The organism is Acetobacter sp. P5B1 (genome assembly GCF_018811985.1).
GTDB classification, from domain to species: domain Bacteria; phylum Pseudomonadota; class Alphaproteobacteria; order Acetobacterales; family Acetobacteraceae; genus Acetobacter; species Acetobacter cerevisiae.
Genome location: NZ_JACRVS010000016.1, coordinates 1 through 56,313, shown reverse-complemented (window position 1 = coordinate 56,313; position 56,313 = coordinate 1). Strand labels below are relative to the sequence as shown.

The window sequence follows — 56,313 nt, the reverse complement described above, 5'->3', positions numbered from 1 at the left end:
AATATACTCAGCCTATGCAAATCCAAAACTGGTTAACAAAAACAAGAAAGATGGCCAGATGACTGTAAGTAGACAAGACATGAAAATCGTGGAAATCGACTAAACGCAAAGGCCGTTTGGTCGGTAGATACTGAAAGGCTGCAACTGCCTTTTTCCAGAAATAACGCAAAGAGATACATGCAGGCCAGCGCAAAAACAGTGCGGCCTGCAGTAGAACTGCGTTCCTGATTGGTGTTCGTTATGAAGGCCATCTTTGCATCTAAGGCAGCGTTTATGCTGCTTTTGACTGTGTTACACATAAGTTTTGCATCCTGGGCGTTTGCGCAGGCGCCTTCTGCAGAGTATGAAACGGCAAGCAGAAGAACTGAGACGGTAACGGTTAAGCCCGCTTCTAAAAGTTTATGGGATGAAAGCCGCCTTCCTGCTTTTTTGCAGGATAATGTGTCAGCATCACTGCGGCAGAAAGAGCAGACAGGTATGGCCGCCAGTCCCCTGGGGGCTGCATGGCCCGAAGTTCGGATTGTTCCAAAAGACGACCGTATTCTGGGCATTCTGGGTGGACTGCGTACGAAAATGGAACAACATGGTCTTGCTTTTACTTTGACCTACCTGACTGAAACCCTGGGAGATGTTGCCGGGGGCAGAAAACGGGGTGTCACATATACCCATCAGGTTGTCATGGGAACGGATCTGGATTTTGAGAAAATGTTAGGTTGGAAAGGAACTTCTTTCCATATGCTTGGCATACAACGCGCCGGCCGTAATATCGCAACCGATTATATGGGCGTAACCCCCCTGACGCAGCCGCAGGAAGATTACGGGGCAGGGGGAAATGTTCTGTATAAGCTTGTCTATATGTATATGGAGCAGTCTTTTTTTGGTAAAAAACTGGTTATTGATTTTGGGCGGATGCCTGCCAACATGAAATTTGGGACGTCCTACCTTGGCTGTTATGCTCTGAACATGATTACCTGCGCCCACCCATCAGGGCTTTCAAATGTTACGAAATGGCGTTCATGGCCTTTTTCACAATGGGGTATTATGGCACGCGTCAATCCGGGTGACCATTTGTACGCACAGGCAGGTTTCTATGAAGTCTCTCCCACGGAAGGCGGACGGGCAGGGTTCAATTTCTCCTTTGCACAAAACGGTTTTGTTATTCCTGTAGAACTTGGATGGGAGCCTGTTTTGGGACGCAATAAATTGAGCGGTCACTATAAAATAGGTGGATATATTGATACCTCAAACCATCCGGACCCGTTTACATCCACAGATGGCAGCCCAAAGCTGGTGTCTCATTTGCCGGGGAAAACCGAACGACAAAGGGGGGCGTGGTATATTGGTGCAGACCAGATGGTGTATCGCTACGGTCCGGCTGCTAATCAGGGAATTTTTCTTTACGGTCTGGCAGGATGGAATATGGGGGCGTCACTTCCTAATCAAAGCCAGTATACGCTGGGGATTATTTCACAGGGTATGTTTCCGGGCAGAATAACCGATGCCATATCATTTTTCTGGACGTGCCAGACAGTAAACAGAAAAATTACCCGTCAGCAGGAAATGCAGGCAGATATGGGCTTGCCTTTGCTCAATGGTGTTGCAGCGCCGCAGTCTGATTTTCAGGTTCTTGAACTGACTTACACAGCGTTTATTGCGCGCGGGATCAAGCTTTTGCCGGACCTGCAATATATTATCAATCCCGATGCAAACAAAGTTTACCCTAACGCGTTACTTGCTGGATTCCGGTTTGTCGCGCAGTTCTAGGGCCTGTTAGATCTTAAAATACTTCCTATATTGTATGGATTGAAGAAGGAGACGGAACAGGCACTTTCACTGATGAGACATGGGCGATCTGGGAACCGCTGATTGAGGCGGTTCGGCCAAGGGGCAAGACACCGCCCCATGATCTGCGGCGTACGATAGCAGCGATCTTCTGGCGTCATGAGAATGGTGCGAAATGGCGAAGTATCCCCGCTGAGCTGGGTCCGTGGTGGCGGGCGGCGCAGCTTTCTCCCCTCTGTTCCCCTGTGGGTCGTGGCGGACAAAGGCTACGCGTCAGACGCCTTTCGTGAACGGATATGGGACATGGGAGCCCGACCGGCCATTCCCGCGAAACGACGCGATGCGCCGGTCGCCTGTCCCAAATGGGCCTATCGATGCCGACATCTTGTGGAGAACCTCTGGGCTCGTCTCAAGGAATGGCGCGCTGTCGCAACCAGATACGAAAAAACAGCAACCTCGTTCCTCGCGGTCATCCACATCGCTGCCGCCGCAGACTGGATCAAGTGCTAACAGGCCCTANGTCAGACGCCTTTCGTGAACGGATATGGGACATGGGAGCCCGACCGGCCATTCCCGCGAAACGACGCGATGCGCCGGTCGCCTGTCCCAAATGGGCCTATCGATGCCGACATCTTGTGGAGAACCTCTGGGCTCGTCTCAAGGAATGGCGCGCTGTCGCAACCAGATACGAAAAAACAGCAACCTCGTTCCTCGCGGTCATCCACATCGCTGCCGCCGCAGACTGGATCAAGTGCTAACAGGCCCTAAAAGTCTTACTGACCGCTTCAAGGCGCGCCTTAAGAGAAGGCATAGGAAATGATCACGTTATTATAGGTTATTAAAGAAATCCGTAATAAGAAAATACCACGATTATTATTCTAAATAATAATAACAATAAAATCCATAAAATATCAAACTAATCTTCAAGTTATTCTCTCATTCACACGCGATGAGGAGAATGATTTGAATATTTCTTGGATAGGAATACAAAAAATGAGTGGGACGCAAATTTATTCCAATGAGAATAATGTCACCGTCACAAGTGGAAACACGCTTCAAATCATGGCTGGAACTGTTTCTGGCTTAACAGTCAATAATGGTGGGAAAGCCTATAACTACTCAACCGTTAACAACGCGACTCTTCAGGGTGGTGCTGTTTTCGAAAATGATTATGGCAAACTGTCTGCCGTCACCGCACAAAGCGGTGCGCAACTCACTTTTCTGGGCGGAACAGCTTCCAATCTGACCCTGCAAAATGGCGCACAGGGATCAGCTGTTCAGAAAACAGTCCTGAGCGGTGTGACTATTAATGACGCAGCCAAGCTGACCATTCTGAACGGAACAGTCGCATCCGCCGTAACAGTATCAGCGTCTGGTGACTTTACCTGTCAGCCTGCTTTTGAGGTCGGAAATAGCGCTTCGGCCTATAATGTCAGTATTATTAATAACACCACATTCGTCGATTCCAGCGCCGTTATTTCCAATACGACGCTTGATAACTTTGGTGCGCTGATCGTTAAGGCCGGAGGCTCCGCCAACGTCACAACGGTTGGCAGCAACGGGCAGTTTGCTGTTGCCGGTTCAGTCACAAACACAACAGTTAACAGCACCGGCATGCTGGAAATTGTAGGAGGCGGCGTCGCAACACAGACAACCGTTCTCAGCGGTCAGGTTGTTGTTGATAATGGTGGCACGCTGAATTCCGCCACGGTGAGCGGTGCCAGCATCAATGGCAACGGAACATCTGTTTACAGCGTGATCGTTTCCGGCGGTGCAACCATGTCTGCGGTTACGGTCGGAGACTGGGGAAGGTTGCAGATCAGTGCCGGTGGGTCTGCCATCAACACCACCGTCAATAGCCGTGGCGGGATGGCTCTGGCGGGTTCTGCAACAGGGACCACCATCAACACAAGCGGTGTGCTTGATATTGCTGCAGGTGGCCGTGCGGATAACAACACAGTCACCCCCGGTGGTGAAATCTATGTCGAACCCAGCGCAACCCTTGGGGACACAAGCATTGCCAGCACCGGCATTCTCAGTGTGGCCAGCGGCGGGACAATCTCCGGCGTTGTGACCCTACAGGCCGGTGGCTCTGCAACCATCTGGAACAATGCAGGCGGGTCTGTCGTTCTGCCGACGGATGCCAACCACGGGCTGACCATTTCCGGGCTGGAAAACGGTGGCACCGTCAGCACTGTTATCAGCGGGTTCACCGGAACTGCGCCCGGGAATTCTGACAGTATTGATCTGGCCGGCGTCTCTGCCGATGGCGTGTCCTACGCCTATCCGTCAGACGATCAGGTTGTGGTAACCCTCGCCAACAAGGCCACAATTACCCTCAACATCCCGGGCGTTAAAAATACCGGGTTTGAGCTTATCAGCGATGGAAATGGCGGTGCGTTTGGTGAAGTCTGCTTCCTGGCTGGCAGCATGATCCAGACCCCGGACGGGGACGTTGCGGTTGAAGAGCTGCGTCAGGGTGACACGGTCATCTCCTACGTTCAGGGCGTCGCACATCCTGCCTCTGTCAAATGGACGGGGAAAGCCCACACAACTGTGCGTGCAGGCCTGCATGCGGATGAAGCAGGCTACCCTGTGCGTATTCGCAAAGATGCCCTTTCTGACGGCGTTCCCTACAAGGACCTGCTGGTGACCCCTGAACACAGCCTGTTCCTGAAAGGCTGTTTTGTACCGGCCCGTATGCTGGTAAATGGGACATCCATTGTTTATGACACCAGCATCAGCAGCTACGACTACTATCATGTGGAGACGGAACAGCACGCGGTCATCTGCGCAGATGGCGCACTCACAGAAAGCTATCTGGACACCGGCAACCGCAGCACGTTCCGTCAGGAAAGCACCGTCGTGACCCTGCATGGCACGCGCCAGAGCTGGGAGCATGATGCTGCGGCTCCGCTGTGTGTTGAGCGCAGTTTTGTGGAGCTGATTTTCCGGGAGCTTGAAGCCCGTGGGACCGTGCTGTTCGGGCATGCCTCTTCAACGGGTCCTGTTCAGGTCACGCATGATCCTGATCTCCACCTCGTCACCGACAAGGCACAGGTTCTCCGCCCGGTGCGTCATGAAGGCGGACAGTATACCTTCATGCTGCCCCCCAGCACCGAGCATGTGCGCCTTATCTCCCGCACCAGCCGCCCTTCCGATGTCATTGGCCCGTTTGTTGATGATCGTCGGGAACTGGGTGTGGCTGTTGGAAGCATGACGCTTGTGGCTGGTCAGCAAACGGAAAATCTCGTGGCCCATCTTCAGTCCGTGCCCCCTCAGGGCTGGTACGCACGCCATGAAGACGCCAGCGCCGTGTGGACAAATGGCTGTGCCACATTGCCTGTTTCTGACAGCACACGCGGCAAAGTTTGCCTGCTGTCCCTGACTGTTTGCGCTGCTGGCCCCTATGTCGTGGCAGAAGACAACACGGCCAAAGAAAGCCTTTCTGCTTAATTAAACAGAAGAGGGATGCATTCGTGAAAAATGCATCCCTCTTTTTAACTTATTTAAAAATATAGTTTCTCGGGACAGACGACTCCGACCAAACAGAACGTGTCATTTCAGCCCTTGGGCTTTTTCGAAACTGGACGCGCGGAGACGGGACGTTTGACGTTATAGCCTTCGCACTGGTCCATTATCTTCAGTAATGCCTGCCCCAGCTCTTCATCTGCCACAGACAGCGGGACATCCAGAAATTTCTGGGGAAACTTGACCCGTGGCCAGCCAACGTGGCCACCACCACCTGCACGACGCGAGGCGTATAAAGTCATAAAATCATCAATACGATAATGCCAGTCGGAAGCAACAATATCATCTTTCCGCCACATCGTATCAATAGTTTTAAACCCATAGGCTTGGCGCATCTCCTCGAAAAAAGCCAGACGCCGGGTGTTTGACGCCTTCTCCATTGGAATGATATTTTCCAGCCCCAGCTCTTTCGCCCCCGGCTTGTTGAAATATTCACTACTCAAAAGAGCCTTACGAAAATTTTCCCCCAGCCAAAGAGGCGTGGCCTCCTCCACCAGTGCATGCGCACACCAGCCCGTGCGGGAAAAATAGCTTCCTCTCCAAATTTCTTTTGAAATAATGGCGACAAATTTTGGTGTCCGGCAAAAATCGGCGCTTTTACGATACTGCGCTTTAATCTGCTCAGGCGTTAAAGGGGGTGGTCTAAACATCAGGAAACCTCGTCAAGCATTATCGTCAACCGTAGCAATCCTTACTGTGTGGGGAGTACCACCATCGCAACAGAGCAGGCCTGGAAAGCTGCATAAACGACCGGCTGCATCTCACGCATAATTAGGCTGACACGCATCAAGTGCCTGAAGAGCCACACTCGCGATCTCTTCATCAGAAGCGTGACTTGAAACGTAGAAGACCTTGCCCTCGTTTTCTCCCAAATACCAGGCAGAATGCCCCGCACCTCGCCCTCGGGTGGCCAGAAAACAGATCTGATCTGTCTGCTCATACTCCCAACTGACAAAGACAGCAGCCGATTTTGACACCGCGACAAGATGGTCCTTGAAGCCAAACCTGTCCCTGATTCCAAACCAGAACGCTCTCCCCTTAGACAGGGACAACTCTAAAATTTTTTCACGCTCAGAGTCATTCCCCGACCCATTATTAAATTGCAAAGAATAATCATGACTCTCCATAAGAGATTTTCTTAAATTTTCCCCTATCCATTGAATGGTCACTTCTTTTCTCGGAAGAACTACTGAAGAGCCGGTCTGGGAAAAAATAATACCTCCCAAAGTATCCTCAGAATATATTGCATAATATTTTTTTGTTCTCATTATAGTGGATTTTTTTTTCAATACCTTTTTCATACGATATCCTTAATTTGAAAATTAATTTTCTTCGTTGCAATATTGGGGCGAGCCACCACTTTTTTTATTTTTTTGCTGTTCTAAAAAGAAAAATTAAAAAGAACGCTTTGGTAATTTGATAGCAATTGATCGATTATCACCATAAAATCAAAATCATACCTATCGCTCTATCCCAAACGCATTACCAAAGAAATTATCACAGATTTTCGCGCTTCATTTCCCATAAACACATTATTGACTTCACAAACTCAGCACATAAAACAATCCAGCCGCCATCAGGATTGTCACCGGCAGCGTGGCAATCCACGCCAGTGCAATACGCCCCACCATGCCATTCTGCACACCGCTGCCTGCACCCAGCATGCTGCCTGCAATGCCTGCGGTAATAATGTGCGTGGTGCTGACCGGCAGGCCGGTATAACCCGCCGTCAAAATCAGTCCTGCCCCGACCAGTTCAGCTGATGCCCCTTGGGCGGGGGTTAAATGCGTGCGGCCAATCTTTTCACCTAATGTGCGGACAATCCGCTTATAGCCAATCATGGTGCCAAGGCTGAGGCACAGGGCACTGAGCAGCCGCACCCACCAGGGCGCAAATTCCACCACCGGCTGTAACCCCTGCCGCAGCTTTTTAGCCTGCGCACGCTCTGCACCCGGCACGCTGGAAACATGCTCAACCTGCTTTAGCCCGGCCAGCACTTCAAACACATCGGCCCGCTGCGCCACAACGGTCCGCGGGCCATCCTGCGGAGTAGTCCCGGCATGCTGTGCGGCGGCCTCGCCCTCCGCTTTCAGGCGCGCCGCCGCAGCCAGAGCCTCGGCGCGCAGGCCGTTATGGTCATACTGGGTCAGCAGGGTTTCAATCTGCGTCGCCTGCACAACGGGCAGCGGCAGGCGGTGGGCTTCAAGCGGGTTGAGCGCATACAGGGCAGGCATCAGCCCCACCACCGCCAGCATAATCAGGCCGATGCTCTTCTGCCCGTCATTATTACCATGAGAAAAGCTAACGCCACTGCAACTGGCCACCAGCAGCCAGCGCACCCAGCCGCGTGGCGGGGCGTCGCCTGTGGGGGGCTGATACAATGCCGGGTCCTTCACCACAGCACGCATCGCCAGATAGAACAGCGCGGCCCCTACCAGCCCCAGCAGGGGCGAGACAGCCAGCGCTTCCAGCACCTTGGTAACCTGATGCCAGTCCACCCCTTCGCTCAGGCTGCGCGCATGCACCAGAGCGTCACCAATAGCCACGCCCACAATCGCGCCAATCACACAATGGGAGCTGGAGTTGGGGATGCCCGCCCGCCATGTGAGCAGGTTCCACACCAGCGCCGTGCCAAACAGGGAGAGCAGCATGGGCACCGCAGGCGTGCCATCAGGCGGGGACAGCACATCCGGCGGCAGCAGTTCCACCATGGCGTAAGCCACACTCAGGCCGCCCGTCAGCACGCCCAGAAAATTCATGATGCCCGAAAGCACCACCGCCGTACCCGCCCGGAGCGAGCGCGTGTAGATGACCGTCGCCACAGCATTGGCGGTGTCATGAAACCCGTTCACAAACTCAAACACGCAAACCAGAAGGCCGCAGACCAGCAGCGCGATAATGGAAGACGGTGAGTCTGGCGTGAAATGCAACATGAGAAAACGGACAGCCCTTCTTTTGTGCCGCCCGTTGATAGAGGAAGGCGCTCCGGTTTTTAATCCGTTAAATCGATTTTAAAAGGCCAAGTTGCATTCCATGGGAGAATTGAGGGCGGGAAAGGCCGTTATTCAGCCTTTTTTCCGGTGCCGGGCGCTATGTCGCGCAGCGTCTTTACCTCATAGGGGCGCAGAAGCTCCGCCAGTGTGCGGCCATCCAGCACAGCCATGAAGGCCCCCAGCGCCTCCCCCAGCAGCCCCCGCAAAGTGCAGCCCGGAGCCAGAACACACCCCTCCCCGGCACGGGTCCCTTCCTTGCCGGGGGGAGCCATGCACCCGACCAGCACCATATCATCCTCGGTATGGCGCACCACGTCGCCAAGATTGATCTGCTCGGGCGGGCGGGAGAGCATCAGGCCGCCATTGCGCCCACGCAAAGTATCCACAAACCCACCTTTGCCCAGATGGTGAATGACCTTGACCAGATGATTTTCTGAAATGCCATAGGCCAGCGCCACCTCGCGAATGGAGACGCGACGATCTGCGTGCACTCCCAGATAGAGGAGCGTTCGCAGGGCGTAATCTGTGTACAGAGTCAGGCGCATGGCGCCAAGTGTAGTCCAGTTGACAGCATTTTTTCCAGCGCTCTATAAGGTGTATGAAATATACACCTTCAAAAACAGGAGACCACCCCATGGTCACCCCCCTCGACGACAAGACCCGCGCCACCGTCACCGCCTGCGTTCCGGCACTGGAAGCCCACGGTGTCGCTATCACTACGGAGATGTACAAACGCCTGCTGGCAGACCCCGCCATCAGCGCCCTGTTCAACAGCGCGCATCAGAAAAATGGCAGCCAGCCCACCGCTCTGGCACTCGCCGTGCTGGCTTATGCCCGCAACATCAACAGTCTTGATCAGCTGGGCGGCATGGTGGAACGGATTGCGGAAAAACATGTGGGGCTGAACATCCTGCCCGAGCATTACCCCGCTGTCGGCCGCGCGCTGCTGGGTGCCATTGCGCAGGTGCTGGGGGATGCTGCCACGCCGGAAATTATGGACGCATGGGCCAAAGCCTATGGCTTTCTGGCGGATGTGCTGATCAACCGGGAAAGCCAGATTTACAAAGCGCATAAGACCGCCCCCGGTGGCTGGGCAGGCTGGCGGCCCTTTACCATCCAGAGCCGCACGCCAGAGAGCGCGCTGGTCACCTCCTTCGATCTGGTGCCCACAGACGGCAAACCCGTTATGGCCCACAAACCCGGCCAGTATCTCAGCTTCTCCCTGACCGTGCCCGGCCACGGCAACCAGCGGCGCAATTACAGCATTTCCTCAGCACCCAATGGCCGCAGCTATCGCATCAGCGTGCGTCGGGCCGAAAAAGGACTGGTTTCAGGCTGGCTGCATGACAGCGCACAGGCCGGCACGGACGTGCTGGTCTCCGCCCCTGCCGGGTCCTTCACCCTGCCCTCACCGCAGTCTGCCCCCATTGTCTTGCTGAGTGCTGGCGTCGGGCTGACCCCGTTCATCGCCATGCTGGAAGCCCGCGCCGCCGCCGCTGCACATGGCTGCCCGGCCAGTGCCCACGCGCCCTTGCAGTACATCCACGGCACGGACACCCCGCAGACGGAAGCCTTTGGCGCACTGGTGCGGGATCTGTCTGCTAAAGGGGCGATTAAGGCGGATGTTTTCTACACGCACAGCACGGCAGATACCCAGGCCGATCAGGCGGCCCCTGGCACCACGGCCCATGCCGGACGCATCACGCCGGACTGGGTCAAAGCCAACACACCGGCAGACGCCATTTATTACCTGTGCGGCCCGGAGTGTTTTATGCAGGAGATGATTACCGGCCTGCGCGCTGCCGGGGTGCCGGAAGAACGCCTGCGGCGTGAAGTCTTCGGCCCGGCTACCACGCTGGACGATGCCCTGAACGCCGCCTGAAACGCTTCACACATTGCACCAGTGGATCGGGATTAACCCGACCCACTGGAACAGCTTTTGCACTCAAAAAAAATCGACTTCTAAGAGATTACCCAGTTTTCCTCTGATTGACTTCCCTATCGTCAGAATTCTGCAAATACGGTCCAGCCGCTGTAATAGTCAGAGAAAGAATCCCTATTTTTTCCTGCAACAGGTGGTCACCAAGGGGCAGGACAGCATTGCCGTTAGTCCATGCGCATTCAGTTGACTCGGTTTCATACCAACCTTCTGGTTTTTCTGCCTGAAGATGCACGCTGATATCATGCTGACGCTTACCAAGAAGCAGACGAATATCCGCCACGGCAACCCCCAGAGAACGACGATCATCCACAAAGGGTCCAATCACGTCAGAAGGGCGGTAGGTGCGGGACACGATGCGAACGGATTCGGTGCCGAATGGCAGCATGAAGCTATAGTGCTGACCATTCGTGCGTATTGGACGAATTCTGCCGCCCGTTGCTGTTACCAGATGCACATCGGGATATGGTGTCAGCTCAACGGTCTCAGTGGGAATATGTCCTGCATGAACACGATTCCCCCGCAGCTCAATTTTACGGAATAACGGTTCAACAAAATCACGGTCTACGCACAAAGGCGCAGCAGCATCGTCTTCCCAGCTCGCATTTCTTCCAAAAAGCCTGACGACCTTCCCTTCCACCCGGAAAGAAGAGCGATTTCCTGTATCCAGATAGCTTTCTGTTAGCATCCCATCAGCGATGATAACGGAGTGCTGCTCCGTTTCCACATGATAGTACTCATACGACGTGAAGGACTTATCGTAGAAGACAGATACCCCGTTGACCAGCATCCGTGCCGGGACAAAATTACCTTCAAAGAACAGGCAATGCTCAGAGGTCACCAGCATATCCTTGTAGGGCACGCCCTCGGCAATGGCATCCTTGAGGATGCGGACAGGCCAGCCCGCTTCATCATCCGGGAGGTGAGAACGCACAGTAGCGCTTGCCTTCCCGACCCAGGCAACAGAACGGCTGACATACTGATCTTTTTTCCAGTCGAACGTAACGACCTCATCCCCCACCTGGAGGTTTTCTACACTCACCTCTCCCTGGCTCGTTCGAATCATTGAACCCGCAAGGAAACAAGGAGTGCTGCCAGAGTAAGTCACCACTCCCCCTACAGTATTGGCAAACGACCCTGTGTAACCAGCACCAATATCATACGTATAAACTTTTCCACCACTCGTGGTGATTGTAAGAATACCAGTTGTGGAATCGTATGAGGGATTACCGGCAATATTCAGATCAAGCTGATCGCCTTGACTAAAGCCACGAATAACACCGGTAAAAGTTGTACCATTTGTTACATTCAGCGTATTGTCACTGCCAGAAAAATTGAAAGTCTGCCCGGCTCCACTGCTATTACCGCCCAATGTGACATCAGCACCATTGGAAAGATTTACAGTACCATTTGTGCCTGTCAGAGCATTTGCAATATTCAGGTTAGCGTCATTAACATTGATGGTACCGGTATTCGTGTAGGCGGAGGTTCCACCGATAATTTGAATATTTCCTCCGCTGGCTGAATTGATGGACCATGTTCCCGAATTGGTAAATCCACCACTTCCAACCGTTGTAATAGCAGTCGATGCAGCAGGAATAGCTAACGTCAACGCTCCGCTATTATTGATTCCTAAAAAATTTAAATTGGTTGTTGACCCCGATGTGGCGGCAGAATCATCAATGGAAAATGTGCCGTTATTATTGAATGTTCCGGTTCCATTCCCCCAATTAGATGTCATACCTGTTCCGCTGGTATCGACAACTTTGATAGTACCATCATTCGTCAGATTTGCGACATAAGCTGCCGAGATGGTTGAAGCGCCGGCACTTTCCAAGTCAATTGTTGCAGAAGAGGCATTCTCAATTGTTTTATAGTATAAATTAACAGTGGATCCTGATGTTGCATCCAGCTGCTTAAACGTCAGTGTTCCAGTGTTTTTGAAGGTGTTATTGCCCCCAAGACTTCCTATATTAAAGGTGCTTCCTGTCCCCGGTGATGATGGGATATCGGATATAATTCCGTTATTAACAAGATTCCCATAGATATTATTGATATACCCGCCACCGGGAGGCGTGAACAGCAACTGACCACCGGACGCATTCGTCAGCGTATAAGTCGCTCCCGACAGGTTGCTCGCTGTTAGATAAGTCTGAATTGACGAATTTGTTCCGCCGGTAGAAAAGCTGCCGCCCATTTCCAAAATCCTATAAATAATAAGGAGTTTCCTCCTTAAAACTCAGATTCATCAGACCGTAATCAGCCTGTGCAGCATTACCCGTAGATCATAATATTAAATATATTGTTAAATTCCTGAAATTGTTAGCATCATCAAAACACAGAAATGACCGCATTTTGTGTGAAAACCATTCCCTGAAATTTACATAGCTGCACTTACGGCACACTCCCTTTGCTCTTCGCAGTCCCGCAGAACAGAACAAACCGGGAAACGTGAAAAGAATGCACTGTCTGTCAGCCTTACACAAAACTATCCACAGAGTTTTCCCACAGTCTTTCCCCGTCTTCTGTGGATAAACAGACTCTCTTCTTCAAGAACATAGCTGGTATAAATGGCTGTTTTCTGCGTCTCAGAGCTTTTTTGACATTTTTGTGATTGACTCATCTGCCGGATCGACAGTCTTAACGATTCGATAAAGAGGCGAGTCATCCACATCATAGGCTTTCCGCCCGCGTTCTCTGGCGAGTCCGGCGGCTGGTTGCCGTATGGCCCGGCCCTTGGCACACTCCACGCCCTCTTACGCCCCGCTCCCTTGCTGCGGGGCTGGCCGACACAAGGACCGCTAACGCGCCATGCACTTTACCCTGACGTTTTCCTGCCCGGACAAACCGGGCATTGTTGCTGCTGTTTCCACCGCTCTGGCAGACAAGGGCGCAGACATTCTGGAAACCCACCAGTTTAGTGACCGGACTGCCCACCGCCTGTTCATGCGGCTGGCCTTTACCACCCCTGCCTCCATGGAAGACATTCGCGCCTGTCTGGAACCGGTCAGAACCGAATTCAACATGACCATGCGCCTGCATGATGCAGCAGTCCTGCCGCGCCTGATTATCATGGTGTCAAAGTTTGACCATGCGCTGCTCAACCTGCTGTATCAGGTGCGCGTCAACTGGCTGCGGGCCGAGATTGTGGCCATTGTCTCCAACCATCAGGACAGCGCGGCCACTGCCGCACAGGCTGGCATCCCTTATTATTACTGGCCGGTGAACAAGGACAACAAAGCCGAGCAGGAAGACCGCCTGCGCGCCCTTGTGAGCGAAACCAAAGCCGATCTGATTGTGCTGGCCCGCTATATGCAGGTGCTCTCCGATGCGTTCTCCACGGAAATGAGCGGGCGCATCATCAACATCCACCACTCCTTCCTGCCCTCCTTCAAGGGTGCGCGGCCTTACCATCAGGCCTTTGCACGGGGCGTGAAGCTGATTGGCGCAACCGCGCATTACGTCACGCCGGATCTGGATGAAGGTCCGATTATCGAGCAGGAAACCGCCCGCGTCACCCACAGCCTGTCTGCTGAGGATTACGTCGCGGCTGGCCGTTCCATTGAATCTCAGGTGCTGGCCCGTGCGGTTAAACTGCATGTGGAACAGCGCGTGATGCTCAACGGCCACCGCACCATCATCTTTTCCTGAAGAAAAAGCCCGCGCCATGCTCTTCCCGGACCAGACGACAGAGGCCGCCCCGCCCAACGCTGGCAACGCTGGCAACGCTGGCAACGCTGGCAACGCTGCGCGGGCGGGAGGCCAGTTTGCTGTCAACTGGCGCTATTGCCTGCGCTGCCTGCTGGCTCAGGCCATTCTGTGTCCGCTGGGGCTGATGCTTTTGTGGCTCTGCGGGGCCGTGGATAATGGTCCCTCTCCGGCATCGCTCCCGCTTCTGGCCGTGTTAGCCATGCTGGTTGCACCAGTTATGGAGACCTTTATCTTCTTCTATCTGCCGCACCAGTTTTTTCGGCTGTTCATCAAAAATCAAAGCTGGCTTTGGGGGCTTTCTTTTGCTGCCACCACGCTGTTCTTTACGTGGGACCACCATACCAGCGGTAATACGGCTATTCCGCACCGCAACTGGCCCATGGCTCTGGATGTCGGGCTAAGCGGCTCTTTCTGCTTCTTTGCCTGTTTTTACCTGACCGCAAAATCCCGGCGCGGCAGCCCCTTCTGGACCACCGCCGCCTGCCACGCACTCTATAATACCGGCGTCACCGCTTTTGTGGCGGCGCAGATGGCATTGACGGCCACCCACTAAGAGAAACATTAAAAAGACTGGGATTTTGGAGCATCGTTCTCAAGGTCATTCAGACAGTAGTTGATATAAAGACCGCTTCCCCTAAATCTCCCGCGTATGCTTCGCCGCACTGGCGAACAGGAACACACTCAGCAGAGCAGCCATAAGGGCCACACCCAGCCCTTCCGGCGTGCGCAACAGGCGCGCCCCGTGCAGGCAGAGCATGAGCGGCACACAGGCTGTCACCACACCCGCTGCCGCCAGCAAAAGCCGGATGCCGCGCTGGCCGGGCAGGCAGAAGGCAGCCACCACAAACACACAAAACACGCTGTAATATACAGCAGAAACTGCGCCATACGTCCCGCCATAGGGCAACAGAGGCACCGCGCAGAACACGGCGGAAATCCCTGCCACACACCCCGTGGTGCAGCCTGATGTCAAAGCGGCCAGCAGTTTTGTGCCGCGTGTTTCCACAACCAGACCGCTTTCCCGCTCACGCCGCCTGCGGCTGACAATCCAGAGTTGATTACCCGTATAGAACAGAAATGCCCCGGCCAGCCCCAGCACCACATACCCCCAGCGCACGGGTGTGCCACCAAAGCTGCCAAAGTGCAGGGCAAAAAACGTCGTTACAATCGCAAATTTTGCAGGCTGATGCCCCGGCATATACTCGCCGGACTGCACCGCGCCCGTGTGAGAGTTCAGCACTACAAAGCCACCCGTCGGGCCGCGTGTGGGGTAGCGCACATCATGCCCGAACACCCGCACCACATCCTTGCCGTGCCCAAGCTGCATGTAATTCAGCACTTCCGGCACAAACCCCGGAGCCTGCCGCGCCATAATGGAGAGGATCTCGGTCGGGGCCAGCACGGGCACCGATACGGGCACAGGCGCGGGTGAGGAAACCGGTGCGGAAGACGCACTGGCCGCCCCGGTTACCGAGGGTGCCCCCACGCCAGAAGCCCCGCCATGCCCTCCGGCATGTCCGCCGCCACCGTGCCCACCGCCATGCATGCCGCCATGCTGACCACCGTGCTGACCGGCAGAGGAACCGGGAAACAGCATGTGCTCCACAGCAAAAATCTGTCCGTGGAAGGCAAACACGACGGAGGAAATGGCCATGACCAGATGGAACGGCAGTGAGAACAGGCCCAGCAGATTATGCACATCCAGCCACCGCTTGCGCACACTCTGGCCAAAGCGCACCGCAAACAGCGTTTTCATCAGGGCCGGAAGATAGGCAATCACGCCGGAAACAAGGGCAACGGCATAGAGGAGCGCGACGGCCCCCATCAGCACCATAGCCTGCGTATGCGGCAAAGGCAGACCAACCTGCTGGTGCAGCACATCCACAAAATGCGCGGCCTCCGAGGGCGTTTTGGGCACCACAACAAGATTTCCCTGCGCATCCAGCCCCGCCGCCATGCTTTGCGTAGGGCCATGATGCACCTGCCCGCCGCTGCCATCCCATGTCAGGCGGCCGCGTTGGGCATCGTCCGGGGTGACGGCAATCGTGTAGTCATCCCGTGCTTCCGGGTAAGCAGCCAGAGCCTTTTCCAAAAGTAAGGGTGTCTGCTCAAGGCTGACCGGCGGCGGCAAAGCAACGGGGGCAGAGGCCCAGCTTTGCAGCGGTTCCTCAAACATGGTGACGGCCCCGGCGTAAAACGCCACAAACAGGAAAAGCCCGGCGACAATGCCGACCCAGCTATGAACATCGCGGTAAAGCTGCACAAGGTCTGCACGTAATTTCATGACAGAACACTCCGCAGCACAACAAACAGGCCCCAGACCACGCCATTCGCCACAATCAGAACGCCCCATGCCTGCAAACCGGAACGGAACAGGAAGCACACGCTGAGCAGCGCGCTCCACAAAAGGGCCGCCATCCACATCAGATACTGGCCGGAGGCTGAGCGCGGGCTGCCATCCGTGTGGCACAGCACGCCTACAACCCCCATCAGGCCACCCACCAGCAACGCGCCCGGCAAGACTGCCGCAAGCACTTTGAAAAACCAGTTTTTGCTACTGAACGTCCGCACAGTCCAGCTCATGATCGGTCCTGCCCCCGGCGCGCCAGCGCCACACAGAGCGGCAGGAGGGACCAGACGCTCATCAGCACCACCGCCAGAGCAAACACGGCGGTAAACACTCCCACTACCTGGCAGAACAGCCGCAGGGCAGCCAGAGCCAGAGCCACCGCAACCCCCAGTCCGGTTTTAACAGGGAGTGCCTTACGCAGCAGCATCTGCCGCGGCGCTGTCAGATAGACACACACACCCGCTTCCACGCTGCACATGACCGCCAGAGCGCATAAAGAGGTGTCAAAAAGCACAGAATTCACCAGCGATATTCCAGACGGCCAATCACGCTCCGCCCCTGCCCGTAATAACAGGCGGACACGGCGGTGCAGGTTGCCACAAACCGTTTATTGGCAATGTTGCGCATATTGACGGAGAAGGTCAGACCTTTCCACCGGGGCCGCGCCGCCCAAAAATCATACCGCAGGAACATGTCAAACACCGTATAGCCGGGGATGGAAAGCGTATTGGCCGTATCGCCATAGCTGTGCCCGGTATAGCGCACACCACCGCCAGCCCCTACCCCCTGCAACACGCCGGAGCGGAAGCGTTTGTCCACAAACAGAGACGCCATCCATTTTGGAGCCTGCGGCAGATAATTCCCCACCTGCGCGGCATAGTTGGAGCGCGTTACTTTAGCGTCACTCCGCGTGCCGGTGAAGATAACGGATGTATCCCACACAAGGTTTGCCCGCCCTTCCAGTTCCAGCCCGCGCACGCGCCCCTTGCCCGTCTGCACAAGGCAGGTGGAGGTGCCGCACATCGCGCCGTCCGGGTCCGGGGTGGTCATGTTGGTCTGGGTAATCTGGTAGCCGCCAAAGGTGATGTAGATGCTCTTGCCGTACTGGTAGCGCAGCCCGGCCTCATACTGGTCCCCCTTGGTGGGTTTAAACGGCGTACCATCGCGCGAGGTGGAGGGGTCCGACACCTGCGGCTGGAAGGACTGCGCGTAACTGAAATACGGGGCCAGCCCGTTATCAAACAGATACACCGCCCCCGCACGCCATGTGAACGCATTGGATTTTGTGATGTAGCGTTTGTTGGTCAGGATGTTCAGCGTATCATCCCGCGCCCAGTCCTGCCGCCCGCCGATGGTCACGCGCAGGCGGTCAAACTTGAGCTGATCCTGAAAATAGATGCCATTCTGGCGGCTTTCCGTAGAGGTATAAACCTGCGGAGACAACGCCGCGCCATAGCCCGCAGACCCGCGTGACTGGGGATCAAAAATATTCAGCACCGGCAGGACAAGAGAGGAATTGACCAGATCGCGGTCATGGTTCCAGTCGGTATAAAAGTAGTCTGTGCCGGCAAGAAGCAGATGCCGCACCGGGCCGGTCATCACATGGCCTTCAATCTGCGTATCCGTCGCCACACCCTGTGAGCGCCCGCGCCCTTCCACGGCACGGCGGTTAACGGTCTCACCCGCAACACAGCCTGCAATGGTGGCGGGGCATTTGCTCAGCGTATCGCCAGACAGCACGGTGGCCCGATAGAGCGTGTCCAGATAGGTGTAGCGCGTGTTGTTACGCACCGTCAGATACTTGCTGAATTTGTGTTCCAGAAAGGAGCCGATCAGCGCCTGATTGCGGTCAAACGTATCCCACTTCGGCTCACCAATATTGGCATCGTTCTTGATATAGCGGCCATGAGACGGATACAGCGTGCCGGTGGCGGGCAGGAACTGGAAGGTGGAGCCACCCTGATCCCGCTGATACTGCGCCAGTAGCGTCCATCTGGTGTTGACCGTGGGCTGCCATGTCAGGCTGGGGGAGATGTAATAGCGGCCATTATTCACGCTGTTGACCTGCGTGCCGCCATACCGCGCCAGTGCCACAACCCGGCCCGTAACGGTGCCGCTTTTGTTCAGCCTGCCCGACAGATCGCCCGAGGCCTGCCCCTGCCCGTTATTGAGGTTGGTAAAGCCGGAGCCCTGCAGGAAGAACTCGCCCTCACTTTTGGCAGTCGGGCGTTTGGTGACAAGATTAACCACCCCGCCCGGTGCCGTCTGGCCATACAGCGCGCCGGACGGGCCTTTGAGCACTTCAATCTGCTCCAGCGCGAACGGGTCGAACGATGTCCGGGTCCACTGGCCGCCGGACGGCAGGCGCAGGCCATCCACAAAGTTGTTGTTGGAGGAAAACCCGCCCGCGCCAAAACCACGCACCGAGACTTCATCCACGCGGCTATCAATGCCGGACGGTTCCGCCTGCACACCTGCGGTGTAGGAGAGCGCATCGGCCACGGTGGGAGAGGCCCGCAATTCGATTTCTTCCCGGCTGACAATGGAAATTGTCTGAGGCGATTCAATAATGGGTGTACGGGTTTTGGTGGAGGCCGAGGCGCTGGAACGGCCTGTGGCGGTCACAATCACCACCTCCGCCTTTTCACTCGCCTTGCGCGTCTTGTTTTTCTCAGCAGATTTTTCCGTGTCGGACTGGCTTTCCGACACAGGCAGCGTTTCTGCCACTGCGCCCGACGATGTGGCTGCTCCCGCCAGAAAAAGCACAGGGAGCACACCCTTCACAGAGCGCGAAATTCTCATAGCTACCTTGTTACCCACACATACGTTACCGATATGCGGCGCTTACGTGATAATGAGAATTATTGTCAAGTGGAGAAGAGTCCACCTACTCAAATGGCGGTTTTTCGGGCTCTGTTATAACGCAAACAGCCCGCCACTGTAGCCAGCCGGCCACCGCCAGCCCGACAAATGCGGCGTAGAGGCCCGCTGTCAGATACAGCTCCCGCACCACAAACAGGCCGGTATAGAGCACGTCCACACCCAGCCAGATCAGCCAGCTGGCCAGATAGCGCCGGGCCATCCACATCTGTCCCAGAATACTGAAGGTGCTGAGCAGCGCGTCCATCAGGGGGTTGGGGTCATCCGTCCAGGTTTGCAGCACACCGCCCAGCAGCACACCAGCCGCCACGCTCAGCACAACGCCGCGCACCATCACGCCCTGCGGGGGCTGGATAACCTGCACAGCCCCTTCATCCCGCACGCCCCGCAGCCAGCGCCACCAGCCATAGAGCGAAAGGGCGGCAAACACACCCTGCAACGCGGCATCGGCATAGAGATGCGCCCGCCAGAACACCACGCCATACAGCACGGAAGCCACCAGCATGACCGGCCAGCACAGCACCGCCCTGCGGCCTGTCAGCCACACACCCGCCGCGCTGAACAGCACGGCAAGGAGTTCCAGCAGGCTCATGGTCTGGCGGCCGGGACGCGCGCCAGTTCAGTCGGGAGCCAGCGCAGGAGGGCGCGTCCTTCTTTGGAGGCAAACCAGCGGGCGTGGTCGAGCAGATACTCCGTATACGCCACCTCAGCCGAGGCCGCGTCCTTCAGCAACGTGCCGAAATACGCCACTTCAGAGAACGCAAATTCCACATGCACCAGCGGCATGAAGGCCACCAGCAAGAGCCGTTCCGCCTCGCTCAGCGGGCGCACACTCTGGTAGCCTGCCAGCAAGGCCTGCATCTGCGGATACACCACCACGCCGGGTGATGGCAGATCAAGCCACTTCACCCCGCTCCGCTCCAGCGCCACGGCAAGGTCGAACACCGCGCAGGTGCGGTCCGCCATGCCGAAATCCAGAACACTGGCAACACCGGCCTCATCACCCGTTCCCCAGAGCAGGTTGGACCCGTGCCAGTCGCCATGCCCCCAGCAGGGTGTGATGTCTGCCAGCAGCGGGCGGAGTTTGGCGTGGAACGGTTCCAGCACCGTCTGCACATCCTGCTCCCACGGGCGGCCTGCCAGTTGCTGGGCCAGCCCCGGCTGCCGGGCAACCCACGCCCGCAGAGCCGGGAGAAGCTCCGCCTGCCCGACCGCCACCATGCTGGAGACCAGCGGACAGGTCTCACCCCGTGCGGGGGCATCAAACCCCTCCGCCGCCTTATGCAGCCGCGCCAGCTCCCCCCCGGCGACCCGCGCGTGATCTGCCGACTGATAGGGCTGCCAGGACATGGTATCCCGATACAGGTCCTCCCCGTCCGACGGCAGAAAGACCTCATACGTCCAGATCCCCTGCGTCACCGCTGTGGCTCCGCTGCCCGTGCTCAGAACGGTAGTGACCGGAAGACCCCGCTCGCGCAGATGCTGCATGAAGGCATGTTCCACCTCCAGCGCCGCCACGCTGCGCAACTGCGTATGGTGCCGCTTGACCACAACGGTTTTGGGGCCATCGCCTTTCAGCAGCACAATGCCAGCGGCGGAAAAAGGCCGCATACTGTGCCAGAGAATGGAGGTAACGGGCGACAGAGACGCATAGTGTGACAGAACGCCCGCCACTTCCGCCTCCGTCAGCGGGGGCCAGTCGCGCTTATCCTGCACGCCATGCACACCAAACTGGCCGGGCACGGTGCCCGGAGCCTGTTTGGGGGGCTGGCCGGAAAAGAGGCGGGCGAGAAGACCGGTCACGTTGCTCAGAACCCGGTGGAGGCGGTAAACAGCGCCGCGAACCCGCCGCCCACGTAATAATCCGGCGCACTGCCCGCAATGGTGGTGCCGTAGCGGCCTGTGGTGTCCTTCGCGTTCAGCGTCGGGTCTGCCACGCCGGACAGATAATGCTGGTTGCTGATATTGATAAAGTTCATGCGGAACTCCGGTTTATGGAGCATGGCGACATCAGCAAGCCGATAGCCCACGGCCAGATTACCCGTCACGTGGTCGGACATCCGTTCATCATTCATGAACGTGGCATATTGGTGGCCTGTATATTTGACGGTGGCCGTGCCGAAGAAGTGCCCGTCATCATAGGTCAGCCCCGCCGCCGCCTGAAGGGTTGGACTGCGCACGGCGGTTTTGCCGCGTGTGGGCAGAAGGTCGCCGTTGGCGGCAATGTCGTTATCAATGGTGGCGTGCAGATACTCACCCGACACATACGGGCTGAGGTGATGCCAGGGCCGCAGACCAAATTCCACATCCACACCCCGGCTGGTCTGCCCGCCAGCGTTCATGGTGGACTGCACGAACGATCCGTTTTGTGACGTCAGCGTTTCCACCTGCCGGTTTGTAAAATTGTAGTTAAACAGCGTGACACTGCCTACAAACCGATCATCCGCATACCGATAGCCCAGCTCTTCCGAGATGGAATATTCGTTCTTGACGTGCGTGGTGCCCTTGCTTTCCGTCTGGCCGGATGTGGGGTCAAACACATCATACAGCGCGGTTTCCGCAGGCGTGCGGAAGTTGGTGGTGGCGCTGAAAAACACCTGATGATGCGGCGTAATCTGGAACCGTGCGGCCAGACGCGGCAGCGGCACCGCGCTGTTGGTATTGGCGTGGTAGGCCGCACCCGGCATGGCGTTGGTGCCGGTGCGCGTCATCATCACTTCCTTGAAGCCTGCCGTCAGCAAAAGCCGATCATGCAGCAGGGAAAGCCGATCGCCCAGAAACAGCGCGTTGGTCTGCGTGACGGTGTGGTTATTGGTGCCGAGCAGCAGAGAGCCATCGGAGAGGTGAATGCCACTCCCGCCGCCATTGCCCCAGATGTTGGATGCATAGCCTCCGTCCGAAATCGCGGTGAACTGCTGTTTTTCATTATCGTCGGAATAATCGTACCAGTAACCCAGCACCAGATCATTCACACCGCGCTTCCACTCCATTGCGGTGGTAAAGCCGGACCGATAGCTGCGCTGCGTGTAATCCGCCCGCACGGTCGCCCAGCCATCCTGCGTGCTGGGCAGCGTGAGTTCATCCGCCAGCGGCTGCGTGCCGTTATACAGGCCGGAGGTGGGGATTTGCGTGCCACCGGGCGCGTTCCCGTAAGCGCCCTGTGCATAGGGCGTGGCCTTGAACGTCAGGCCATGTGTGAGATGCAGTTCCACCGGGGCGGCCAGATACAAAGTGCGTTCGGGCTGGCGATACAGCCGCCAGTAATCCGTGCCCGCAGCCTCATTATTCACATCATACTGTCTGGCCAGATTGTTTGCGCCGTGGATGCCATCCTGCGCCCAGCTCTCTTTGGAAACCTGCGGATAATAGCTGTCGATGGCCTGATTCCAGGAGCCAAGCAGAGAGGCCGTATTGCCGTGCCCCCAGTCCTTTTGCAGCTTGAAGTCCACATGCTGGCGCACATCCCGCCCCGGCCCGCGCCAGTTATCGGAAGCCCCGTGAGAATAGGAGACAAAGCCGCGCAGGCCGGTCTTGCCAATCTCACCACTATCCAGCCGGATAAATTCCCGATTGGTGTCATAGGAGCCGTAAGAGATGTTCACCATCCCGCCGGCTTTTTCCGCCGGGGTGCGGAAGCGCAGGCTCATCAGGCCGCCCGCTGCGTTCAGAACCGGGCTGTCCAGATCCGCAGCGCCTTGCTGCAGGGCAATGCTGTCATAGTTCTCGCTATCGGCAAACTGGCTGGGGTAGCCGGTGTAATAGGCAATATCATTCAGCGGTGCGCCTTCCAGCACATAGCCAATGGCATCCCCGTTCAGGCCGCGCACGGAAATATTGGTCTGCGGGGAAAAGCCCAGCGGGTCGGAGGACGCGACGTTCGCCCCCGGCAGCAGAGCCACCAGATCAAACGCCGTGGCCGACGGCGCCTGCCGGGCAATGAAGTCCGACCCGACAACACTGATAGCCTTTGGCGCATCCTGCGGGCGCAGCAAGCCGCCCCCTGCATGCAGCGCCACCGGGTCCGCATGCACGTCAATCTGCTCCGCGCCCTGTGCCTGTACCGGGCCGGTGTGACCTGCCCCGGTGGCTTGCCGGGAAGGGCCTGCTTTGCGCACGCCGGACGACCGTGCGCCCGTGGCCTGAGGCACACGCGGTTTTGTGGGTTCCGGTTCTTCCGCCGTCACACTACCAGACCCGACGCCGCCCGGTGTGGCCTGCGCCAGAACCGGGGCGGGCAGCGCGCTGGAAAAAACGACTGTGGCCATCAGGATTGGCCGTGCATGAGCGCGCACCCGCATGGGGGTTATCCTTCCTTGGATCCGGTCTGGCTGACAGGATAAAATGCCCGCACCAGAGGCTGCATGCTCAGCCCCTGCACAAGAATGGTGAATGTTATTACACTATAACAGACGCACAGGAGCAGGTCATGCTCCGGCCCGGCGGGCAGGCTGAGCACCAGTGCGAGAGAAATGCCGCCGCGCAGGCCACCCCATGTCAGCACGGCCAGCACACCCATTGCTTCCCGCCCCACCAGATAAAGCGGCAGCGTGGCCAGCAGCACGCTTGCCCCACGCACCAGAACGGAAAGCGGAACCGCAATAGCCGCCGCCCAGACAAACGGCCAGTGGAAGGACAGCGCCAGCACCTGAAAGCCAATGACCACAAACAGCAGCGCGTTCAGCACTTCATCCACCAGCCCCCAGAAGGCCGGAATCTCGCTCCGGCCCTCGGACGTGAGGGCGGCCTGTGCGGTCGGTGTGCCCATGGCCAGCCCTGCCGTAACGGCAGCAATCGGGCCGGACATGCCAAAGGCTGCGGCCAGACTATAAACACTGGTGGCCAGCGCGAGAGAAATCAGCAATTCCACATGCGGGTCCCGCGCAACCCGCAGCCCCAGCAGAGACACTCCGCCGCCAACCAGACCCAGCAGCAGTCCTCCGCCCACTTCCCAGCCAAACGGCTCAGCAAGGCCGGCCACATGGACGGAGCCACCCTGTGTTGCAATGCCGAGGGCGACGGTGAAAATTACCACGCCGACGCCATCGTTAAACAGGCTTTCCCCCGCAAACAGGGCCTGAAGCGGGCCGGGCAGCCCCAGCCGCCGCAACATGCCCACCACAGAGACCGGGTCCGTTGGAGCCAGAATAGCGCCCAGCACCATACACCACGCAAAAGACACCGGCAGGCCAAGCAGGCCAAAAACACCCCACATAGCCCCGGCAAACAGCAGCACCGCCAGCAACGTGCCCAGAATGGCGAGAGCCAGAACGGAAAAGCGCCGCCCCCATAAATCCCGCGTATCCACAGCCTGCGCGCCGGCAAACAGCAGGAACACCAGCAGGCCATCCAGCAGGGTATGGGGCAGGTCAATCTGCGTCAGAACAGCGCGTGCGTGCCCAAGGCCGGAGCCCGGCAGCACGGTGTCCGCCAGCATCAGGCCGCCGGAGGCCAGCAGCGCGAGGATCATAATGCCAATGCTCATCGGCAGGCGGAGCAGTCTGTCATTCAATAAGGCAAAGACAGCAGCCAGCGTCATCACCAGAGCAAACAGGGCCAGTGGCGTCATCAGCCAGCTTCCTTCTTATTGTAAGGCATTATGCTCCGCCGCCGGACGACTTGCCGTTCTGCCCTTCGACATCCACAAACGTCTGGTCGGAAATGGAGACGTTTTCCAGCTCCGGGCGCTGCAGGGCTTCTGACGCACTTTGCGCAAGCCCCGCTGTGCGGTCCTTCAGGTCCGCCAGCTCTTCCCGCACGTCTGAGAGGATTTCCAGAAGAGCCTGATGGTCTTCCGCCGCCCGCTTGTCCGCTCCACGGCTGAGCACCGCATTCCCCACCATCAGGGCCGGTAACGCAACAAGCTGGATACAGTTGCTGATATAGAGCAGCGTATTCTGCCATTGCGGCATCAGCACCGGGATGAGCGAGAACACAAAAAACACGTAAACGCACCAGATACTGCCGAACAGCATTGTCATCTTGACGGCAATGCTCTCATTGGCCTGATCCAGAACGGCCTTGAAGTTTTTTTCCACTGACATCTCTGCCCCCTGCCCTCGTGTCTCATCCGGCCGGAGTTTCAGGCCGCTCTGCCCGTGCTGGCAGGGGGTGGGGTGTACCACACTGTTTTCCAAAAGTCCGCAGCGGGGTATGCAGGCCACACCGCAGACAGACACAGCAAGGAGCACCCCGATGACAGACCCCCGACTGGGCTGTGGCGCCATGATTATCCACGACGGCAAACTACTGCTCCTGCGCCGCCTGCGTGCGCCGGAAGCCGGATGCTGGGGCCTGCCGGGCGGCAAGGTGGATGCGTTTGAAACCGTGCCGGCCGCCGTGGCGCGGGAAGTGCTGGAAGAAACCGGGCTGGTGATACACCACCCCACCCTGCTGTGCGTGGTGGACCAGATTGACCGTGCCGCTGGCACCCACTGGGTCGCCCCGGTTTATACGGTCTCCGGCTTTACCGGCCAGCCGGTGTTGCAGGAGCCGCACAAACATAGTGGTCTGGACTGGTTCCCGCTGGACGCCCTGCCCGCACCGCTCACCCACGCTACAACGGTGGCGCTGGCGGCCTTACGGGAGAAGACTAGTCGTTGAAGCCTCAGCCTGATTAACGGCAAGGTGCAGGCGGAAAAATGCCGTATGCCCCTTACGGGCGGTCGCATGCTGCTGGAAGACCCCCAGCGTATATTTACCGGGAGAAGCGGCCTGCCCGGTCCACCTGTCGGGCTGCGGACTTTCCGCACTATTATAAACAATCCGGCCTTCCGGATCTTTTACAAAAAAATAAATGCCGCTTTTGCGGGAATGACACAGCACATCCAGCTTCTGCCCTTCCTTCAGGCTGACATGGAAGGGCACAATGCTCTCACCCTCCAGTGTGCCAGAAACAACTGTGCTGGAAACATGCGGTGCGAGATGCACGGATCGGGCCAAAGCACTTTGCGCCGGCCCCACGCCGCACAAAAGCAGTGCGCCTGCAATCAGGACAAATTTTGTTTTTTTTGTCATGAATCCTGTTTGCCTCTCATAATCTGCGGAATAATCCACGACCAGATTACAAGAGAGCGATAAGACGGATCAAGCAGAACCAGACACGTCATAAAACCCTCACGGCATCGCGGTCAGCGCCGCCAGTTTCCAGCCTGCGGAGGTGTAAATGGCCGGGGTGTCATCATCCGCATCATAGAGCGTGGTGCCGATCGGCAGGTTACTCATGCCCTTGATGGCCGCGCGGGAGAAGGTGGGCAGGCGGATGCCGCCAGCGGGGGTCAGCGCGCCACTGAGCGTTTCATTCCCGGCCGTGTCCAGCTGGCGCAGGGTGCTGGTACCGTTGGCGTCTCGCAGGCCAGTGCTGGTGTAGCCGGTGGTGATCACGCCGGTTGGCTCCCACGCCACAGTCTGCCCGCTGCCCAACCGGACCGCCTGCGGCGTCGTCAGGCCGGACAGATTGATGCCGATGCCTGCGGTACCGTTCAGCGTAATGGCACTGGCCGAGCCGTTGTTCATGCTGGTGGTCATGCCGCTGTTCAGGTTGCTGCCGGTAAGCGTTTCATTCCCGCTCTGGTCCAGTGAGCGCAGGGCCGTGCCACCCCATGTGTCCTGCAAGATGCCGCTGGCAAAACGGGTTTGCACGGTGGCCGTCTGTTCCCATGAGACATGCTGCCCCTCCGCCATGCGCAGTGCATCCGGCGCAGTCAGGCCGGTCGTGTCCAGCCCGATAGCGGCGGTGCCCTGCGCGACAAACGCGGCGGCAGTGGGCTGGCTGAGGCTGACCACGGTCTGGCTGTTATGGGCAGCTCCCGGAATGGTCTCATTGCCCTGCGTATCCAGCGTGCGGGCAATGCCTGCTGCGACCTGATCAGTCAGTTTGCCGTCCGCAAAACGGGTTTGCACAACTGCCGTTGGTTCCCAGGAGAGCGCCTGCCCTGTGCCAAACCGCATGGCTTCCGGCGCGCTCAGGCTCGTCAGATTCACGCCAATCAGCGCCTGTCCGCCCAGTGTCCACGCCATACCGCTGCCGGGATTGGCGATGGCGGTGGTCACATCCCCATTCATGCCCACGGAGAAAAGTGGCGTGGTGTCATACCAGTAGCGCAGGGTATAGGCGGCGGAATCAAACTGAAAATGTGGCTTGTGGTCATCACTAAACGCAAGATTGCGGTTTGCACCGATATTCAGAACCGGGGCATTATTAACCGGCGTGCTGCGGGAGAGATCAATGCCCGCAGTGTCAAACCGGCCTGCGGCGTCAATCATGATGCCATAGGCGCTGGTGCTGTCATTATTCCCCAGCGCAATGCCCTTGCCGACCCGGCCCGGTGTGCCAGCACTATCCGCCCCGGCAATCTGAAGCTGGAGGCCGATACGCCAGTTATTGGGGTCATCCGCATTGGCGTAAACGTCAATTTCCCGCCCCACCAGACTGCCTGCAATATTGGAAGGCTGGCCGGTGTCATCACGGGTTTCATCATATCCGGCCCAGATCTGAGAACGGGAGCCTTTGCCATCCGCCAGCGCATTGGCGGGCCGCTGGGCCAGACTGGCCTGCGCCACGTGCTGGCCGCCGCCAAAGGCCGCGCTGTTCAGCACCGTGGAATGGCACCAGACATAATCATTCAGCGCAGCCCCTACGGAAGGGATGGTGCAGTTTCCCTTTTCCAGATTCATCACAAATCCCGCCGTGCCGCCAGCGTGCGTGACGTCCAGATCCTTGCGCAGCACGGGGGCCATGTCCGCTGCGGTCTGGCCACGGGCAAAATATTTACCGCCTTCCAGCGTGCTTTCCAGCACATCGGTTCCCAGAGTGGTCAGCGGGCCGCCATCAGCCTGCAACGTGCCGTTGGCCTGCCACAGATTGGGCGTACTGCCGGTGGGCAGGGCCGTTAGCGCCAGTTTGCCAGCCGGGAGCTGAATAACCGCCCCGGAGGCTGCGGCATTTTTGGCAGCCTGAAGGGCAGCGGTGTCATCCGTTTTGCCGTCCAGCGCCAGACCGAAATCCTTTGCGTTCAGCTGGTCCGCAAACCGTTCGGCCAGCGGCCTGCCGACCGCGCCACTTGCGCCAATCTTTGCCGTGGCGGTGGATAAATCACCCGAGACGGGAGCGGTCATGGCCCCATTGGCGTCCAGCGCTGCCACACCATTTGGCGCGCCTTTGTCGGACTGCTGCACGCTGCCATCCGCCATCGCGCCAATCTGCCCGATGGTGGCGTCCTGCCACAAAGCGGGCACCCCGGTTGCGGCATCCAGCCCACCCGGTGGCCGCGTGGGGACATAGGGAGCCACGCTGCTTGCCAGAGATTTGGCCATAAGCGCGCTGCGCAGAAGTGTAGGCGTTTGAGCAGATGCCACTGCGCCAGAACCGGACGCTGTGGACGGGGTGGCGGTCTCAGCCGCAGTCGCAGACAGTGTGGAAAGCTGACTGGCGGATGCAGACGCAGTGGCCTGCCCAAGCGCCTGATATTGCGGCAGCAGGTGGTTGGGCCGGGTGGACGCCTTAGCCTCTGCTCCGGCCAGCATCACGACGCCGGAACACAGGCTGAGCAGAAAATGGGTTTTGAGAAAAGGGCTCATGAAGACGTGCCTTGAGAGATACAGAGATAACCACCGTTGTTCCACCACACGCCACGCAGGCCGGGGTCTGTGGTGGGGAGGTCCATGGCCATCAGCACATGCCCATCCTGCACACCCAGACAGTCCAGCCCGCCCAGCACCAGATTGCCATCGGGCGAGAGCGTAGCCAGACCATTGGGAATGCCCTTCTGTTCGGACACGATGGTGGCCGCCGCGTCCGAGGCATGGCCGACCGCTGTTTGTGCCTGTGTTGCGGCATCCTGCGCCTGAGTGACGAGCGTGGCGACAGTGCCGCTCATCTGCCCGCTCTGGGCATCAACATAGGCCTTGTTGACCAGATGCGCGGCATCCGTCGGGGCAAGGGCGCAGCTCAGCAAACCTGAGAGCGTATCCCCCGTTTTAGAGACAGCACCGGTCCAGATGGCGGACTGGGGCACAAACTGGCCCTGCCCGTTGAAAATGCCAAAAACAAGATCGGCTGGTGCGGGCTGAGTCTGCACCGGCAACGCCGAAAGCGGCATGCCACTGGGGGTGGATGCCGTGAAACTACTTGACCCGGACATGGGCTCTCCCGTTACGCGATAAGATAAGGGGTTCCGGACGGGCCGGTGAGAATTGCGCCCCCCGGCAGCGCCATGGCGTTAGGTGGAACCGGGGTGCCATCTGCCAGACACGGGGCGGGCTGAGGCGGTGTAGCAGGTGTGTCTGCCAGAATGGCGACGGCCACCGGCTGCACAAGACTGCGCCCCTGCTGTGTGGTGACGGAAACCTGCACCTGCTGCACCGTACCCGGCGGCCCACCCCCCAGAAAAATACAGGCCATGCCGTGCAGAACGGTCGCCCAGAGAACGGTAAGGTCCGTTGGTGCACCTGTGGCGGTCAGCACACTGGCGGTAACGGACGCCAGATAATCCCCTGTTCCGTGCAGCCAGTTTTTAGGATTAAGGGTAAAATCCAGATTATCACCGCTGGCTTTGGGCGCCCATGCCAGACAGACTTCTTCCGCCACCAGCCCGCGCAGGCGCAAACCGGGCGGGATAGTGAGCGGCAGAGTGCGCGCCGGGGCTGGCCGCCAGTTGGGGGATGGCAGAGGGGCCGTCATGCCGGGGCCTCCGGCAGGGTTGTGCCGGTGCTATCCTGTCCCTCCGCGATGGCGCGCAGGGCTTTGAGGTAGCTCACCCATGCCTCCGGGGTTGGCTCATTCAGTGCGCCATAATTCCCCCACACGGTCTGACGGGCCGCCACAAGGGCGTTCTGCGCCTGCGTGGTCAGAGGCACCGGTGGAACAGGGGCAGTATAATCAATGATTTTTCCATTCAGCACCCCGCGCCCGCTGGGCAGGCGGAAGCTGATGGTGTTGGCCCAGTCTGCTGCACTGAGGGGGATCAGACTGGCAGCAGGCGGCACAGCGGCAAGGCTGCTCATACTCCCGGTGTCATACCAGCCGGTAACCGGCGTGGGCTGCGGGGCCGTGGTATCATAGGCTGCATAATAACGGTCTGGATAAGCTGTTGTGGCATCTGTCATTATTTCGGCCCTATCACGATGATATTGGCTGGCCCGTTTGTGCTGCGGGGGCGCACATACATGCCGGTGGCGGTTGCGCCGTAACAGAAGTAATCGGTATCCGTGGGGTCAGACTGATTGCCGCAGGAATGGGCACCGCAAAAAACAGGCGTGCCGGAAAAGGCGACGGGGAAAGTAATCCATGACCCGGCGGTGGAGCCGTTCCCGACACTCGCCTGAAAAGCCTGTATGCGGTGGCCATAAGCCAGATTGATCACACGGCTGTCGGATGTTCCGAAATCGCTATTATAAAGATCGGCAGAGACATAGGCTCCAAGGTCAGCCGTGTAGGCGACGTCCCCATACTGGCTGTCACTTATGCGTTCGTTCTCGCCCCAGTGGACATAACGCCAGGAGCCATCGCCAAATTGCAGAGACATCAGCGCCCGGAAGGTCGTGCCGACTTGTTCCTGCAAACCGAAAAGCAGCTGACTGCCCCGCCCTTCGGCTTTGGATGTAAAGCAGGGATAATTGATATACTGGCCATTCTGCGGGTTGGCCGGGGCCGCCTGCGCGGTAATGCCGCCAAACCCCTCCTGCACCACCGGGCCGTTGATGTTCAGCCAGGAGACCGTGCCACCTGAGAGCGGCAGATAGCCCGTAAACAGGTTTTGCCATGGGGCACCGTCTGCACCCGGCGTGCTGACATTATCATCCGCTGTGGAAACCCAGAACGTGCCGGGTGTTGCGCCGGACACAACAGCGCCTGCCGGGTAGCCGCCAATGGCCTGTGCAAATCCGGCGTCAAACGTGCCCCAGCATCCGGCCTGATAGGCCCTCAGGATTTTGGAAATGAGGTTAAGAAGGCCGTTCATGTCCTGCCCGCGCGGGGGCACGCCGCCAGCGGAGCGGGCAATGAAGGTTTCTGGCGGAAACCCTAGCGCGAGCGAGGCTGTGCCATCCCCCGAGCGGGCCTGCGTTGTGGGAATGGTTGCCACATCACTGGCCGCAGCGTTGTCTGCAATAGGTGTTGCGAGGCGTGTGGGGAAATCAGACTGCTTCATGCATGCCCCCTGATAGCGTAAGAGACGGCCACACCGGCCGGGCGCGGCAGGACGCCGCTGCTTTGAATGATGGAAACCTGAACATCTGTCGGGATAAAATTGAAAACGTAGGTCATGGTCATATCACCATGATCTTCCACCCAGGCATCCCCCTGCCCGGCAAACAGCGCCATGAGAAGGAGGTTCAGGCTCAGCACAGATCCATCCGTGATGTTGGCCATAGCCTTAGCGTAAATAAGCTGACGAAAGCCCTCATCCGAGAGGCTGATATTGCTGCTGGTGGCAGTCCCTTTATACCAGGGGGCTGTGTTGAAGCCTTGCTCAGTCAGGTCCGTTGCTTCTGCAAAGCCGACGAAATTTTCAGAGGAAATGGTGAGGACGCGCTGCACACCCACAATCCGCCCCCACACATCCAGCCCGTAGCCCTGTGCGGTGGCAATGTTCCATATCTGGTCATACCATTTATCAATGAGCGCCGCCGGGTCAAACGCCTGATTCCAGCCATTGATGAGGGCGTTCAGGCTGGGGGCGCAGGCATATTGGGAGAGGACGGTTTTTTGCACATCCTGCATTACACCAGCTCCACGCTGATGGTGGTGGCATCCAGTGTCGGGATCTGATCTGCCTGCATCTGCACGGTAAATCCTGTGGGATTTGCGCTGGTGCCAACAGTAATTTCCGTAATCTGCGCCCATGCGCCAAGGGCCGCGACGGCGGCATAAAACCGGCTGGCATACAGGGTGCTGCCAATACGGGCGCGGGTGCCGCCGTCATCCCCCAGAAAGGCGGATTGCACAGCGGCCTGAATATCCGTGGTGACCGTGGACGGCACGGCGGCAGACGAGGCCAGACGCACCGTGACGTAAACCGGCGTGGGCGTAGGCCTTTGAAAACTGACTGTATAGCTCGGCGGGGTTGCGTATGTGCTGGACGGGTCCGCCACGGTGACGGTCGTGTTGCCGTTATAGGCGCAGCCCGGTGGCTTTTTGCGTAAAATGGCCAGCGCAATATCCGCATCTGCACCGCCATTGACGCAGACATACAGGCTGTGCGGCGCGAGCGGCACGCCATTGACGGTAATGCTCTCGGCCGTGCTGTTGTCCGTAACATACGCATCTGTCACACCGGAGACGGCCTGCACAGCGGCGGAAATGGCGTCCAGCGGGCCGATGGCGTTGACGGCGACAGACGTTTTGCGTCGGGCCTCAAACGCGGTGCGACTTTCCACCGCACGACCCGTCACCCCGGCGGTGGGGTTGCTGACCGCACTCCACCCCGCGACGGACTGGCTGATGGTGACACTCCCTGCCGGACAGACCACCTCCCCCGCGCTGGTGCAGGTAAAGGTGCCCTGTGCGGTGCCGGTGGCATCCAGCGTGAGGATGTTGTCTGCCGTGTAGCTGTTGCCGGACTGATCCTTGATGAGCGCGCCTTGCGGGATGACCGTGCCCGCCGCCCCGGTGCAGATACAGGTGACGGTTGTCGGTGAGGCTGGCAGGCGGGACATGAAATAAATGCGTCCGATCGCGTCCTGCATGCGGCCTTCGGCCCGTGCAGGGTCTACGCCATTGGCGAGGGCGAGGAACTGGTCATACGCATCCCCCAGAATAGCGGTGAGGGACATCGCCAGTTGCCCTTGCGGGGTGGAGAGGTCCGTATTGAGCGTATTGCCAAAAGCCGCGTTGATATCGGCAAGAACGCCGGTCAGCATGTCGGCTTCTTCCGGCATGATAAAGCCCGTGGCGTCCAGAACCGGGGCCGGGACGGATGTGGTGCCTGTGGCGGTATTAGAGGCTGACAACAGTCTGGCTCCCATCAGTAAGGGTTAACTGGATGATGCCGGACAGGCGGCGGGCCGGACTGAGGCCGGTGAGTACGCACACGGCCTGTGCGACCCCTTCCACACTCAGGGCGGTTTGCTCCACATCGGCACGGAACAGGGCTGCGGACTGGGTGCGGCCCAGAATGTTGGTGAGATACGGCAGACCGAGGGCTGTGTCGTACCAGCACTCCCCCAGAAACACGCGCACCGCACAGGCGACGTTCTGGGCAACGGCATAAGGCGCGGACGCCAGGGCAATACTACCGCTGGCATCGACCACCAGATCCCAGGTTGATCGGTCGAGAAGCAGGGTTTGCATCTGGAAGCTCTTTTGCATGTTTGGACGTGTGGGAAGGCTCAGTCTGCGCGGACGCTAGGAGTGACCACGCGGGGGCGCAATCGGCTCCGCTTCCCACAAAAGTGAATAGGTTTTATCCGCCCGAAGGACGGAGCGGATAAGCAACTTTGCTGTCTATGATGCGTTGTCGTGACAGATACGCGATGGATCGGTTTTAGCGAGGGTCTGAACGGGCCTGAATCCTGCATGTCCGGCAGGGCATGCAGACAGGATCAGACTGAGGATTTCTCTTAAAACTTTCTTAATCGCGCCATCGTTCTTTATTTCAGCAGACAAAGGCACATCATCATGAGCGCCAAATCAACCCATACAGACCACACCACAGTAAAACTCGGGGACGAAACCGTGCAGCGTGGGGCTGGCGGGGAAACCCACCAGACCGCAGGCGGCGATGTTCCCACGCTGACAACGCAGCAGGGTGTTCCGGTTTCTGATGACCAGAACACGCTGAAGGCGGGTGCGCGCGGCCCGAGCCTGATGGAAGATTTCCATTTTCGTGAAAAGATTTTCCACTTTGACCATGAACGCATCCCCGAGCGCGTGGTGCATGCCCGTGGCTATGGGGCGCATGGTTTTTTTGAACTGACGCATTCCCTCTCCAACATTACCAGTGCTGATGTGTTGCAGCGTGAAGGCGAGCGGGTTCCGGCGTTTGTGCGGTTTTCCACCGTGGCAGGCAGCAAGGGTTCGACAGACCTTGCGCGTGATGCGCGAGGCTTTGCCGTCAAGCTCTACACCAAGGAAGGCAACTGGGACATTGTGGGCAACAATATCCCCGTGTTCTTCATTCAGGACGCCATCAAGTTTCCGGACATGGTGCATGCGGTAAAGGAAGAACCGGACCGGGCCTTTCCGCAGGCACAGTCTGCGCATGACAACTTCTGGGACTTTATTGCTCTCACCCCGGAAAGCATGAACATGATCATGTGGGTGATGTCCGACCGTGGCATCCCCCGCTCCTTCCGCTTTATGGAAGGGTTTGGTGTGCATACCTTCCGCTTTGTGAATAAAGCGGGCCAGTCCACCTATGCCAAATTCCACTGGAAGCCGAAAATGGGCTTGCAGTCCGTCGTGTGGAACGAGGCGCTGAAAATCAGCGGGGCAGACCCGGATTTTCATCGTCGGGATTTGTGGAATGCCATTCAGGCCGGGGATTTCCCGGAATGGGAACTGGGTGTTCAGCTGTTTGACGATGAATTTGCCGACAAGTTCGACTTTGACATTCTGGACGCAACCAAGCTGATCCCCGAAGAACTGCTGCCTGTGCAGCCGGTGGGTCGTCTGGTGCTGGACCGCATGGTGGACAACTTCTTTGCGGAAACCGAGCAGGTGGCCTTCTGCACCCAGAACGTTGTGCCGGGTGTGGACTTTACCAATGACCCGCTGCTGCAGGGCCGCAACTTCTCCTATCTGGACACGCAGTTGAAACGTCTGGGTGGGCCGAACTTTACGCATATCCCCATCAATGCGCCGAAATGCCCCTTCCATACCCTGCAACAGGATGGGCACATGGCCATGCATAACCCGAAGGGACGTGCGAATTACGAGCCCAATTCCTGGGGTGGTGAAGCTGGCGGCCCGCGTGAAAACCCGGAGACGGGATATAAGACGTTCCCCTCTGAGGTCAGCGGCCTGAAGGAACGGGTGCGTTCCGAGAAGTTTGCGGACCATTACAGTCAGGCGCGTCAGTTTTACAAAAGCCAGACCGAAGTCGAGCAGACGCATATCCAGATGGCCATCACCTTTGAACTCAGCAAGGTGGAAACCCCGGTTATTCGCAGCCGCGTCGTCTCCCACCTGCTGAATATTGATACGGGCCTGGCCCAGGCCGTGGCGAAAGGTCTGGGGCTGGAAAAACTGCCGGAAGCCGCACCGCCTGCACGCGCTGTGGTGGATCTGCCGCCCTCACCCGCTCTGAGCATTCTGAAGAATGGGCCGAAGAGCTTTGCAGGCCGCAAGATTGGCGTTCTGGCGACCAATGGGGCGGATGGTGCACTGCTGGAAGCCCTGAAGAAAGCGGCCAGGGCAGAAGGCACTGAGGTGGAGATTGTCGCCCCGCAGATTGGCGGGATTACGACCTCTGACGGCAAGCATGTGCCTGCGGCCCAGCGTGTGCCGGGTGGACCGTCCGTGCTGTTTGATGCGGTCATTCTGCTGCCATCTGAAGAGGGTGCGAAGCAGCTTGCGCAGGATTCCGATGCACGGGATTTTGTGACGGATGCCTATGCCCACGCCAAGTTTATTGGCTACGTTCCGGCAGCCCTGCCGCTGCTGAAACGCGCTGGTGTGGTGGAGGACGCCGTGGACGATGGCGTGATTGCGCTGAAATCCGGTAAGGATGCGGAAGGGTTCATCAAAACCTGCCGCGCCCTGCGCTTCTGGCCGCGTGAGGCGTCTGTGCACGCAGTGTGAGCTGACAGACGATTTGGCAAGATTCTGTTAAGGGTCCTGCCAAATACCGCAGTCAGGTTTGCACACTGAGACTACGCATTAAAAACAATGAGAAACGCGACCACGGGTCTCCCTGTAGTCGCGTTTTTTATGTCTGCGTCTGGGAAGTCTCCAAACAGACCCATGCAGTTACCCCTGCGGAGTGCCGGTAATCCCGGAACCGGGCTGCACGCCGGGGTGGGTGTGTTGGGTCAGGGAGATGCCATTGGCGATGGCGTCCTGCGAGACGGTGAGGCTGCCGTCTATGGAGACGGGGCCGGTGATGTGGGTGTTCTGGGCTTCGATACTGAGGGTGCCAGACGTTTTCAGCGTAATGCCATTTTCACTGAACCAGAGATACTCCTGCGGGGTGCCGTTGAGGAAGCCGCCGATATAGAGGGCGTCCGCCATGTTCTGCTGCCTGAACGAACCGGGGGCAGCACTGGCGCGGGCGGTTTTGACGTTGAAGATGTCGCGGTCCGCGATAAGAGCGAGGCCGATGTCGCCTTCCATCGGGTCCAGAATAACGGCGCGGCATCCGCCCTGCAGCCGAAAATACGGCACATTATACAGCACGCCATGCGGCATGATGCGGCCAGAGGCGTCCTGCTGATGCACCATAGGCTGCACATCCACCGTGCCGACCGGATTCAGCCCGGCCCCGGAAACAGCTTTGACCTGCACGGGCACGATGGTGCGGCGGCCTGAGAGCAGGCGCGTGATGACGCTGTTCAGAGCATTAAAGTCTGACGCGGCGGCATCAGCCCGGTTGAAAATGGGATAGCCGCTGGGGGGCGCCTGCGGTGCGCTCTGGCTGGCAGTTTGCGCGGCTGTGTTGGACTGGGTCATGCAGTGGATTCCCGATAGGCCTGCGCCACAATGTCCGTAAACCATGCGCCGTGCGGCGTTTCTGTTTGCAGGGTGTGGCGCACCTGTATGGCGCGCCACAGACCGACCGGCACCGGACCGTTTTGCTGCCCCCACCCCGCAGGCTGGTAGCGACTTTGCAGGGCGATCAGGCTGTTGAAACTGACAAGCGGGTTAAACAGCATCCGCAAAGCCAGTCCGCCGGCGGACCATGCGGGGTAGCCGATCAGCCCGGTTTCTGCGGAGAGGGACAGGGCTTGTGTGGTGCCGAGGGGCGTCGGCTGTGAGGCGGTAGACGTTGCGGGCCAGACGGAGAGCTGACCGCGCCCTAAGCCTGCGCACAGAGGCACAGTTTCCAGACACTGGCTGAGTTGCTGGCCGGGGCTACCGTGGAAATAAGGATCATGCAGCGTGGCGGCCACATCCTGAATGTGCAGGCTCAGGCCGGCCTTGTTGGCAATGGTGGCAAGCACCTGCCCGGCGGAGACAGCACCCCGGTAGCCCGTGGGGGTGGCCGTCATGGCATTCGGCAGAACTGTTGAAAAAGCCTGTGCAACAAAGGCGACATTGGGAGCAGTTGTATAATCCACATAGGCCAGCGTGACACCGCCCTGAAAGACGAGGGCGTTCCCCCCTGCCCCGTCCTGCGTTGTGAGGATAAGCTCACTTGCACTCTGGCGCGTGGGGTCCGGCGCGGCCATGCTCAGGCGGTTCATGACATCCGGGGTCATGCCTTCGATCCGCACCGTTGCACTTTCTGCCGTGGGGAAGCGAGCCTGTGTGACCTCGGCATGCACGCGCAGGCCGGAGAGAGTGACCGTGTCCTCCCCATTGGGGCCGAACGCCTGTGAGAGCAGCCGGAATGTGACATCCACGGCGCGGTTTTGAAGCGTTGTTTGCGACATGGTGCGGGAGTTTCCGAAATGCAGGAAATGGCGGGCGCAGGACTGTGTGGTGGTCGTCGTCAGGACGTCCAGCCGGGACGGTAGAGGAGGAGAAAGCGGGAGCCGAGGGCGGTGGCGTCCGGGTCTTGCTGGCCTTGTGTGTCGGCAAACAGGAAGTCTCCGGGCAAGCCGATTGCCGCGTCCCGCACCAGCCATGTGCGGTCCTGACACAGCACGCCGGACAGAAAACGCGTGCTGCTGGCATCGAAATCTGCATACAGGCCGGTGCTGCGCTGACGCAGGGTGATCTGGATCAGGGTTCCGGACAGCGCGACTTTCAGCGTCTGCGCCGGGACGGCAGTTAGGGGTACCGTGAGCAGAGAGGGGCTGGTGTTGTTCGTGCTGCCCTGAGAGGTTGCCTGAGTGGTGGTGGATAGAGACTGTTGCAGTGTGGCTGAGAGCATGGGGAGGCCACTCCGGTTATGCGGGCTTGGAGGGAATATTTATGGATTTGGAAAAACAGCGCAGATTTTATGCATGTTGCTGAGGATTGGTAATTTTAGAGGGTGATGTGAGACTTTGGGCACGCACGCGAGAGCTGGAGCTGGAGCTGGAGCTGGAGCTGGTTTTAGCCGCTCATTTTCCTGATGTTTACTGAAATCTTTTGAGAAATAAAGAGCTATTCTATTTTTAGTATTGAGATAACAGCCTGTTATCTTTTGGAATATGCTTGCTCTGTTTTGGCGTTTTTCAAACAGGCGTTTAAGGCACTTATGTCTGAAAAGGAACGCGAGGCGGCTGGCAATGAGTGGAAATTTTATGCGTTCCGCAAAAGCGCCTGAGGCTCCCTGCCTTGTCAGCAGGAAGCCTCAGAATATCAAAAGACCTTCCGTCCGGATGGGAAGAAATCGGTCTTTTGGAAAAGGCTTTATTTCACCTGCGCTTCGTAACCGAGGAGTTTGGTTTTGAGGTCTGTGGCGAGTTTCACCAGATCCGCGTTTGTGGACGTGGCGTTGGTGGCATCAATAAACAGGCTGGTCGATTTTGTGTTGCTTGCCAGATAGCGTGCGTAGCTTCTGTCAAACGCAGCACCGTGCAGACGCTGCATCTGATCAATAATCTTCTGGCTCTGCGCGGAAGGTTTTGCAGCCAGCGTTGCAGTACCCGTGGTAGCCAGTGCTGTCAGCTTATCATGGTTATCAGTCAGGTCTTTGACGATTGTCGTGCCAAGCAACGCGATATCGCTGCGGGCGGCGTGCGTTTTGGCAAGGTTTGCCAGCGCAATGTGGGTCAGGTCTTCATCATTGAGCCTGGAGGCAAAGCTTGTATCAGCCGCCGTAAAGGGCGTGGCTTTTGCCAGAGCGGGCAGTGGCGGTGCGGGCGGCTGACCTGGGTGCATGCAGGCGCTCAGCGCGAAAAGCGAGACGACAAGAGAAGAGCAGGTAAGCACCTGATGACGGGACGGAAGCAACATGATCAGCAAATTCTCCTTTGACCTCAGGGACCGTTTTGCAGGACTGCGTGAGGTCTCAGACAGTACAATTAAACAACCCCATGATAATAGCGTATGATGGGGAGGAAAAGGCAAGACTAGAAGAGAGCCACTTTCCATTATAATCGAAATGATATAGAACAGACAATGCAATCAGGATATTAAGGCGCTGGAAAGATATTTGTCAGAAAAGAAATATTTTATGCATCGCTCAGCCTCTTGCATTGCAGAGGAAGAACACAGTAGCGTAATAACTTTCTACGTCTTGTTATGAATATTTTGGACACGGTGTGAGGATAGTCGAAAAAATGAAGTGTCGTCTTTTGGGTTTGTTTGCGGTCGCCTCACTCTCTGTCAGTTTAAGCGGTTGCGGGTATTTTGATTCACGCGCTGCTCATAAGGCACAAGTCACAATGATCGGGATGACATCCTACGATCTGCAGGCCTGTGCTGGTCTGCCGGCTTCCACCAAACAGATTAATGATACGACGCAGATCTTCATCTATTCCGGCACGCAGCCGGCCCCGAGCTATGGTGGGTCTACCCTTATTCCGGTTGGTGATATTTCAACGCTCGTCAACGTGCTGGGCGGCGGCGGCGGCACGGGCTGTACGGCTGTAGTCCGTCTGGATAATGACCGTGTTTCTGACGTGCATTATACCGGCAATGATGATGAAATGATTGGCACGGACGGCGTTTGTTCCATTATTACCCGTGGGTGTGCGCGCCAGCCTGAAGGCACGATGCAGCGCTCTGCTGGTGGTATCCTTGGGGTTTCCGCCTTCCATCCGCCGCGGACGCCGCAGCAGTCCACCTCTGCGACCTACTCCAAACAGTCCGGCAATGCTGTGCTGAATACTGAGAAAAATTCCACGGCTCCTGCCATTGTGCCGCGGGCCCAGTAAAACACAGATTTAAAAATTTCTGGCTTCTATGTGGAAAGAGGGAGTGTTGCTCAGGCGGCATTCCCTCTTTTTCTTTATAGGCGTTATCAGTTTCTTTTTGGCTGTGCCGCAACCCATGCCTGTTGCTGGGACGCTTGTGCATAGGCCTTTTCTGTTACCCAGCGCAGGGTCGTCTTGCCTTCTTCCGGTGTTAGAGTGCCGGAATCTACATCCTGCCCGACTTTCAGGGATGCCAGATCGACTTGCAGGCGCAGGCTGTACTGCGCCCCCATGGCGTCCGGTCCATAATGGGCATGGGCCTGATAAATGCAGTTGAACCGCTTGTAGGCTGTCCCTTTTGCAAAGGGGTATTTAAAAAAACACTCTGAAACAGCGGCGTGCATGTCCCCTCTGCCATGATCATCCGCGCACCCTGACACCAGAAGACAGACAGAAGCGGCTGCCAGATAGTGCATCCAGACAGGCACGAGCGAGCGTTGTGTGTGGGGGATCTCTTTAGAATGAGATGGACGCGCTATTTTTGGAACAGGTTTCATGGTCTGGATGGTTAAATCAAAAGGGAAATACGGAGCCTTAAGAGATAAAGAGGATGGCTCCGAAATACCAGAGAGAACCTTAATCCTTTGATGTCGCTGCTGGTGCCGGGTGCTGAAGGGGCACTTTTTCTTAAAGCGCGCTGGCCAGCAGGCTGGCGGCGTCGAGTGTGCTGCTCTGACTAGGGCCGAATGCGGTGGCCAGAGAAGAGCCGGATGTTTGCACGGACTGGGCAGAGACCAGACCCGTGCAGATTGTTCTGCTACCCTGCGGGGCCTGTGTCTGGGTGAAGCTCTGCGTGCCCGTCAGCCGCACTTCCTGCAGGGTGATTTCCACCACGGGCATGGTGATGCCGTGGCGGGCGTCTCGCACCCAGCGGTGGCCGGTAATGCTGACATTGCTGTATTTGCGTTCTGGTGTGATGACGGCATAGAGCGACAGATCCGCTTCCAATGCGGCAAGCGTATTGAAAAAAGTCTTGCGCACGTAAAGAGCCTCTATGCCTGCAAGGCGCGTGAGGTCCAGACCGGAAAAAGGAGTGGCCTCTGTGGCGGAAAGGCCGGTTTCCGACCCATCACACACCATCAGCACGCGATGCTGACGGGGTGTCTGCACTTTGCTGTAGGAGAGAAAAGCGCCGTCTTCCAGCGGGGCCGTCGCAATGGGACTGCTGCTTTCTGCCGAGACAGACATCACGCGGGCAGCGGACAGCACGCAGGTGCCAGTGCTGGTGAAGATGCCCCACTGGCCTGCGGCCTGACTGATCATCAGATCATCCAGCACCGTGCCGAGGCTAACGGAGGCTGCGGCGCGCACGCCGGTTGAGACAGACTGACCCAGCAGAGCGGGCACGCCTGCCGCAACAGGGATATCCCACACCGAAGGCAGGGTGACGGGCACCATGGGCATGGGAGCGTTCCTTTTAAAACTGTTCTGATGTTAGAAGGCTGTTTTCAGACCGTGCCGATGGTGGCGAGGCTGGTGAGGGTATGACTGTCCCCTCCCCCCAGCCCTTGCAAAGCCTGCGCGATGGCCTGCGGATTTCCAGATGGGACTGTGATGGTGACGGGGCCGATATGGGTCGTTGTTGTGGGGCGCGGTGCGCTGGCAAAGTGCGATGTGGTCTGGGAGCCTGCCGCATGCAGCAAGGGAGAGCCGGGCAAATAGGGTTGCACCGCGAGTGCCCTGCCTGCATGGGCGTGCAGCGTGGCAAGAGCACGCGACAACGTGCGCGTTTGGGCTGTGAGCGCGTCCGTGTGTGGGGAACGGAGTAGGGTGTGCCCTGTGACGGCATGGTTAGGGGAAAGGCTGGATACGGGGCTGGTCAGGCTGTGTGCGGCAGGATATCCGGCAGCAGGTCCGGCGAGGGAGGGTTTGAGGCTGGTGCGAGAGGCGCGTCGGTTTGCGGGCGAAGGGAACGCGCGGCTGCCGTCTCGCTGGCCGGACGAATGGGTGACTGGGCTTTGGCCAACGCGGTGGGCTGTCTGGGTGATGAGCCGGGTTAGGGCTGTGGAGCGTGTGTGCTCTGCCTGTGTGCGGGAACTGGAAGAGGAGGTGCCGATCGGAGATGTGCGGCGTGCGGCTGGTGCAAAAAAACCTTGCAGTCTCTTTGTCTTTGCGATGCTCTCCTGTTCTGTGACTGAGCGGGAGAACGGTCTCAAAAGTGGGTTTGCCACGATGCGGTTCTGGAGCGTTGGCGCAGAGTGGACTGTTACGAGCGGCTCGAATGGAGCGGCGGTCGTGGCGCTCAGAAGGGCGCGGTGAGAGACCCTGCCCTGCCCCGTCTGGTTGCGGAACGGAAAGTCTGTGTTGGGGAAAGGCCCTGCTGTGCGCGGGATGACGTGAGATGAGCGGGAAGCGGGCTGTGTTGCACGAGCGCCCGTCTCGGCGCTGCGCCCACCGGCGACGGCATGAGTGACACCCGGCAGGCGGGATAAAAAGGCGGCGGTCTGCGAGCCTGAGAACGGGACAGACTGGGTTCCGGGTAACGCGGCCAGACCTGAAAAAAAGTCTGTGCGCGAGGGGCCAAAACGGGAGAGGTGCGACGTGCCCGTCGGTGCACCGGCGCGTGTGCCTGTGGATGTGCTGGTGGGCTTACTGCTGGGTGTTGCGGCGTGACCGGAGCGGAAGCTGTTCGCAGAACTGCCCTGCCTTGAAAACGGAAAACGTGCTCCCTGCGCAGTAAGGTTTCGGTCCGCGCGGAGGATGCGGGTTTCTCGCGTGGCGTGGGCAGAGGGCGACGGGATGCCGGTTGATGCACTGCGGGGGGTGGTTTGGCTGCCGGGGGTGGAGAGATCGGCCAGCAGGCGGTTCAGGCCGCGTCCGCCGCTGAGGACGGCGAGCAGGCTGACGGCCTCGCCGCGCATGCGGGCAAGAGCGGATGTGGCCTGTGTGCTGGCCTGCCGGGTGCTGGCGGCTGTCTGCTCTGCGCTCTGGCGGAGTTTGTCCAGAAGCTGGGTGGTCTGTCTCGCTTCGGTTTGCAGGGAGGCGGTATCCAGCCCCAGCCGGACGACCAGTTCATCAATCAGCATTTCCGACATGCGTGGTGTTCCTCAGCCGCCCGGTGTGGGGAGCATGTGTTCCTGAAAACCCCTGCTGGCGAGGGTGGCATTGCAGTTTCTGACAGACAGGATTTCCAGAAGATCATAAAGATCCTCACTGTCATAAAGCGTTTTTAATTCGTGCAGGGTGGCGAGGCCTGCGGTGATGACCGCCGCCAGCGCGGGCGAGACGTTTACGCAGCAGACGGGCTGGGCGTCTCCTGCGCGGCTTCTCCCAGCAAGGCCGCCACCACGGGGAAGAGCTGGTGTGCGGCGGCCAGTAAAAAACCCACATGCAGCCGGAAGGCTTCTGCACGCACGAGGCCGAGGGTGTCTGGTTCCTCAAAATCCGTGGCGATGACGGCGCGGGTTGTGTCCGGGTGGGCGGGGTCTGGCCGCAGGGCGACGCACTGCATCAGGCGGTCCAGAGCGCGGTCCAGCTCACTTTCTTCCATGAAGCCGAAGATTTCGATGCCCAGACCGGCCAGACCGGCAACACCGGCTTCTGCCAGATCGGCCCCGACCCGTGCCCCGCCACGGATGGCGGCCTGCAGGATGTGGCGCGCCCATTTATCGGCTGAGAAGGCATCCATGCGCGTTAAGACAAAACGTTTTCCGTGGTCGGCTCCGGCTTTGCTGTGCGTATAGTCGAGTGTTTTCATGAAGGTCTTCCTGAAACGGGCACGGCCTGCGTCTGGTGTGACGGGATGCGAGACAGGCCGGGAAGTGGGCGGGTGCGTGGCCGGTGCTTTGGCTGGAATTTTAGCCGGGGGTCTGGATTAGAAGCGAGGGGCTAGGCCCCGGCGCTCAGATGGTGGCGGGGAGAACCCGTTCCCACGTGATTTCAAAATGCCGGGCTTCCAGCACACGGCCTGCTGTCGGCACGCCGACAATGGAGCGGAGCAGGCCACGCACCATGGTGTATTTGCGCCCGATGGCGGGGATCTGAATTTCCGCGCCCATGCGATACAGGCCGCGCCGGGCGTCCTGCGCCATGACAATGGCCTCAAAAATCAACGCACTTTCACTACTTGCGGCCAGTGCGATGGTCTGGGTGACAGGGTTGGGAATCCAGCCGGCGTTCAGGTAACCGTCAATGCTCATGGCGGTTTCGGCCAGTTCACGCGCTTCGGTTTCAAACGCGCGGTCGGCTGCGTAATTTTCCAGCGTGATGGGGGCATTATACAGCCCCGGCACGGTGAGAGTGTAGACGGAATTTGCGGCGGTGATGTCATAATCGGACATGGGGTCTGGCCTCCTTGCGGGGTTTTTTACTGGGCTTCGACAGAGGCCAGGGCGATGGACTGCACGGACTGACCATCCATGTAGAAAAACCGTCCCTGCACCGTGCCGCGTGCAGCCCGAACGGCAGCGGACGCGGTGGACGCACCCGGCAGCAGATACCAGCCGCGAGTGGAGAGGACGGTATCAATACTGCGCCCGGCATCCGCATTGACGGCCTGCTTCTGTGCGTCCGACAAGGTGACGTTGGGCTGGATGGCGCCGAAGGACAGAGCGGTATCAATCGTGCCCTGCACGGATGTGGCGATCAGGGAATCTCCTACCGCGTTATAGGGAATTTGCCCGGCGTTGGAGAACAGGGTGATGAGGTCAGTCTGGAAGCTGGCGTTCATCCAGATCTGGTTGATGTAGCTGTCCGCCCAGGCGAAGGGGCCGGAGACGGCACCGTTATTCAAAAAACTGAATGTGGAATCCGTTCTTTTGTAAGACCCGTAGAAGCTGTAGCCGTTCCCCAGCAGGGCCTGTGCCTGTGAAGCCGTCAGGCTGTTGAGGGGCAGGACCGCCGCATTATTGCGGAACATCAGCGTTGTGCGGCCACTCGCCCGGTTGGGGTTGAGGCTGGCCGCCCAGCCAAGGCAGAGGGCACCGGCCAGAGTGCCGCTGTTATTCTCCACATTACACAGGCAGGTCAGGCCCGGTGTGCTCGCGGCCCTGACCGTGGCCCCGAAGCTGGCCGCTGCGTTGGCGGTCAGGATAGTCGTGTCACTATCCTGCACCACGCCCCAGTAGCGGTTGGGATGGGCGGCGAGCCATGTGGCGATCTGGGTCTTGGCTGTGGGTTCCGGTTCTGACGCAAACAGGAAGGGCGCCCAGTCTGTTGCCTGATCGGCTGCGGTGGAAAGATAGGTGCCGTAATCTGCCGCAGTCGGGGTGGCGGGGAGCTGGAAAATATAGAGCTTTTCCGGCGTGTCCTGCGCGTTGGTGTAGGCCGAGAAATAGATGCTGGCGATGCTGGCTTCCACGGATGATGCACCACAGGTGGTGGCGACATCCTCCGCCGAGGTGAATGTGGAAACACCCGATGCAAGCGACGTATTTTCGGAAAAGACCATGCCGTTCAGCAGGCTGACCGTGCCACCCGGAGAGAGAACGCCCGGTGTGACGGTAACGAGGGAACTGATAGGGAGCGTCATGCGGAAGGGGAACCCTGTGGGCTGGTGACATCTGCCAGAGCAAGCCGGGCGGCAGAGGCCATTGGTTGCGGGAGTGAGAGGGCGAAGCTGGCCTGAAGATGCAGGTCAATCTGCCATTGCTCTTCATATTGCCGCTCACCGTTGATGAAGGGGATCTGGCGGGCTGGCCCGGCGTAGAGGGGGGCGATGCGGGGCGACGGTGTGGAGAGTGGGGGTGGCTGTGTGCCGGAAGGTGCATCGGAAGCGGCGTCTGATGCTGTTTTGGGTGAAGTATTTTCGTGAAAAGACGTGAAAAATTCTGCGGCCCATCCGTTTTGGAACAGGGCGGTGATGCGCTGGGCGTTATCTGCCGCACCTTCTCCAAACAGGCTGACCTGCACCGTGATGTCCTGCTGTTGCAGAATGATGCGGGCGTTGGCGGTGTAGCGGGTGGCGCTGGTGGCAATCCGCTGGTGCATGAGCAGCGCCATGAGGGCAAAGGGGCCGTTGGGTGCTGCCATGCGGTTTTGTCTGGCCAGCAGGACGGGCAGATCTGGCGGCAGGATGGTTTGTAAAAAAGCCCGTAGCGCCGTGGTGGTTGCCGCCGTTACGGGGGGCAGGCTGACGGACGCTGTCGGGTAACCAGAAGTTTCGACCATTGGCCGCCTCCCCATGTTTCGGGCTGGCCTGTGACCAGCCATTCCGAGCCTTCAAACACCAGAAGGTCACCGCCAAACTGGTGGGCGCGGTCAATACCTTTGAGTTCTGCGGGCAGATAGACCACGCGGGTCTCTGTGCTTTGGTTAAGCCCCGCGACCTGTGTGAGATCCGCGCTGGAGGCGGCCTGCACCATGATGCGCAGCAGGATGTCGACATAGTGCGGGATGACCGTGCCATCGGGCTGTGTGGTCGTGCCTTCCTGCGCGCGCAATGTGGCGAGGATGGGGGGTGCGAGGCTGCTGATCTGTGCTGCGGCAATGCGGAACAGGCTGTTCATGCCTCCACCTGAAAGGTGACGCTGTTTTGCAGGGTTCCTGTTTCCAGCAGCGGCTTATCAAACCCCTTATGCCGGATGGTGGCGGGGGCGTTGGGCGGCGTGTGGGTCTGGTGGATGGTTTGCGTGATGTCGGTTTGCATGGCCTTCCCGACCGTGGTGAGCGCCTGTGTGGGTGTACTAAGGCGTTGGACGAGCGTTTGCAGAGCGTGCCGGGTGCCCCCTGCCCTGCCGGGTGTGCGCAGGCTGGTTTTGAGTTCTTGTGCCAGCAGGCGCACCCATGCGGTGCGGCGGGTGGCGACAGTCTGGCGCAGGAACGGTCGGGGKGGGATGACGATGCTGTGCCCCTCCCTGCCCCGCACCACTGCGCCAAATTCCTGCACGGCGGCTATGGCGGCGACGGGGGTGCCGTCTTCTTCCGTCGCGGTTTTGAAAAATCCGGCTTTGACGTTAGGGTTTCCGGCGGATGGTGCGGACGGCATGGTGGTGGTCATGCTGGCGGGTGCGGAAGGAAGAGGCATGAAGGGGATGCCTTATTCTGGTGCGGGAGTATGCGGACACGAGAGGGGCCGGTGGAGAGGAGCGTGCGCTGCGGATTTAGGCGTGCGCTCAGGGCCATGTGAGCGGGGTTTGGGGGTAGCCGGGCACGTAGCGGGCGGTGCGCAGGAAGGCCGTGGCCGCCCAGTAGGCCGCGCCGTAGGGGGTTTGCGCCCACCATGCCTGTGCGGCGGTGACTGGCCCCATATCAGCCTCGACCGCGACGCTGCCCATACGGGCTGATGTGATGCGGCCTACCAGTGCGGGTTGCTCCGGGCTGGTGGTTTGTGTCGGCGCGCAGGCGGACGCTGTGGTATCCCCTGCCCCGCCTGTGCAGAGGCTGGAACTGGAGCCCGAGCCGCTGCCGAAGCCCAGTTGCGCCAGATGCGCGGCGATCAGCCCCAGCAGGGCGGCGCGGCGGGTGGGGTTTTTGACGGGCGAGGTGTCATCATTCGCGAGGAACAGGCTCGCCTGATCGAAACAGGCCTGCGCGCCCTCTGCCCCGAGTGTGGCGAACAGCGCGGGGTAACGGGTTTGCCATGCCTGGGCATCAAACAGCACGGGGGGCATGCGGAACTCCTTGAGGAACAGGCGGGCAAACCGCGTTGGTGTGTGAGGGGCAGAAATGCCGGTGGCGTGTCAGACCGGGGTGATGCCGAGGGTGGGTGTTGCCGGGTTCAGGGGTTCTACGCCGGTGCGCAGGGCGGCCTGTTCCCGTGCCTGTCCGGTGGCTTTATCAAGCGTGCTCTGTGCGAAAATCAGGCCGTTTTTCAGCAGCGGGAACTCCGCATATTTACGGGACCATGCGGCCCAGAAGTCTGCGGGGATGGGGGTTAAACCATAACCCCCGATAACAGCCGAGGCGCGGGTGCCGGCTAGTTCATGCCGGGTTTCCCCCAGCGAGAGCACGAGGCCGTTGGGCAGTTTGCAGCCGATGGTAACGGTGGAGGGTGTGGCCATACCGGAATGGTCCTTTGAAACAGGCTGGTGGAGGAAGGAGAAAACTGCACTGGGCGGGAAATCCCCGCCGGGTGTGGCGGGGATGAGGCGGTTACAGGCCCGTCATGGTGGCGATGCCGGCGGGGACGTAGATGATGGCGCCCCATGTGCCCTGCGAGAGTTTCTGCTTCCATGCGGAAGCATCCGTCACCACGGCGTGGGTGCGGAGTTTTTCCGTGAAGGCTGTTTCCGCCGTTTTCTGCGCGCCGACATGTTCTGCCATGATCTGCATGGTCTGGCTGGCGCTGCCTGCGGCGTCCCCATACTCCACGGCCTGCACAAAGCGCAGGTTGGGGTATGTATCTTTCAGCAGGGAGGCGGCAGAGAGGCCGAAGCTGTTGCGGCGGGTAAGCAGGCCCATGCGCGTGGGGGRCAGGCCGAGGACCATCGGCGTTTCCGTATCCACCAGCCCGGCCGTCTGGCTGCGGAGCTGGTTGATGAGGGCAATGACGTCATCCTGCCGTTCTTCCGGCGTGGCGGCGGCCCAGCTGGTGCCTCCTGCGGCCTTGACGGCAGGGGTGATGGCGGCTGGCAGGCGCGGGTCGTTCAGATAGCCATACAGACGCAGGCCGTTGATGCCGAAAAAATAGGTCTGGTTCTGGAACTTGTTCAGTTTGAGGGCAGCGGCTTCCCGCAGGCTGGCGGCCCACTGGAGGCGGGCCTGACCGGCGAGAGCCAGCTCCATTTCCCCCCACGAGACGAACACCTGATAGTGGTAGGACTGGCGGTCCGGGTAGGTGGGGTTCAGGCTGACCTGGCCGTTGCTGTTCCAGTCGCCATAGCTGGAAACTTCGCCTGTGGTCTCGACCATCGGGAAGATGGCAGTGCGGGTCACCCAGTCGCCCTTGCGGACTTCACCCAGCAGTTCGGCGGCGCGCATGGGGGCGAAGGCGACTTTGATGAGGGCCGGGTCCACCCATGCGCTCATGAAGGCCGGAATGCCGCCGCTGGCGGTAGTGGAGAGCGTGGGCTGGGCGTCCTGCGCCAGAGCATCTGACGCCAGCAGGCTGTTGGCGATCATGCCACGGGCTTCCGGCATGATGAAGCCGAGGCGGTTCAGTTCAGCCAGTTGTGTTGTGAAATCGCTCATACGGCGTGGCTCCAGCTTGAGATTTTGACAAGTTCACCCGCAGCGCAGGCTGAGGCGGCGTAAAAGCGGGTCTGCACGGCTCCGGCCACGGTGGCCCCGGCTGCGGCAGTGGCGATGCTGCCGTTTGTGGTGGAGGCAAACACGGCCTGACCGGGGGTTGCGGCGGTGGTGCTGGTGGCCCAGAAATCCCCTGCCGTGAACAGGTTGACCGGGAAACCCTGCGGGATTGTCAGGCTGCTTTCATCAAACAGGCTGGCAATCTGGCCGGTGAGATCCCGATGCACAAAGCCGTCCGGAGCGGTGGTGGTGCCACTGGCGGGGGCGTTGGCGACGCTGCGGCCATCCGTCTGCACCCAGCCGAAAGCGCCGATGGTGCACCCTCCGGCTGCGGCGACCAGTGCGCCCTCCCCTGCCGGGAAGGTGGCCGTGGGATTGAGGGAGGCGAAATCACCCGGCAGGCCGGGGGCGGGCTGGGTGTTAACCTGAGTCTGAAATGCCATGACTTATGCTTTCACCGTAATGCGACCAAGACCGAACGTGTCCCGAAAAGACACAGTCTGTTCTGCATCCATGCCGAGGGGGCTGGTTTGTGTTTTCAGGCGCGCGACCTGCTGGAACAGCGGTTTGTAGGCGGCTTCCGGCAAGTCCGTGAGGTCCACGCCCTGCTCCCGCAACGCGAAGCCGTAGACGGCAGTGGCGCTATCCATTGCGACGTCACCCACAAACGGACGCACTGCATCCCGCGCGGCATGGAGGGCTTCCATCCGGCGGATGACCTCCGCTTCCGCCTGCTGCACGGCCTGTGTGAGAGCGGCGTCCATGGTTGTGGGCTGCGTGGCCGGGGGCGTTGTGGAGGACGGGGCGTGCGGCTGCGGGGTGGGTGTTGACGGGGCCGCAGAGGTGTTGGCCGGGGGCGTGCTGACTGTGCCGGGCTGGGAGGCCACGGAAGGCGTCGGATGGGAGATTGAAAAAGTGTTCGTCTGCACGGAAGGATTTTCAGTCTGTGGGGCCGCAGTCTGGGCGGAGAAAGAGGCCGACGGGAGGGACTGAGACGGTCCGGGCTGTGGGGGCGTGGGGTGTGTCATGAAGGTAGGATCCCTGTGGGGCGCGGGAGCGGCATCGCCAATAATGGCGGTTTTCACGCGCGGCTGGGKGACGAGGGCGAGGTGGTTGAAGATGATGTCCGTCATGGTCAGGCTGTAGGGGATGCCGTCCTGCACGCCGCCCTGCGGAATGGCGCGGTAGCGGTAGCCTGCGGAGACGGCGCGCTGCTGCCCGCTCTCGATGGCGGCGATGGCCGACTGGTCCCACACCGTCAGGCTGCCGATGAGATTGGGGGCTTCAAACCGGACATCGCTGCCGACGGCCCCGACGGTGATCTCCTTCGGGTGGTCCTGCGCCGAGACGGGCTGGTGCTGCATGAGGATGGGCTTGCCCGCCATGCTGGCGGCGGCGCGGGCCAGAGCCTGCGGGTCCCGATAGACCTGATAGAGTGTATTTGGCTCCAGCCCGAGAGCCTTCGCACCCGGAATTTCATGCCCGTAATAAGGGCAGACCGTGGCGGCGGAGAGGATGCAGCGGGCGATGTGCAGGTGACCATCGACATCGGTGCGGCGCACGGAGCGATCCAGCGCCAGAACGACGGCGTCCCGGCCACGGGCAGGAGGGAGCGTTGTAATGGATGGAGCGTGGGGCATGGAGAGGTGACGGGGGAGCGTCATGCCTTGTCCTGTCAGGGGTTTTTTGAAGGAAGGAATGGCGGTTTGGCCGGGAGGCTGACGGTGGCGTATTGGCCGCTGGTGTCGTGTGCGGTGCGGCTGCGGGCTTCTGCGGGGGTGATGATGCCGGAGCGGATGTTCTGGGCGTCAATATCCGCGCGGGTTTTTTGCAGGGTGGCGCGTGCGAGTTCATCCATCTGCCAGAGGGAGACGAAGGTGAAGTCGATATCCGGGTCGATCTCGCCCCACAGGTTGAGCATGACCATGTGCAGGATGGTGGTCAGGTTTTTGCGGTAGAGTGTTTCCTGAAAAGCGTGTACGCGGTCATAGAAAACTCGGATTTCTCCGTCCGCTGAGGCGTTCAGGCCGCTGGGTGTGATGCCGGTGAATTTGACCAGCGGTTCCTGCGCCACGGCGCACATCTGCTCCTGCGCCTGTGCTTGCAGGCGGTCCAGCCCGGCGAGCGGGGCAGCCAGGAGTTCCAGCTTTTCCCGGTCTTTATCCAGAACAAAGGTGCCGCGATTGGAGCGGAAGCGGTTGAAGGCCTCGATGCGGCTGAGGAGACCTTCCGGGTCCTGCGCGTAGGCTGACATGTCGGTTGAAAGCGCGACGATGGAGAACGCATTCAGGAGGTCCGACACGGACTGGCGGGTGCGGAGCCAGTTTTCCACGGCGGGGCGGGCCATTTGCGAGAGCGACAAACCGCCGAAATTATAAGCAGGTTTGAGAAGGTCCGGCACCGGGCGTGAGACAAACTGCAACAGCCGTGTGCTGTGCAGCAGGCCGCCCTGCACCCACCAGCGCGAAGGCTGATAGAACTCCGTGCTGAGGGGGTTGGCGGTGTCATACTGGTCTGGCGTGGTCCAGACGGGTTCGATCGGCACGAGGGCGCGGAGCGAGCCTTTGCGGAAGGTTTCCGGCCTGAGCAGCAGGGGTGTTTCCAGCCCGCCGCCGGTGCGGGGCTGGCCGGTATCCACATAGAGCAGGCCCATGCCGTAATAGCCGTCATACTCCGCCATGCGGCGCAGGACGTCCCGCACGTTCAGGCGGGTAAATTCGCGCTCAATATCGGCAAGGCGTTGCTTTTTGTCCGCCGTGCCGCGGGCGCGGAAAGTGATCCATTCCCGCGTGGCCTCGGCGGCGATGACCTCCACCATATGCCGGTATTCCGCCCGCTGGGAGAGTTCCGCCAAACGGGGGTAGCCGGGAAAGGCGACACCCTCCGCCACCGCCTGCCGCAGCCAGCCGAGCAGGCCGGGGTTGCTGGACGCGGCGCTGTCCATAGCCAGATGGGTGCGGCCATCGCCCCGCACGCCTTTGGGCGGCTGGTAGGGCCGGAACACGTCCGCCTGCGCGGGGAGACTTTGCACGCGCAGGGTTTCCGCCATGTCTCGCGGGCCAATGCCGGGGGATGGTGGGGCGGGCTGTGGACGGGGAACAGTCAGGCGGGGTTCCTGGCGGAGAGTGCGATCTGTGTCCCGTGTGGCGCGGGATAGGGCGTGGCGGGGGAAGTGGCTTACGGCGTGTGGGAATTGCCGTGCTGCCTCTGAGGGCGCGGCAGAGGTGAGGTCTGGCGTGGTGTGGCGCGGGGAGAACCAGCGGGAGAGGACGGTGGGGCGTGGCACGGGGAGGGCTCTCCGGAACAGAGGGGTGCGACGGGAGGGATGGACGCGGCATCACAACAGGCGGATGTTTGGGAACCCGGAGCCTGTTTTGGGGTTACGAGTGACGGACTGTCAGGATTGAAGGAACACCCGGTATGAAATCAGGTTTGACGAAAGCGCTGGCAGCAGGACTGTTGCTGGGCGTAATGGCCTCTCCGCTGGCCAGTGCGGCGGAAACGGCGGACGGTACGCTGGTAGGTGCGGATGGGGCGGAAGTCGGCACCGTGAAAGTGACGAATGCGCCCGGTGGCGTGCTGCTACGGGTGAGTGTGCGCAACCTCTCGCCGGGGTGGCATGGCATGCATTTTCATGAAAAAGGCAGTTGTGAAGCGCCGAAATTTACCAGTGCGGGGTCACACGTGCACACCATGACACCGGTGGTGCATGGGCTGCTGCATGACAACGCCAATGATAACGGGGACTTGCCGAACCTGTATGTGGGGCCGGACGGTCAGGCGACGGTGGAGCTGTATTCCACGCTGGTTTCTCTGAAATCCGGCGGGACGCGGCCGGCTCTGCTGGACCATGGAGGCTCGTCGCTGGTGATCCATGCGCACCCGGATGATTATACCTCGCAGCCGATTGGTGGCTCGGGCGATCGGGTAGCGTGTGCGGTGATTAAAGCGGGGTCATAAGGCCAGAATGCGCAAAGGCAGGGGAAACCCGGTGAGGTGCCCCCTGCCCTGCTGCTGAGACGAGATCAGGCTTTTTCGTCTTCAGCGTCTTCTTCGGGGTCTTCATCGTCTTCAAAGACCAGTTCAACCGTGATGGTTGCGCTGTCGCCTTCCTGAAGCTTTTTGGCGTCAGCGTTGGCTTCGTCCTCGCTTTCGTAGAACTTGCCTTCGTTGGGGTCTTCCTGCCACTCGTTGCGCGGGTCCCAGAACGTTACGTCGCCGTCCTCGTCTTCACGCTGCACGAGATAGCCGACGATCACGTCGTTTTCGTCGCTCATGTTTTCATCGCTCATGGTCTTTATCCTTTACTGACCCGTCACCTATGCAGCATGGACAGAAAAAAGGAAGAGTCTCAAGTGATGATTCTGCTTCTTTTGCCTGCAATGACAGTGGGAGTTGCCTGATGACTCGTATTCTGACACCGATGCGCCGCCTGACCCGGCTGGCGCTGCTGGCCCCGATGCTGGCCGGTTCTGCCCTGCTGGCCACGGGGGCCATGACCCCTGCGGCGCACGCAGCGCTGGCCAACGGAACCACCGCCCCGAATTTTACGCTGGATGGCGCGCTGGGGGGGAAGCCTCTTAAATTCTCGCTCAAAGAGGAGCTGAAGAAGGGGCCGGTGGTGCTGTATTTCTTCCCCGCCGCCTTTACCAGTGGCTGCACGCTGGAAGCGCATGCCTTTGCGGAAGCCATCCCGACGTTCCAGAAGCTGGGGGCGACCGTGGTGGGTGTGACGGCGGGCAATGTGGACCGCGTGGCCGAGTTCTCCAAAGACGAATGCCGCAGTGCGTTCCCGGTGCTGGCGGACCCCGGCGCGAAGGTGGCGGGGCTGTATGACAGCCAGAAGACGCAGGGGTCTTTTGCGCTCTCCTCCCGCACATCCTTTGTGATTACGCCGGAGGGCAAGATTATCCTGAGCTATACGTCTACCGACCCGGAGACACATGTGCAGAAAACGCTGGAGGCCGTGCAGGTCTGGCGGGTGGCGCAGCCTGCGCGTGAAGGCCAGTAAAAGGCTGGCCCTTGTCCTGCACCGGGGTGGAGGAGTAAGTCTGGCGGGCTGATTTCATCCTGATTGCGGCAGGGGGCGGTGTGCGGACTGGCATGCGGAAAGCCCGGACTGGTCTGCAATCGCACTTCTGGACTGGTTGTTGCCGTGACTGATACCTCTTTGCCCGTCTGCGTTGCTGCGCTGTATCGCTTTACGCCGTTTGAAAACTTTGCCGAACTGCGCGGCCCGTTGCAGGCGGCGTGTGATGCAAACGGTGTGCAGGGCACCCTGCTGCTGGCGCGTGAGGGCATTAACGGCACCATTGCAGGCACGGATGCCGGCATTGCGGCAGTGCTGGAGCATATCCGCGCGCTCCCCGGCTGTGCGGAAATTGAGGTCAAGTTCTCCCGCGCGCCCAGCATGCCGTTTTTGCGCATGAAGGTGCGGCTGAAGAAAGAGATTGTAACCATGGGTGTGCCGGGGCTCGACCCGCGCTCTGACGTGGGCCATTACGTGGCCGCCGAAGAGTGGAACGCGCTGCTGGAAGACCCGGACACCATTCTGATTGATACCCGCAACGATTATGAAGTGGCGGCGGGCACCTTTAAGGGCGCGATTGACCCGAAGACGAAGACCTTCCGGGAGTTCCCGGAATGGTTCCGCACGCATCGGGCCGAACTGATTGCCGAAGGGCGCACGCCGCGCATTGCGATGTTCTGCACGGGCGGTATCCGGTGTGAGAAAGCCACCGCGTTTGTGAAAGCGGAAGGGCTGGACGAGGTGTACCACTTGCAGGGTGGCATTCTGAAATATCTGGAAAATATTCCCGAAGAAAACAGCCTGTGGCGTGGCGAATGTTTTGTGTTTGACCAGCGCGTGACGGTGAAGCACGGGCTGGAACCCGGATCACTCGACCAGTGCCATGCCTGCCGCATGCCGCTGACAGCGGAAGAAATGGCCTCCCCTGAATATGAGCATGGGGTGAGCTGCCCGCATTGCTACAACGAACGCGATGAGAAGCAGCGCGCCCGTTATGCGGAACGTGAACGGCAGGCGCAACTGGCGGCGGAACGCGGGGAAGTGCATCTGGGCGCGCATATGGATGAAATCCGTGAGCGCAAGCGCCGGGAACGGGAAGAAGAAATCCGTCGGCAGAATGAGAAGCGGCAGCACGCCGCGCAGTAAGGCACGGTTTGCCGAAAGGCACGACTGCCCCAGCCATCTTTAAATCCGGGCGAGGAAGTCCGGGGCGAAGCGTGGCAGGGGCGTGGCGTCGGTGAGGGCTGTGAAGGCTCCTGCTGCGGCGTCGACCTGATCGTCATGGCCGCCGCCGGGGAAGGCGGCGAGTTCTTCCAGAAAATTTGGGGTCCAGGGGGCGCGGACGGCGAGGACGTTGCCCGCGTTGACCTGTGCTGCGAAGGGGGCGGCGCGGGTGGCTTTATCCCCTGTCTCCCGCACGGTTTTGACCTGATAGCCCGCGAGGCGGCCTGTCAGGTATCGGGCCTGTGCGACACCGGCCTGCCCCGGATCTTGTGGGAGGATAATGCGGGTTGCGGGGCCGTCCTGTGCTGCGGTGGCGAGGAGTGTTGCTTCCACCTGAGCGGGGTCGCCACGCAAGCGGGTGACATCCAGCACGCAGAACCGGCCATCTGGCAGGCGGGAGAGTTTGACGCCCACCGTCCAGTCCGCATTGCGGCCTGTGCTGTGGCGGGTGGCGGCGAGGTCCCATCGGCGGACGGTCTGGCCGCCTGCGGGGGCGGCGGATTGCACGTTAATCATGCCCGTCTGGAACAGGGTGCCTTCCGCCGGGACGGGAGATTGCTGGTAGAGTGCGCCCCATTCCCGCGCGCCGATGGCGAGGCGGATGCGGGCGAGTTCCGGTTCCGGGAAGGCCTGTGGCCAGAGGGCCGTGCCGGGGGCGCGGTTGAGCGGGTCGGCCTCTTCCGCAAGGGCGGGAAGACGGAGGATGTCCCATGCCTCGCCGGTGCCGGACTGCATCTCATCCAGCAGGCGGCCTGCGAGGTCATCGGGGGACCAGCGCGTCATCACCAGCACGATCGCGCCGCCG

At 59.4% G+C, this 56,313-nt stretch carries 55 protein-coding genes and 2 pseudogenes; 13 read left to right on the top strand and 44 right to left on the bottom strand.

Going from position 1 to position 56,313, the window contains the following annotated elements; all coding sequences use genetic code 11:
• Positions 1-240 precede the first annotated feature (240 nt).
• The 4 genes and pseudogenes from KP703_RS10640 to KP703_RS10630 all read left to right on the top strand — a co-directional run bounded on the left by KP703_RS10640 (position 241) and on the right by KP703_RS10630 (position 5,238).
• The gene (locus tag KP703_RS10640) at positions 241-1,764 is read left to right on the top strand and encodes a carbohydrate porin (protein ID WP_215754839.1); all 1,524 of its coding nucleotides are present in this window, start codon (positions 241-243) and stop codon (positions 1,762-1,764) included.
• Positions 1,765-1,802: 38 nt separating this feature from the next.
• Positions 1,803-2,292 (top strand): annotated as a pseudogene (locus KP703_RS16035) (transposase).
• A gap of 11 nt (positions 2,293-2,303) precedes the next feature.
• Positions 2,304-2,540 (top strand): annotated as a pseudogene (locus tag KP703_RS15800) (transposase); the annotation flags it as partial.
• A gap of 235 nt (positions 2,541-2,775) precedes the next feature.
• Positions 2,776-5,238, top strand: coding sequence for a Hint domain-containing protein (locus KP703_RS10630; protein WP_252354010.1), 2,463 nt, complete (start codon positions 2,776-2,778; stop codon positions 5,236-5,238).
• A 107-nt stretch (positions 5,239-5,345) separates the two neighbouring features.
• Here the strand turns inward: KP703_RS10630 and KP703_RS10625 are convergent, their stop codons facing one another.
• The 4 genes from KP703_RS10625 to KP703_RS10610 all read right to left on the bottom strand — a co-directional run bounded on the left by KP703_RS10625 (position 5,346) and on the right by KP703_RS10610 (position 8,851).
• Positions 5,346-5,963: a hypothetical protein gene (locus KP703_RS10625; protein ID WP_215754837.1), complete on the bottom strand. Its 618-nt coding sequence runs from the start codon at positions 5,961-5,963 to the stop codon at positions 5,346-5,348.
• A 111-nt stretch (positions 5,964-6,074) separates the two neighbouring features.
• Positions 6,075-6,614, bottom strand: coding sequence for a hypothetical protein (locus KP703_RS10620; RefSeq protein WP_252354009.1), 540 nt, complete (start codon positions 6,612-6,614; stop codon positions 6,075-6,077).
• A 240-nt stretch (positions 6,615-6,854) separates the two neighbouring features.
• Entirely contained in the window at positions 6,855-8,246 is a 1,392-nt protein-coding gene (locus KP703_RS10615; protein ID WP_215754835.1) for an inorganic phosphate transporter, read from the bottom strand.
• 128 nt (positions 8,247-8,374) lie between these two features.
• Positions 8,375-8,851 carry an Rrf2 family transcriptional regulator gene (locus KP703_RS10610; RefSeq protein WP_215754833.1) on the bottom strand — a complete coding sequence of 159 codons (477 nt, stop codon included), beginning with the start codon at positions 8,849-8,851 and terminating at the stop codon, positions 8,375-8,377.
• 89 nt (positions 8,852-8,940) lie between these two features.
• Between KP703_RS10610 and hmpA the strand changes: the two genes are divergently transcribed.
• Positions 8,941-10,188 carry an NO-inducible flavohemoprotein gene (hmpA, locus tag KP703_RS10605; RefSeq protein ID WP_215754832.1) on the top strand — a complete coding sequence of 416 codons (1,248 nt, stop codon included), beginning with the start codon at positions 8,941-8,943 and terminating at the stop codon, positions 10,186-10,188.
• A gap of 88 nt (positions 10,189-10,276) precedes the next feature.
• Here hmpA and KP703_RS10600 read toward each other — a convergent pair whose 3' ends face one another.
• Complete coding sequence (locus KP703_RS10600; protein WP_215754829.1) at positions 10,277-12,442, bottom strand: Hint domain-containing protein; 2,166 nt, start codon at positions 12,440-12,442, stop codon at positions 10,277-10,279.
• 614 nt (positions 12,443-13,056) lie between these two features.
• Here KP703_RS10600 and purU point away from each other — a divergent pair.
• Entirely contained in the window at positions 13,057-13,896 is an 840-nt protein-coding gene (purU, locus tag KP703_RS10595; protein WP_062248397.1) for a formyltetrahydrofolate deformylase, read from the top strand.
• Between the two features lie 16 nt (positions 13,897-13,912).
• Positions 13,913-14,509 (top strand): hypothetical protein, encoded by a 597-nt coding sequence (locus tag KP703_RS10590; protein WP_215754827.1) that lies wholly within the window; start codon positions 13,913-13,915, stop codon positions 14,507-14,509.
• Positions 14,510-14,590: 81 nt separating this feature from the next.
• Here KP703_RS10590 and KP703_RS10585 read toward each other — a convergent pair whose 3' ends face one another.
• The 9 genes from KP703_RS10585 to KP703_RS10545 all read right to left on the bottom strand — a co-directional run bounded on the left by KP703_RS10585 (position 14,591) and on the right by KP703_RS10545 (position 25,227).
• Positions 14,591-16,240, bottom strand: coding sequence for a PepSY domain-containing protein (locus tag KP703_RS10585; RefSeq protein ID WP_215754825.1), 1,650 nt, complete (start codon positions 16,238-16,240; stop codon positions 14,591-14,593).
• Entirely contained in the window at positions 16,237-16,539 is a 303-nt protein-coding gene (locus tag KP703_RS10580; protein WP_215754823.1) for a hypothetical protein, read from the bottom strand. The genes KP703_RS10585 and KP703_RS10580 overlap by 4 nt, the downstream gene beginning before the upstream one ends.
• Complete coding sequence (locus KP703_RS10575) at positions 16,536-16,829, bottom strand: hypothetical protein (RefSeq protein WP_062271850.1); 294 nt, start codon at positions 16,827-16,829, stop codon at positions 16,536-16,538. Before KP703_RS10575 ends, KP703_RS10580 begins: the two co-directional genes overlap by 4 nt.
• Positions 16,826-19,108 (bottom strand): TonB-dependent siderophore receptor, encoded by a 2,283-nt coding sequence (locus KP703_RS10570; RefSeq protein WP_215754822.1) that lies wholly within the window; start codon positions 19,106-19,108, stop codon positions 16,826-16,828. Before KP703_RS10570 ends, KP703_RS10575 begins: the two co-directional genes overlap by 4 nt.
• A gap of 85 nt (positions 19,109-19,193) precedes the next feature.
• Complete coding sequence (pnuC, locus tag KP703_RS10565; RefSeq protein ID WP_062271846.1) at positions 19,194-19,778, bottom strand: nicotinamide riboside transporter PnuC; 585 nt, start codon at positions 19,776-19,778, stop codon at positions 19,194-19,196.
• Positions 19,775-20,929 (bottom strand): phosphotransferase, encoded by a 1,155-nt coding sequence (locus KP703_RS10560; RefSeq protein ID WP_215754854.1) that lies wholly within the window; start codon positions 20,927-20,929, stop codon positions 19,775-19,777. The genes pnuC and KP703_RS10560 overlap by 4 nt, the downstream gene beginning before the upstream one ends.
• A gap of 65 nt (positions 20,930-20,994) precedes the next feature.
• Entirely contained in the window at positions 20,995-23,451 is a 2,457-nt protein-coding gene (locus KP703_RS10555; RefSeq protein ID WP_373687476.1) for a TonB-dependent receptor, read from the bottom strand.
• A gap of 38 nt (positions 23,452-23,489) precedes the next feature.
• Positions 23,490-24,752 (bottom strand): sodium:proton antiporter, encoded by a 1,263-nt coding sequence (locus KP703_RS10550; protein WP_215754820.1) that lies wholly within the window; start codon positions 24,750-24,752, stop codon positions 23,490-23,492.
• A 28-nt stretch (positions 24,753-24,780) separates the two neighbouring features.
• Positions 24,781-25,227: a hypothetical protein gene (locus tag KP703_RS10545; protein WP_062142860.1), complete on the bottom strand. Its 447-nt coding sequence runs from the start codon at positions 25,225-25,227 to the stop codon at positions 24,781-24,783.
• Between the two features lie 151 nt (positions 25,228-25,378).
• Between KP703_RS10545 and KP703_RS10540 the strand changes: the two genes are divergently transcribed.
• Complete coding sequence (locus tag KP703_RS10540) at positions 25,379-25,786, top strand: NUDIX domain-containing protein (protein ID WP_062142896.1); 408 nt, start codon at positions 25,379-25,381, stop codon at positions 25,784-25,786.
• Here KP703_RS10540 and KP703_RS10535 read toward each other — a convergent pair.
• The 9 genes from KP703_RS10535 to KP703_RS10495 form a co-directional block, all read right to left on the bottom strand.
• Complete coding sequence (locus tag KP703_RS10535; RefSeq protein WP_215754818.1) at positions 25,763-26,200, bottom strand: hypothetical protein; 438 nt, start codon at positions 26,198-26,200, stop codon at positions 25,763-25,765. The genes KP703_RS10540 and KP703_RS10535 overlap by 24 nt on opposite strands.
• A gap of 99 nt (positions 26,201-26,299) precedes the next feature.
• Positions 26,300-28,762, bottom strand: coding sequence for a hypothetical protein (locus KP703_RS10530; protein ID WP_215754816.1), 2,463 nt, complete (start codon positions 28,760-28,762; stop codon positions 26,300-26,302).
• Entirely contained in the window at positions 28,759-29,325 is a 567-nt protein-coding gene (locus KP703_RS10525; protein ID WP_215754814.1) for a hypothetical protein, read from the bottom strand. Before KP703_RS10525 ends, KP703_RS10530 begins: the two co-directional genes overlap by 4 nt.
• Positions 29,326-29,336: 11 nt before the next feature.
• Positions 29,337-29,864, bottom strand: coding sequence for a hypothetical protein (locus tag KP703_RS10520; RefSeq protein ID WP_215754813.1), 528 nt, complete (start codon positions 29,862-29,864; stop codon positions 29,337-29,339).
• Positions 29,861-30,289 carry a hypothetical protein gene (locus KP703_RS10515; protein WP_215754811.1) on the bottom strand — a complete coding sequence of 143 codons (429 nt, stop codon included), beginning with the start codon at positions 30,287-30,289 and terminating at the stop codon, positions 29,861-29,863. Before KP703_RS10515 ends, KP703_RS10520 begins: the two co-directional genes overlap by 4 nt.
• Entirely contained in the window at positions 30,289-31,332 is a 1,044-nt protein-coding gene (locus tag KP703_RS10510) for a phage tail protein (RefSeq protein ID WP_215754809.1), read from the bottom strand. The genes KP703_RS10515 and KP703_RS10510 overlap by 1 nt, the downstream gene beginning before the upstream one ends.
• Complete coding sequence (locus KP703_RS10505; protein WP_062271834.1) at positions 31,329-31,904, bottom strand: DUF2612 domain-containing protein; 576 nt, start codon at positions 31,902-31,904, stop codon at positions 31,329-31,331. Before KP703_RS10505 ends, KP703_RS10510 begins: the two co-directional genes overlap by 4 nt.
• Positions 31,904-33,148, bottom strand: coding sequence for a baseplate J/gp47 family protein (locus tag KP703_RS10500; RefSeq protein ID WP_215754807.1), 1,245 nt, complete (start codon positions 33,146-33,148; stop codon positions 31,904-31,906). The genes KP703_RS10505 and KP703_RS10500 overlap by 1 nt, the downstream gene beginning before the upstream one ends.
• Positions 33,120-33,473 carry a hypothetical protein gene (locus KP703_RS10495; protein WP_215754806.1) on the bottom strand — a complete coding sequence of 118 codons (354 nt, stop codon included), beginning with the start codon at positions 33,471-33,473 and terminating at the stop codon, positions 33,120-33,122. Before KP703_RS10495 ends, KP703_RS10500 begins: the two co-directional genes overlap by 29 nt.
• A 327-nt stretch (positions 33,474-33,800) precedes the next feature.
• Here KP703_RS10495 and KP703_RS10490 point away from each other — a divergent pair, with 327 nt between their 5' ends.
• Positions 33,801-35,924, top strand: coding sequence for a catalase (locus tag KP703_RS10490; protein WP_215754804.1), 2,124 nt, complete (start codon positions 33,801-33,803; stop codon positions 35,922-35,924).
• Positions 35,925-36,092: 168 nt separating this feature from the next.
• Here the strand turns inward: KP703_RS10490 and KP703_RS10485 are convergent, their stop codons facing one another.
• The 4 genes from KP703_RS10485 to KP703_RS10470 all read right to left on the bottom strand — a co-directional run bounded on the left by KP703_RS10485 (position 36,093) and on the right by KP703_RS10470 (position 39,167).
• On the bottom strand, positions 36,093-36,791 hold the full coding sequence (locus tag KP703_RS10485; protein WP_215754802.1) for a Gp138 family membrane-puncturing spike protein: 699 nt from the start codon (positions 36,789-36,791) through the stop codon (positions 36,093-36,095).
• Entirely contained in the window at positions 36,788-37,714 is a 927-nt protein-coding gene (locus KP703_RS10480; protein ID WP_215754800.1) for a baseplate hub protein, read from the bottom strand. The genes KP703_RS10485 and KP703_RS10480 overlap by 4 nt, the downstream gene beginning before the upstream one ends.
• Before the next feature lie 59 nt (positions 37,715-37,773).
• On the bottom strand, positions 37,774-38,157 hold the full coding sequence (locus tag KP703_RS10475) for a hypothetical protein (RefSeq protein ID WP_252354006.1): 384 nt from the start codon (positions 38,155-38,157) through the stop codon (positions 37,774-37,776).
• A gap of 464 nt (positions 38,158-38,621) precedes the next feature.
• Complete coding sequence (locus tag KP703_RS10470; RefSeq protein ID WP_062271825.1) at positions 38,622-39,167, bottom strand: DUF4142 domain-containing protein; 546 nt, start codon at positions 39,165-39,167, stop codon at positions 38,622-38,624.
• 431 nt (positions 39,168-39,598) lie between these two features.
• Here KP703_RS10470 and KP703_RS10465 point away from each other — a divergent pair, with 431 nt between their 5' ends.
• Complete coding sequence (locus KP703_RS10465; protein ID WP_062144584.1) at positions 39,599-40,090, top strand: hypothetical protein; 492 nt, start codon at positions 39,599-39,601, stop codon at positions 40,088-40,090.
• An 86-nt stretch (positions 40,091-40,176) separates the two neighbouring features.
• Here the strand turns inward: KP703_RS10465 and KP703_RS10460 are convergent, their stop codons facing one another.
• The 15 genes from KP703_RS10460 to KP703_RS10390 all read right to left on the bottom strand — a co-directional run bounded on the left by KP703_RS10460 (position 40,177) and on the right by KP703_RS10390 (position 52,541).
• Positions 40,177-40,473, bottom strand: coding sequence for a hypothetical protein (locus KP703_RS10460; RefSeq protein ID WP_062271909.1), 297 nt, complete (start codon positions 40,471-40,473; stop codon positions 40,177-40,179).
• Positions 40,474-40,756: 283 nt separating this feature from the next.
• The gene (locus KP703_RS10455; protein ID WP_252354005.1) at positions 40,757-41,533 is read right to left on the bottom strand and encodes a phage baseplate protein; all 777 of its coding nucleotides are present in this window, start codon (positions 41,531-41,533) and stop codon (positions 40,757-40,759) included.
• Between the two features lie 44 nt (positions 41,534-41,577).
• Positions 41,578-43,164 (bottom strand): hypothetical protein, encoded by a 1,587-nt coding sequence (locus tag KP703_RS10450; protein ID WP_215754798.1) that lies wholly within the window; start codon positions 43,162-43,164, stop codon positions 41,578-41,580.
• A 194-nt stretch (positions 43,165-43,358) separates the two neighbouring features.
• Positions 43,359-43,826, bottom strand: a complete 468-nt coding sequence (locus KP703_RS10445) for a hypothetical protein (protein WP_215754796.1) — start codon at positions 43,824-43,826, stop codon at positions 43,359-43,361.
• Positions 43,827-43,971: 145 nt separating this feature from the next.
• Positions 43,972-44,409 (bottom strand): phage tail fiber protein, encoded by a 438-nt coding sequence (locus KP703_RS10440; protein ID WP_215754794.1) that lies wholly within the window; start codon positions 44,407-44,409, stop codon positions 43,972-43,974.
• A gap of 26 nt (positions 44,410-44,435) precedes the next feature.
• Positions 44,436-45,599 carry a DUF3383 family protein gene (locus tag KP703_RS10435; RefSeq protein WP_215754792.1) on the bottom strand — a complete coding sequence of 388 codons (1,164 nt, stop codon included), beginning with the start codon at positions 45,597-45,599 and terminating at the stop codon, positions 44,436-44,438.
• Positions 45,596-46,237, bottom strand: coding sequence for an LIC_12616 family protein (locus tag KP703_RS10430; RefSeq protein WP_215754790.1), 642 nt, complete (start codon positions 46,235-46,237; stop codon positions 45,596-45,598). The genes KP703_RS10435 and KP703_RS10430 overlap by 4 nt, the downstream gene beginning before the upstream one ends.
• Positions 46,186-46,575, bottom strand: a complete 390-nt coding sequence (locus KP703_RS10425) for a hypothetical protein (RefSeq protein WP_062271813.1) — start codon at positions 46,573-46,575, stop codon at positions 46,186-46,188. The genes KP703_RS10430 and KP703_RS10425 overlap by 52 nt, the downstream gene beginning before the upstream one ends.
• Entirely contained in the window at positions 46,572-47,093 is a 522-nt protein-coding gene (locus KP703_RS10420) for a hypothetical protein (RefSeq protein ID WP_215754788.1), read from the bottom strand. The genes KP703_RS10425 and KP703_RS10420 overlap by 4 nt, the downstream gene beginning before the upstream one ends.
• 88 nt (positions 47,094-47,181) lie before the next feature.
• Positions 47,182-47,679 carry a DUF4054 domain-containing protein gene (locus KP703_RS10415; RefSeq protein ID WP_215754786.1) on the bottom strand — a complete coding sequence of 166 codons (498 nt, stop codon included), beginning with the start codon at positions 47,677-47,679 and terminating at the stop codon, positions 47,182-47,184.
• A 69-nt stretch (positions 47,680-47,748) separates the two neighbouring features.
• Positions 47,749-48,069 (bottom strand): hypothetical protein, encoded by a 321-nt coding sequence (locus KP703_RS10410; protein WP_215754784.1) that lies wholly within the window; start codon positions 48,067-48,069, stop codon positions 47,749-47,751.
• Positions 48,070-48,160: 91 nt separating this feature from the next.
• On the bottom strand, positions 48,161-49,198 hold the full coding sequence (locus tag KP703_RS10405; RefSeq protein ID WP_215754782.1) for a major capsid family protein: 1,038 nt from the start codon (positions 49,196-49,198) through the stop codon (positions 48,161-48,163).
• Positions 49,195-49,698 carry a hypothetical protein gene (locus KP703_RS10400; RefSeq protein ID WP_061506706.1) on the bottom strand — a complete coding sequence of 168 codons (504 nt, stop codon included), beginning with the start codon at positions 49,696-49,698 and terminating at the stop codon, positions 49,195-49,197. Before KP703_RS10400 ends, KP703_RS10405 begins: the two co-directional genes overlap by 4 nt.
• Positions 49,699-49,701: 3 nt before the next feature.
• Positions 49,702-50,919 carry a DUF2213 domain-containing protein gene (locus KP703_RS15650; RefSeq protein ID WP_252354004.1) on the bottom strand — a complete coding sequence of 406 codons (1,218 nt, stop codon included), beginning with the start codon at positions 50,917-50,919 and terminating at the stop codon, positions 49,702-49,704.
• 11 nt (positions 50,920-50,930) lie between these two features.
• Positions 50,931-52,541, bottom strand: coding sequence for a DUF1073 domain-containing protein (locus KP703_RS10390; RefSeq protein WP_373687474.1), 1,611 nt, complete (start codon positions 52,539-52,541; stop codon positions 50,931-50,933).
• A 134-nt stretch (positions 52,542-52,675) separates the two neighbouring features.
• Between KP703_RS10390 and sodC the strand changes: the two genes are divergently transcribed.
• The gene (gene sodC, locus KP703_RS10385; RefSeq protein WP_062144375.1) at positions 52,676-53,215 is read left to right on the top strand and encodes a superoxide dismutase[Cu-Zn]; all 540 of its coding nucleotides are present in this window, start codon (positions 52,676-52,678) and stop codon (positions 53,213-53,215) included.
• A 65-nt stretch (positions 53,216-53,280) separates the two neighbouring features.
• Here sodC and KP703_RS10380 read toward each other — a convergent pair whose 3' ends face one another.
• Positions 53,281-53,547, bottom strand: a complete 267-nt coding sequence (locus tag KP703_RS10380) for a hypothetical protein (RefSeq protein WP_062144378.1) — start codon at positions 53,545-53,547, stop codon at positions 53,281-53,283.
• A gap of 110 nt (positions 53,548-53,657) precedes the next feature.
• On the opposite strand from KP703_RS10380, the gene KP703_RS10375 reads away from it, so the two are divergent.
• Together KP703_RS10375 and KP703_RS10370 are read left to right on the top strand one after the other, a co-directional pair.
• Positions 53,658-54,266 carry a peroxiredoxin gene (locus KP703_RS10375; RefSeq protein WP_252354003.1) on the top strand — a complete coding sequence of 203 codons (609 nt, stop codon included), beginning with the start codon at positions 53,658-53,660 and terminating at the stop codon, positions 54,264-54,266.
• 144 nt (positions 54,267-54,410) lie between these two features.
• On the top strand, positions 54,411-55,430 hold the full coding sequence (locus tag KP703_RS10370) for a rhodanese-related sulfurtransferase (protein WP_373687473.1): 1,020 nt from the start codon (positions 54,411-54,413) through the stop codon (positions 55,428-55,430).
• A gap of 39 nt (positions 55,431-55,469) precedes the next feature.
• Here the strand turns inward: KP703_RS10370 and terL are convergent.
• Positions 55,470-56,313, bottom strand: an 844-nt coding sequence (gene terL, locus KP703_RS10365; RefSeq protein WP_215754773.1) for a phage terminase large subunit, incomplete at its 5' end; no start/stop codon positions are given.

Bases quoted from the DNA above. Each gene is read 5' to 3' on its own strand.
- pnuC (WP_062271846.1), bottom strand. From the start codon at position 19,778: ATGAGCCTGCTGGAACTCCTTGCCGTGCTGTTCAGCGCGGCGGGTGTG.
- KP703_RS10445 (WP_215754796.1), bottom strand. From the start codon at position 43,826: ATGAAAACACTCGACTATACGCACAGCAAAGCCGGAGCCGACCACGGA.
- KP703_RS10515 (WP_215754811.1), bottom strand. From the start codon at position 30,289: ATGACAGATGCCACAACAGCTTATCCAGACCGTTATTATGCAGCCTAT.
- hmpA (WP_215754832.1), top strand. From the start codon at position 8,941: ATGGTCACCCCCCTCGACGACAAGACCCGCGCCACCGTCACCGCCTGC.
- KP703_RS10585 (WP_215754825.1), bottom strand. From the start codon at position 16,240: ATGAAATTACGTGCAGACCTTGTGCAGCTTTACCGCGATGTTCATAGC.
- KP703_RS10480 (WP_215754800.1), bottom strand. From the start codon at position 37,714: ATGTCGCAAACAACGCTTCAAAACCGCGCCGTGGATGTCACATTCCGG.
- KP703_RS10620 (WP_252354009.1), bottom strand. From the start codon at position 6,614: ATGAAAAAGGTATTGAAAAAAAAATCCACTATAATGAGAACAAAAAAA.
- KP703_RS10475 (WP_252354006.1), bottom strand. From the start codon at position 38,157: ATGCTCTCAGCCACACTGCAACAGTCTCTATCCACCACCACTCAGGCA.
- KP703_RS10500 (WP_215754807.1), bottom strand. From the start codon at position 33,148: ATGGGAGCCAGACTGTTGTCAGCCTCTAATACCGCCACAGGCACCACA.
- KP703_RS10550 (WP_215754820.1), bottom strand. From the start codon at position 24,752: ATGACGCCACTGGCCCTGTTTGCTCTGGTGATGACGCTGGCTGCTGTC.
- KP703_RS10530 (WP_215754816.1), bottom strand. From the start codon at position 28,762: ATGAGCCCTTTTCTCAAAACCCATTTTCTGCTCAGCCTGTGTTCCGGC.
- KP703_RS10490 (WP_215754804.1), top strand. From the start codon at position 33,801: ATGAGCGCCAAATCAACCCATACAGACCACACCACAGTAAAACTCGGG.
- KP703_RS10460 (WP_062271909.1), bottom strand. From the start codon at position 40,473: ATGCACGCCGCTGTTTCAGAGTGTTTTTTTAAATACCCCTTTGCAAAA.
- KP703_RS10520 (WP_215754813.1), bottom strand. From the start codon at position 29,864: ATGACGGCCCCTCTGCCATCCCCCAACTGGCGGCCAGCCCCGGCGCGC.
- KP703_RS10375 (WP_252354003.1), top strand. From the start codon at position 53,658: ATGACTCGTATTCTGACACCGATGCGCCGCCTGACCCGGCTGGCGCTG.
- KP703_RS10485 (WP_215754802.1), bottom strand. From the start codon at position 36,791: ATGACCCAGTCCAACACAGCCGCGCAAACTGCCAGCCAGAGCGCACCG.
- KP703_RS10510 (WP_215754809.1), bottom strand. From the start codon at position 31,332: ATGAAGCAGTCTGATTTCCCCACACGCCTCGCAACACCTATTGCAGAC.
- KP703_RS10495 (WP_215754806.1), bottom strand. From the start codon at position 33,473: ATGCAAACCCTGCTTCTCGACCGATCAACCTGGGATCTGGTGGTCGAT.
- purU (WP_062248397.1), top strand. From the start codon at position 13,057: ATGCACTTTACCCTGACGTTTTCCTGCCCGGACAAACCGGGCATTGTT.
- KP703_RS10640 (WP_215754839.1), top strand. From the start codon at position 241: ATGAAGGCCATCTTTGCATCTAAGGCAGCGTTTATGCTGCTTTTGACT.
- KP703_RS10465 (WP_062144584.1), top strand. From the start codon at position 39,599: ATGATCGGGATGACATCCTACGATCTGCAGGCCTGTGCTGGTCTGCCG.
- KP703_RS10630 (WP_252354010.1), top strand. From the start codon at position 2,776: ATGAGTGGGACGCAAATTTATTCCAATGAGAATAATGTCACCGTCACA.
- KP703_RS10380 (WP_062144378.1), bottom strand. From the start codon at position 53,547: ATGAGCGATGAAAACATGAGCGACGAAAACGACGTGATCGTCGGCTAT.
- KP703_RS10415 (WP_215754786.1), bottom strand. From the start codon at position 47,679: ATGCCCCCCGTGCTGTTTGATGCCCAGGCATGGCAAACCCGTTACCCC.
- KP703_RS10505 (WP_062271834.1), bottom strand. From the start codon at position 31,904: ATGCAGGATGTGCAAAAAACCGTCCTCTCCCAATATGCCTGCGCCCCC.
- KP703_RS10440 (WP_215754794.1), bottom strand. From the start codon at position 44,409: ATGTCCGATTATGACATCACCGCCGCAAATTCCGTCTACACTCTCACC.
- KP703_RS10615 (WP_215754835.1), bottom strand. From the start codon at position 8,246: ATGTTGCATTTCACGCCAGACTCACCGTCTTCCATTATCGCGCTGCTG.
- KP703_RS10430 (WP_215754790.1), bottom strand. From the start codon at position 46,237: ATGGTCGAAACTTCTGGTTACCCGACAGCGTCCGTCAGCCTGCCCCCC.
- KP703_RS10625 (WP_215754837.1), bottom strand. From the start codon at position 5,963: ATGTTTAGACCACCCCCTTTAACGCCTGAGCAGATTAAAGCGCAGTAT.
- KP703_RS10610 (WP_215754833.1), bottom strand. From the start codon at position 8,851: ATGCGCCTGACTCTGTACACAGATTACGCCCTGCGAACGCTCCTCTAT.
- KP703_RS10590 (WP_215754827.1), top strand. From the start codon at position 13,913: ATGCTCTTCCCGGACCAGACGACAGAGGCCGCCCCGCCCAACGCTGGC.
- KP703_RS10435 (WP_215754792.1), bottom strand. From the start codon at position 45,599: ATGACGCTCCCTATCAGTTCCCTCGTTACCGTCACACCGGGCGTTCTC.
- sodC (WP_062144375.1), top strand. From the start codon at position 52,676: ATGAAATCAGGTTTGACGAAAGCGCTGGCAGCAGGACTGTTGCTGGGC.
- KP703_RS10540 (WP_062142896.1), top strand. From the start codon at position 25,379: ATGACAGACCCCCGACTGGGCTGTGGCGCCATGATTATCCACGACGGC.
- KP703_RS10545 (WP_062142860.1), bottom strand. From the start codon at position 25,227: ATGTCAGTGGAAAAAAACTTCAAGGCCGTTCTGGATCAGGCCAATGAG.
- KP703_RS10580 (WP_215754823.1), bottom strand. From the start codon at position 16,539: ATGAGCTGGACTGTGCGGACGTTCAGTAGCAAAAACTGGTTTTTCAAA.
- KP703_RS10425 (WP_062271813.1), bottom strand. From the start codon at position 46,575: ATGAACAGCCTGTTCCGCATTGCCGCAGCACAGATCAGCAGCCTCGCA.
- KP703_RS10555 (WP_373687476.1), bottom strand. From the start codon at position 23,451: ATGGCCACAGTCGTTTTTTCCAGCGCGCTGCCCGCCCCGGTTCTGGCG.
- KP703_RS10470 (WP_062271825.1), bottom strand. From the start codon at position 39,167: ATGTTGCTTCCGTCCCGTCATCAGGTGCTTACCTGCTCTTCTCTTGTC.
- KP703_RS10525 (WP_215754814.1), bottom strand. From the start codon at position 29,325: ATGTCCGGGTCAAGTAGTTTCACGGCATCCACCCCCAGTGGCATGCCG.
- KP703_RS10570 (WP_215754822.1), bottom strand. From the start codon at position 19,108: ATGAGAATTTCGCGCTCTGTGAAGGGTGTGCTCCCTGTGCTTTTTCTG.
- KP703_RS10400 (WP_061506706.1), bottom strand. From the start codon at position 49,698: ATGGCATTTCAGACTCAGGTTAACACCCAGCCCGCCCCCGGCCTGCCG.
- KP703_RS10410 (WP_215754784.1), bottom strand. From the start codon at position 48,069: ATGGCCACACCCTCCACCGTTACCATCGGCTGCAAACTGCCCAACGGC.
- KP703_RS10455 (WP_252354005.1), bottom strand. From the start codon at position 41,533: ATGCCCATGGTGCCCGTCACCCTGCCTTCGGTGTGGGATATCCCTGTT.
- KP703_RS10600 (WP_215754829.1), bottom strand. From the start codon at position 12,442: ATGGGCGGCAGCTTTTCTACCGGCGGAACAAATTCGTCAATTCAGACT.
- KP703_RS10535 (WP_215754818.1), bottom strand. From the start codon at position 26,200: ATGACAAAAAAAACAAAATTTGTCCTGATTGCAGGCGCACTGCTTTTG.
- KP703_RS10450 (WP_215754798.1), bottom strand. From the start codon at position 43,164: ATGTCGGAAATGCTGATTGATGAACTGGTCGTCCGGCTGGGGCTGGAT.